Annotated in this window: 60 protein-coding genes and 1 riboswitch (1 of these 61 running past the window's edge); of the genes, 50 read left to right on the forward strand and 10 right to left on the reverse strand. The window is 42.1% G+C overall.

The features are described 5' to 3' along the window. Positions 1-218, forward strand: the final stretch of a protein-coding gene (locus V6W81_RS14045) for a GNAT family N-acetyltransferase (RefSeq protein WP_338543822.1). The gene continues 262 nt to the left of window position 1, outside the view; 218 of the gene's 480 nt are visible here — the last part of the coding sequence; its start codon lies off the left edge, out of view; the stop codon is at positions 216-218. A gap of 223 nt (positions 219-441) precedes the next feature. On the opposite strand, the gene V6W81_RS14050 is transcribed toward V6W81_RS14045, so the two are convergent. After that, positions 442-1,221 (reverse strand): DUF817 domain-containing protein, encoded by a 780-nt coding sequence (locus V6W81_RS14050; protein WP_338543823.1) that lies wholly within the window; start codon positions 1,219-1,221, stop codon positions 442-444. A 155-nt stretch (positions 1,222-1,376) separates the two neighbouring features. On the opposite strand from V6W81_RS14050, the gene V6W81_RS14055 reads away from it, so the two are divergent. The 9 genes from V6W81_RS14055 to V6W81_RS14095 all read left to right on the forward strand — a co-directional run bounded on the left by V6W81_RS14055 (position 1,377) and on the right by V6W81_RS14095 (position 9,055). Then, positions 1,377-1,745: a hypothetical protein gene (locus V6W81_RS14055; protein WP_056691671.1), complete on the forward strand. Its 369-nt coding sequence runs from the start codon at positions 1,377-1,379 to the stop codon at positions 1,743-1,745. Positions 1,746-1,764: 19 nt separating this feature from the next. Beyond that, positions 1,765-2,997, forward strand: coding sequence for a sialidase family protein (locus V6W81_RS14060; RefSeq protein ID WP_056691668.1), 1,233 nt, complete (start codon positions 1,765-1,767; stop codon positions 2,995-2,997). A gap of 173 nt (positions 2,998-3,170) precedes the next feature. Then, the gene (locus V6W81_RS14065) at positions 3,171-4,016 is read left to right on the forward strand and encodes a sensor histidine kinase (protein WP_338543824.1); all 846 of its coding nucleotides are present in this window, start codon (positions 3,171-3,173) and stop codon (positions 4,014-4,016) included. Next, a complete protein-coding gene (locus tag V6W81_RS14070) occupies positions 4,013-4,669 on the forward strand; it encodes a response regulator transcription factor (protein ID WP_338543825.1) in 657 nt (218 codons plus the stop codon). Before V6W81_RS14065 ends, V6W81_RS14070 begins: the two co-directional genes overlap by 4 nt. Positions 4,670-4,914: 245 nt before the next feature. Continuing rightward, positions 4,915-6,378 carry a right-handed parallel beta-helix repeat-containing protein gene (locus V6W81_RS14075; RefSeq protein ID WP_338543826.1) on the forward strand — a complete coding sequence of 488 codons (1,464 nt, stop codon included), beginning with the start codon at positions 4,915-4,917 and terminating at the stop codon, positions 6,376-6,378. Continuing rightward, entirely contained in the window at positions 6,375-6,944 is a 570-nt protein-coding gene (locus V6W81_RS14080; RefSeq protein WP_338543827.1) for a nitrous oxide reductase accessory protein NosL, read from the forward strand. The genes V6W81_RS14075 and V6W81_RS14080 overlap by 4 nt, the downstream gene beginning before the upstream one ends. Before the next feature lie 28 nt (positions 6,945-6,972). Beyond that, on the forward strand, positions 6,973-7,794 hold the full coding sequence (locus V6W81_RS14085) for an ABC transporter permease (protein ID WP_338543828.1): 822 nt from the start codon (positions 6,973-6,975) through the stop codon (positions 7,792-7,794). After that, positions 7,787-8,500, forward strand: a complete 714-nt coding sequence (gene ccmA / locus V6W81_RS14090; protein WP_338543829.1) for a heme ABC exporter ATP-binding protein CcmA — start codon at positions 7,787-7,789, stop codon at positions 8,498-8,500. Before V6W81_RS14085 ends, ccmA begins: the two co-directional genes overlap by 8 nt. Positions 8,501-8,512: 12 nt before the next feature. Continuing rightward, positions 8,513-9,055 (forward strand): TlpA family protein disulfide reductase, encoded by a 543-nt coding sequence (locus V6W81_RS14095; RefSeq protein ID WP_338543830.1) that lies wholly within the window; start codon positions 8,513-8,515, stop codon positions 9,053-9,055. A 171-nt stretch (positions 9,056-9,226) separates the two neighbouring features. Here V6W81_RS14095 and V6W81_RS14100 read toward each other — a convergent pair whose 3' ends face one another. Beyond that, the gene (locus V6W81_RS14100; RefSeq protein WP_338543831.1) at positions 9,227-9,739 is read right to left on the reverse strand and encodes a hypothetical protein; all 513 of its coding nucleotides are present in this window, start codon (positions 9,737-9,739) and stop codon (positions 9,227-9,229) included. 176 nt (positions 9,740-9,915) lie between these two features. Between V6W81_RS14100 and V6W81_RS14105 the strand changes: the two genes are divergently transcribed. The 4 genes from V6W81_RS14105 to V6W81_RS14120 all read left to right on the forward strand — a co-directional run bounded on the left by V6W81_RS14105 (position 9,916) and on the right by V6W81_RS14120 (position 14,953). Beyond that, on the forward strand, positions 9,916-10,578 hold the full coding sequence (locus V6W81_RS14105) for a hypothetical protein (protein WP_338543832.1): 663 nt from the start codon (positions 9,916-9,918) through the stop codon (positions 10,576-10,578). A gap of 75 nt (positions 10,579-10,653) precedes the next feature. Further along, a complete protein-coding gene (locus V6W81_RS14110) occupies positions 10,654-10,974 on the forward strand; it encodes a hypothetical protein (RefSeq protein ID WP_338543833.1) in 321 nt (106 codons plus the stop codon). A gap of 15 nt (positions 10,975-10,989) precedes the next feature. Next, complete coding sequence (locus V6W81_RS14115) at positions 10,990-11,274, forward strand: hypothetical protein (RefSeq protein ID WP_338543834.1); 285 nt, start codon at positions 10,990-10,992, stop codon at positions 11,272-11,274. Between the two features lie 10 nt (positions 11,275-11,284). After that, positions 11,285-14,953 (forward strand): multicopper oxidase domain-containing protein, encoded by a 3,669-nt coding sequence (locus tag V6W81_RS14120; RefSeq protein WP_338543835.1) that lies wholly within the window; start codon positions 11,285-11,287, stop codon positions 14,951-14,953. A 73-nt stretch (positions 14,954-15,026) separates the two neighbouring features. Here V6W81_RS14120 and V6W81_RS14125 read toward each other — a convergent pair whose 3' ends face one another. Then, positions 15,027-15,668 carry a hypothetical protein gene (locus V6W81_RS14125; protein WP_310144594.1) on the reverse strand — a complete coding sequence of 214 codons (642 nt, stop codon included), beginning with the start codon at positions 15,666-15,668 and terminating at the stop codon, positions 15,027-15,029. 80 nt (positions 15,669-15,748) lie between these two features. On the opposite strand from V6W81_RS14125, the gene V6W81_RS14130 reads away from it, so the two are divergent. From V6W81_RS14130 to V6W81_RS14155, 6 genes are all read left to right on the forward strand, one after another. Further along, complete coding sequence (locus tag V6W81_RS14130; RefSeq protein WP_145047640.1) at positions 15,749-16,165, forward strand: hypothetical protein; 417 nt, start codon at positions 15,749-15,751, stop codon at positions 16,163-16,165. A 359-nt stretch (positions 16,166-16,524) separates the two neighbouring features. Beyond that, positions 16,525-17,199 (forward strand): hypothetical protein, encoded by a 675-nt coding sequence (locus V6W81_RS14135; protein ID WP_338543836.1) that lies wholly within the window; start codon positions 16,525-16,527, stop codon positions 17,197-17,199. A gap of 285 nt (positions 17,200-17,484) precedes the next feature. Continuing rightward, entirely contained in the window at positions 17,485-18,936 is a 1,452-nt protein-coding gene (locus V6W81_RS14140) for an amino acid ABC transporter substrate-binding protein/permease (RefSeq protein ID WP_338543837.1), read from the forward strand. Continuing rightward, positions 18,929-19,657, forward strand: coding sequence for an amino acid ABC transporter ATP-binding protein (locus V6W81_RS14145; protein ID WP_145047643.1), 729 nt, complete (start codon positions 18,929-18,931; stop codon positions 19,655-19,657). Before V6W81_RS14140 ends, V6W81_RS14145 begins: the two co-directional genes overlap by 8 nt. A 114-nt stretch (positions 19,658-19,771) precedes the next feature. Beyond that, a complete protein-coding gene (locus V6W81_RS14150; RefSeq protein ID WP_338543838.1) occupies positions 19,772-20,410 on the forward strand; it encodes a hypothetical protein in 639 nt (212 codons plus the stop codon). 138 nt (positions 20,411-20,548) lie between these two features. Continuing rightward, a complete protein-coding gene (locus V6W81_RS14155; RefSeq protein ID WP_338543839.1) occupies positions 20,549-21,184 on the forward strand; it encodes a hypothetical protein in 636 nt (211 codons plus the stop codon). An 86-nt stretch (positions 21,185-21,270) separates the two neighbouring features. Here V6W81_RS14155 and V6W81_RS14160 read toward each other — a convergent pair whose 3' ends face one another. The 3 genes from V6W81_RS14160 to V6W81_RS14170 form a co-directional block, all read right to left on the reverse strand. Beyond that, complete coding sequence (locus tag V6W81_RS14160; RefSeq protein WP_056691626.1) at positions 21,271-22,101, reverse strand: carbohydrate ABC transporter permease; 831 nt, start codon at positions 22,099-22,101, stop codon at positions 21,271-21,273. A gap of 1 nt (position 22,102) precedes the next feature. Next, positions 22,103-22,975, reverse strand: coding sequence for a carbohydrate ABC transporter permease (locus V6W81_RS14165; RefSeq protein ID WP_056691622.1), 873 nt, complete (start codon positions 22,973-22,975; stop codon positions 22,103-22,105). A 93-nt stretch (positions 22,976-23,068) separates the two neighbouring features. Then, the gene (locus V6W81_RS14170) at positions 23,069-24,343 is read right to left on the reverse strand and encodes an ABC transporter substrate-binding protein (RefSeq protein WP_430701357.1); all 1,275 of its coding nucleotides are present in this window, start codon (positions 24,341-24,343) and stop codon (positions 23,069-23,071) included. Positions 24,344-24,580: 237 nt separating this feature from the next. On the opposite strand from V6W81_RS14170, the gene V6W81_RS14175 reads away from it, so the two are divergent. The 6 genes from V6W81_RS14175 to V6W81_RS14200 all read left to right on the forward strand — a co-directional run bounded on the left by V6W81_RS14175 (position 24,581) and on the right by V6W81_RS14200 (position 32,562). Further along, complete coding sequence (locus tag V6W81_RS14175) at positions 24,581-26,350, forward strand: sensor histidine kinase (RefSeq protein WP_338543841.1); 1,770 nt, start codon at positions 24,581-24,583, stop codon at positions 26,348-26,350. Between the two features lie 19 nt (positions 26,351-26,369). After that, complete coding sequence (locus tag V6W81_RS14180) at positions 26,370-27,890, forward strand: response regulator transcription factor (protein ID WP_338543842.1); 1,521 nt, start codon at positions 26,370-26,372, stop codon at positions 27,888-27,890. A 139-nt stretch (positions 27,891-28,029) separates the two neighbouring features. Beyond that, the gene (locus tag V6W81_RS14185) at positions 28,030-30,087 is read left to right on the forward strand and encodes a beta-galactosidase (RefSeq protein ID WP_338543843.1); all 2,058 of its coding nucleotides are present in this window, start codon (positions 28,030-28,032) and stop codon (positions 30,085-30,087) included. A 187-nt stretch (positions 30,088-30,274) separates the two neighbouring features. Then, positions 30,275-30,751 carry a DUF2975 domain-containing protein gene (locus V6W81_RS14190; protein ID WP_338543844.1) on the forward strand — a complete coding sequence of 159 codons (477 nt, stop codon included), beginning with the start codon at positions 30,275-30,277 and terminating at the stop codon, positions 30,749-30,751. A gap of 11 nt (positions 30,752-30,762) precedes the next feature. After that, the gene (locus V6W81_RS14195; protein ID WP_239288715.1) at positions 30,763-30,978 is read left to right on the forward strand and encodes a helix-turn-helix domain-containing protein; all 216 of its coding nucleotides are present in this window, start codon (positions 30,763-30,765) and stop codon (positions 30,976-30,978) included. A 189-nt stretch (positions 30,979-31,167) separates the two neighbouring features. Continuing rightward, positions 31,168-32,562: an ATP-binding protein gene (locus V6W81_RS14200; protein WP_338543845.1), complete on the forward strand. Its 1,395-nt coding sequence runs from the start codon at positions 31,168-31,170 to the stop codon at positions 32,560-32,562. Positions 32,563-32,740: 178 nt separating this feature from the next. Here the strand turns inward: V6W81_RS14200 and V6W81_RS14205 are convergent, their stop codons facing one another. The 3 genes from V6W81_RS14205 to V6W81_RS14215 form a co-directional block, all read right to left on the reverse strand. Then, positions 32,741-33,118 (reverse strand): hypothetical protein, encoded by a 378-nt coding sequence (locus V6W81_RS14205; RefSeq protein ID WP_239288711.1) that lies wholly within the window; start codon positions 33,116-33,118, stop codon positions 32,741-32,743. Positions 33,119-33,610: 492 nt separating this feature from the next. Next, positions 33,611-35,107 carry an amidase gene (locus V6W81_RS14210; protein WP_338543846.1) on the reverse strand — a complete coding sequence of 499 codons (1,497 nt, stop codon included), beginning with the start codon at positions 35,105-35,107 and terminating at the stop codon, positions 33,611-33,613. A gap of 171 nt (positions 35,108-35,278) precedes the next feature. After that, complete coding sequence (locus tag V6W81_RS14215; RefSeq protein ID WP_338543847.1) at positions 35,279-36,259, reverse strand: DMT family transporter; 981 nt, start codon at positions 36,257-36,259, stop codon at positions 35,279-35,281. Positions 36,260-36,405: 146 nt separating this feature from the next. Beyond that, positions 36,406-36,551: riboswitch (FMN riboswitch) on the reverse strand. Between the two features lie 303 nt (positions 36,552-36,854). Between V6W81_RS14215 and V6W81_RS14220 the strand changes: the two genes are divergently transcribed. The 6 genes from V6W81_RS14220 (at position 36,855) to V6W81_RS14245 (ending at position 43,571) form a co-directional block, all read left to right on the forward strand. Further along, positions 36,855-37,451 carry a hypothetical protein gene (locus V6W81_RS14220; RefSeq protein ID WP_338543848.1) on the forward strand — a complete coding sequence of 199 codons (597 nt, stop codon included), beginning with the start codon at positions 36,855-36,857 and terminating at the stop codon, positions 37,449-37,451. Continuing rightward, positions 37,448-37,642 (forward strand): hypothetical protein, encoded by a 195-nt coding sequence (locus tag V6W81_RS14225; RefSeq protein ID WP_338543849.1) that lies wholly within the window; start codon positions 37,448-37,450, stop codon positions 37,640-37,642. Before V6W81_RS14220 ends, V6W81_RS14225 begins: the two co-directional genes overlap by 4 nt. Before the next feature lie 357 nt (positions 37,643-37,999). Next, positions 38,000-39,367 carry an amidohydrolase family protein gene (locus V6W81_RS14230; RefSeq protein WP_338543850.1) on the forward strand — a complete coding sequence of 456 codons (1,368 nt, stop codon included), beginning with the start codon at positions 38,000-38,002 and terminating at the stop codon, positions 39,365-39,367. A gap of 449 nt (positions 39,368-39,816) precedes the next feature. Further along, a complete protein-coding gene (locus V6W81_RS14235; protein ID WP_338543851.1) occupies positions 39,817-41,229 on the forward strand; it encodes an amino acid permease in 1,413 nt (470 codons plus the stop codon). Positions 41,230-41,522: 293 nt separating this feature from the next. After that, the gene (locus tag V6W81_RS14240; protein ID WP_338543852.1) at positions 41,523-42,593 is read left to right on the forward strand and encodes a hypothetical protein; all 1,071 of its coding nucleotides are present in this window, start codon (positions 41,523-41,525) and stop codon (positions 42,591-42,593) included. Between the two features lie 36 nt (positions 42,594-42,629). Next, positions 42,630-43,571, forward strand: a complete 942-nt coding sequence (locus V6W81_RS14245; protein ID WP_338543853.1) for a tyrosine-type recombinase/integrase — start codon at positions 42,630-42,632, stop codon at positions 43,569-43,571. 413 nt (positions 43,572-43,984) lie between these two features. On the opposite strand, the gene V6W81_RS14250 is transcribed toward V6W81_RS14245, so the two are convergent. After that, the gene (locus V6W81_RS14250) at positions 43,985-44,914 is read right to left on the reverse strand and encodes an L-lactate dehydrogenase (RefSeq protein ID WP_056691565.1); all 930 of its coding nucleotides are present in this window, start codon (positions 44,912-44,914) and stop codon (positions 43,985-43,987) included. A 322-nt stretch (positions 44,915-45,236) separates the two neighbouring features. Here V6W81_RS14250 and V6W81_RS14255 point away from each other — a divergent pair, with 322 nt between their 5' ends. From V6W81_RS14255 to V6W81_RS14340, 18 genes are all read left to right on the forward strand, one after another. Beyond that, positions 45,237-46,514, forward strand: a complete 1,278-nt coding sequence (locus V6W81_RS14255; protein ID WP_338543854.1) for a WD40/YVTN/BNR-like repeat-containing protein — start codon at positions 45,237-45,239, stop codon at positions 46,512-46,514. A gap of 135 nt (positions 46,515-46,649) precedes the next feature. Beyond that, a complete protein-coding gene (locus V6W81_RS14260; RefSeq protein WP_338543855.1) occupies positions 46,650-46,859 on the forward strand; it encodes a hypothetical protein in 210 nt (69 codons plus the stop codon). 231 nt (positions 46,860-47,090) lie between these two features. Next, positions 47,091-47,654: a histidine phosphatase family protein gene (locus V6W81_RS14265; protein ID WP_338543856.1), complete on the forward strand. Its 564-nt coding sequence runs from the start codon at positions 47,091-47,093 to the stop codon at positions 47,652-47,654. A 96-nt stretch (positions 47,655-47,750) separates the two neighbouring features. After that, positions 47,751-48,146, forward strand: coding sequence for a VOC family protein (locus V6W81_RS14270; RefSeq protein ID WP_338543857.1), 396 nt, complete (start codon positions 47,751-47,753; stop codon positions 48,144-48,146). A 204-nt stretch (positions 48,147-48,350) separates the two neighbouring features. Further along, on the forward strand, positions 48,351-48,587 hold the full coding sequence (locus tag V6W81_RS14275; RefSeq protein WP_145047663.1) for a hypothetical protein: 237 nt from the start codon (positions 48,351-48,353) through the stop codon (positions 48,585-48,587). A gap of 53 nt (positions 48,588-48,640) precedes the next feature. Continuing rightward, the gene (locus tag V6W81_RS14280; protein WP_338543858.1) at positions 48,641-49,423 is read left to right on the forward strand and encodes a phosphotransferase family protein; all 783 of its coding nucleotides are present in this window, start codon (positions 48,641-48,643) and stop codon (positions 49,421-49,423) included. Between the two features lie 135 nt (positions 49,424-49,558). Continuing rightward, positions 49,559-50,026, forward strand: coding sequence for a GNAT family N-acetyltransferase (locus V6W81_RS14285; RefSeq protein ID WP_338543859.1), 468 nt, complete (start codon positions 49,559-49,561; stop codon positions 50,024-50,026). A gap of 16 nt (positions 50,027-50,042) precedes the next feature. Continuing rightward, on the forward strand, positions 50,043-50,252 hold the full coding sequence (locus V6W81_RS14290) for a hypothetical protein (RefSeq protein WP_056691553.1): 210 nt from the start codon (positions 50,043-50,045) through the stop codon (positions 50,250-50,252). 22 nt (positions 50,253-50,274) lie between these two features. Next, positions 50,275-51,351, forward strand: coding sequence for a CHAP domain-containing protein (locus V6W81_RS14295; protein WP_338543860.1), 1,077 nt, complete (start codon positions 50,275-50,277; stop codon positions 51,349-51,351). A 112-nt stretch (positions 51,352-51,463) separates the two neighbouring features. Then, positions 51,464-52,018, forward strand: a complete 555-nt coding sequence (locus V6W81_RS14300; protein WP_338543861.1) for a sugar phosphate isomerase/epimerase family protein — start codon at positions 51,464-51,466, stop codon at positions 52,016-52,018. Between the two features lie 34 nt (positions 52,019-52,052). Next, positions 52,053-52,859, forward strand: coding sequence for a class I SAM-dependent methyltransferase (locus tag V6W81_RS14305; protein WP_430701358.1), 807 nt, complete (start codon positions 52,053-52,055; stop codon positions 52,857-52,859). A gap of 79 nt (positions 52,860-52,938) precedes the next feature. Continuing rightward, entirely contained in the window at positions 52,939-53,289 is a 351-nt protein-coding gene (locus V6W81_RS14310) for a class I SAM-dependent methyltransferase (RefSeq protein ID WP_430701312.1), read from the forward strand. A gap of 30 nt (positions 53,290-53,319) precedes the next feature. Beyond that, positions 53,320-53,820 (forward strand): GNAT family N-acetyltransferase, encoded by a 501-nt coding sequence (locus tag V6W81_RS14315; protein ID WP_338543864.1) that lies wholly within the window; start codon positions 53,320-53,322, stop codon positions 53,818-53,820. Positions 53,821-53,840: 20 nt separating this feature from the next. Beyond that, entirely contained in the window at positions 53,841-54,308 is a 468-nt protein-coding gene (locus V6W81_RS14320) for an NUDIX domain-containing protein (RefSeq protein ID WP_145047671.1), read from the forward strand. A 48-nt stretch (positions 54,309-54,356) separates the two neighbouring features. Then, entirely contained in the window at positions 54,357-55,514 is a 1,158-nt protein-coding gene (gene yqeK, locus V6W81_RS14325) for a bis(5'-nucleosyl)-tetraphosphatase (symmetrical) YqeK (RefSeq protein WP_338543865.1), read from the forward strand. 117 nt (positions 55,515-55,631) lie between these two features. Continuing rightward, on the forward strand, positions 55,632-56,210 hold the full coding sequence (locus tag V6W81_RS14330; RefSeq protein ID WP_338543866.1) for a cysteine peptidase family C39 domain-containing protein: 579 nt from the start codon (positions 55,632-55,634) through the stop codon (positions 56,208-56,210). Positions 56,211-56,224: 14 nt separating this feature from the next. After that, a complete protein-coding gene (locus V6W81_RS14335) occupies positions 56,225-56,641 on the forward strand; it encodes a DUF7674 family protein (RefSeq protein ID WP_338543867.1) in 417 nt (138 codons plus the stop codon). Between the two features lie 452 nt (positions 56,642-57,093). Beyond that, the gene (locus tag V6W81_RS14340) at positions 57,094-57,486 is read left to right on the forward strand and encodes a DUF2500 domain-containing protein (RefSeq protein WP_145047675.1); all 393 of its coding nucleotides are present in this window, start codon (positions 57,094-57,096) and stop codon (positions 57,484-57,486) included. Positions 57,487-57,671 lie beyond the last annotated feature (185 nt).

Consider the following 57,671-nt stretch of genomic DNA (forward strand, 5'->3'; position numbering starts at 1 on the left):
GACGTAAAGGCGTTGCACAAGCAATTTTAGCTGAGGCTGAACGTCTTGCTATCCATTTTGCCTATCGTAATTTGAAGCTACAGACAGGTCCGCTGCAACCAGAAGCGGCTGCATTATATGAACGAATGGGATATTATCGGATTCCTATTTTTCACGGAGACTGGGATCAAGTGTTGGCTTATCAGAAAGACTTAGTTCAACAACCAGCGAGCCTCTGAAACGTTATCTATGATTGCGAACAACGTTCAACGAACACGTAACTAAATGTCAAAAGTAATGATGTACTATACCCAGCAACAAACTAACGGTAAACAGTGCTATTCTAAATTTAGTATAGTTAAGTAAAACTCCCCACTCGTCCTAATCTTCCTAAAGAGTGGGGCGTTTTCTGTTTAATGTACTACATTAGTCTACAATGATCCTAATAACCTATACCTAAATTTAATTATGAATGTTTCGCGTTCGATTGGCTTTCACATATTTGAGCTGTGCAACGATGATGACACTAATAATAACAAGGAGGAACCAGGAGCTGATCTTACTAAAGCTCACGAGTTGCCATGCTTCATGCTGATCAGGGTATTTCCAACCATTAAAGAATGTAGCGATGTTCTCAGCAGTCCAGATGAAGAATCCAACAATGATAAAAGCGAGCGATAGAGGCATTCGATAGGTTGTAGAACGTACACGGTAGATAATCCATGTTTTCCAGAAGACAACAAACACAAGTGCTGTGAGCCACCAACGGAAGTCAGGAATAAAGTGATGTGTGAAAAAGTTAAGGTAGATTGCCGCTCCGAGCAATACGGAGGATACTCCGCCTGGCCAGCCCGTCATGTCCATCCGAAGTCTGCGCCACACTTGGCACATAAAGCTAGCTACACTTGCATACATAAACCCACTGTATAGCGGAACACCCAATAGTTTAGTATATCCAGGTTCAGGGTACGACCATGAGCCCATCCATACTTTATATATCTCAAGTAGCAAGCCAATTAAGTGAAATACACAGATGACCTTGATCTCATCAAGCGTTTCCAGGCCACTGCGGTACATCAGATATTGCACGATAAGAAGTATGATTAAGATGGCATCATAACGATGGAAAAAAGGCACTGGAATGACACTCGTAAGCGCTAATGTCCCAAAAATAATAACCGGGAAAATACAACTCATCGCCTGATGATAGCCAAAATGTAATAACTGTATGATGGATTTCATGTATCGTTTTACTCCTCCAAAAGGGCTGCTGATCTTAGAGAGATCGGTGGCTTTTTTTGATCTTTAGTTGAATGCCGTTCCGTTGAAAGTAGGACAACATATTATACGATAAATCCCCTTAAATAGAACGTTGCAGGAGAAGGGAGTGAATACTTGTGCCTTTTAGCACGGGTCTTATCTATAACCCCATTACGGGAACAACGCAATCTACCCAGGTTATCGTGACCTGCCTTAACGACTCTCTTAACGCTGCTGTCAATGTTGAGCTTGAGGTCTTCCGCTGGGATTCTACACAGACCGTACGAATCCCGGTGGGTCATGATTTATTTCAGCTGGCTCCCCAAGCGGGCAGAACTTTTGTATATCCACTTATCAATGCTTCCTTTTATGAAGTACAAAGTGATTATTTCAGTGCCACAAGTACGATGATCAACGTGTATGGCGTTGATTCAACGGGCCAGCTTATCCAGCGAATTCTCCAATCGGAGATGTCATTAATAGACCGATTTACCAATATTCCTTAGAAGAAATGAGGTGATAGGAATGGTTGTAGTTAATATTACTGGAGCATTGGCAGGGAATCAATTCGAACCTTCGATTGCGGTTAATACGCTTAATCCCAGTATTATGTGTGTGGTTGCTGTAGATACAAGCACCGGCCCCACATTAACAGGTCTTTATCGCTCAATCGATGGTGGCAGCACGTGGTCAACAACGGTATTACCCAATCCTCCGGGATATTCGGGTGCCGAAGCACCGACGATTGACTATACATTTCCAAGCACTTTTATTGTGACAGTCCACGTATTTAACGGTATTAATGATGGTACGATTGTCAGTTATACCTCATTTGATGATGGATTAAGCTGGCAACCACCGGTTATCGTTCAAGCAGGATATGGCACGGTGATTCATAATGATGAGCCGTTTATTGCTGTTGATCGATCACCCGGCAGCCCGTATAGAGGTAATGCCTATGTCGGATATACGCCGCTCGCCACAACGTCTTCATCCATATTTACTCAGCGGTCGCTTGATCAAGGGTTGACGTGGGAAGGCCCTGACCGACAATCTAATCCAAGGGGAATACATGACCGGGCAGCACTAGCTGTAGGCTTCTCTGGAGAGGTGTATGCAGGGTACATTATTACCGGGCCGGCGAGCCCCTCTGCATTGTTACGCATATCTTATGATGGCGGGATCAACTATCAACCGCCGGTCGAGAGACAGGCTACATTTATTTCTTCTGTTGTACCTGCACCTTCACCGTTGCCTGTGCCCAATTACCAATTTCGAGTACAGACCAATTTATGCCTTGGAGCTGATATCTCTATTAGCCCCTTTAGCGGAACGGTATATGCCGTTTGGAATGATGCACGTAATGGATACACCGATGTGCTACTTTCTCGTTCACCAGATGGTTTGCTCTGGTTTGACCCAGTCAGCATTACGGCTGCACCTCCAGGAACGCAAAATTTCTTTCCATTTATTACTGTCTCACCATTCGCTGGCACGATAAGGGTTATCTATTACTCCAACCGGATCGATGGATTTCTGCTGGATGTTTTTGTTGCAGAGTCGTTTGATGGAGGAGCTACCTTCACCAATCGCCGACTGACCACAACTTCGTTTAATCCAAATGGAATCTCGCCGGTACCGACAGTACTGATCGGGGATTATATCACAGCACAAACATCTGCTCCGGATAATCTTGCTGCGGTGTGGATGGCAACAACGCCTCCTACTGGTAAATTAGATGTCTATTTCGGAACGTAAAGTCTATGATCGTTCAAACAATGTTTACAATTAAAAGTTAAATCACCTATGGTATGGCTCTAAGGGGTCATGCCTTTTGCATGTGTACAACGTATGCTGTTTAGAGTTAGGTATAGCTATGCAAATCAATTCATGCGCTACATCGTATGATTCGGAATCCCAGGAGGGAAAGCATGTCTTATAAACAGATCAAGTGGATGATCTTGCTCATCCCAACCTTAACTGTTGGTGTATGGGAGTACGTACGTCACCAATTTCTTCTACCCTATATCTCTATGGATCTCGGCAATTGGCTTACGCCTGTCATGGTTTATGTTGTAAGTATTACGCTCGTCAAGAAGCTATTTCGCAATATGGAACGTATCCAAAAGGAATTGGAGCAGGAACGAGCGGCTAAAGCCGTGCTGGAATCTCGTGAGAAATTAGCGAAGGAGCTGCACGACGGCATTGCACAATCTCTCTTTTTACTTTCCGTACAAATAGAACGTCTGGAATCTAAGCGTAAACAAGAGAAACACCTGGACGAAGTATATGCAATTCGGAAAACCGTTCATGAAGTGAATCGATATGTGCGCCAATCGATAGCTAATCTCAGATATGACTCTCAGAGCCAGTCAGTATCACCCACGCTGGATTCTGTCTCACTCCGTAACCAAATTGGAAGAATGATCAGAGATACTCCAATCCCCATTAATCTGGAATGGGACATTAAGGATGAAGACTTTACCGCCAAAGAGAAGATTGAGCTTCTCGCGTGTATGCGCGAGGCTGTGGTAAATATTCAGAAGCATGCCAAAGCATCCGAAGGCTGGATTATGGGTGAGAATAAAAATGGATATCGATTAATAACGATTAAAGATAATGGTAGAGGCTTTGCCGGCGATCCGTTTGCAATGAAAGATAGATATGGATTACATATTATGAAAGAGAGGCTGAAAGCGATGAACTGGAATTTGAAGTTATATCGAGAACAGGAGTACACGGTTGTACAATTTAGCCAAGATGGTGAACATGTATGAGTCATATTCGGGTGCTTGTTGTTGACGATCATGTGCATGCCAGAGAAGCGATATGTGATATTTTATCCATGGATTCGTCTCTTGAAGTGATTGGGGTTGTGACTGACGGCCAGCAGGCCATTGATTTTACAGAGCAGTGGCTTCCTGATCTCATTCTAATGGATATTCAGATGCCAATAATGAATGGATTGGAAGCGACTAAGCGGATTAAACTGATGTTCCCTTATGTGAAAATTGTGATGATTACCGTCTCGGATGATGTATTTCATTTGCTGGAAGCATTAAAGAGTGGGGCACAGGGCTATTTGTTGAAGAACCTAGAACCCTCCATGTGGTTAGAATATCTCCATTCCATCGTTACAGAAGAGGCGACCTTGAGCCGTGAGGTGGCTTATCAGATCTTAAAGGACGTATCCTTAACGGAGAAAAAAGAACCGGATGTGCCTCTGACTATTAGAGAAAAGGACATTTTATATGGAGTAGCTGCAGGATGGACGAACAAAGAAATCGCGCAGAAATATAACATTTCAGAATACACGGTTAAGAATCATTTGAAGAATATTCTGCAGAAGTTGCAGGTGCAAAACCGAGTTCAACTCACTCGTTATGCATTGGAGCAAGGACTTATTACGGATACTCATTATTCCGAGTAAGCTTTTTTCTTGTTTTCAGAAGGATTGAAAAAGTGAAGAGGGTCAACGCCATTGTCATGTATCTCACAATTTAGCCACAAACAATCCGGCAGTATAGCTATGTTGAGCTATATGGAAACATTAGGTTTTTATGTACACTATGAGCAGTATTGTGTTAAGGCTAGTGAAGGATGGAGGAATGAAATTGAAGACCGAATGTAAAGCTCTACATTTCTTTGAATGGAATGAACACAGCATGTCTACTTATGTTATCGCAGAAGGTTCGCCTAGCTATAGGGCAATTCATGCGTAATGCTCGCATGCATCTCAATATGTCAAACAACATCAACCGCAAAGTCACCTCTTGGAGCATCCTTACTCTATGGCTGTTTGTAGTGATGCTAATTCAGCTTCCATTCATGTCAGGGAATGCGTCCGCTGCTTCAAAAGAACAGAGCTTCATTCCACTGCAACCGATCATTAACGCGATGAATCCTGGAGAAGAGCTTACACTTAAGCCAGGTATGTACTTAGGCCCCGTGACTATAGACAAGAGCATATCCCTTCTGGGAGATTCCTCTGTGATGATCATGAGCACAGATACAAGTGCAATTCAGTCTGCATCTACGGATTCTCCTGAATCCACGGTCAACATTCGCGCAGATGGCGTAAGTTTGCAGGGGTTTACTATTTTACATCAGCATAGTACACCTACAGCAGCGATTCAGGTTGAAGCCAATCATGCAGAGATCAAGGATATACATATTCAGACACAGGGTTTCGGCATTCTTGCTCGTGATGCTAACGAGGGAATCTTCCGAGAAAACGACATTACATGGACGGGTTCCGAGACGGCTTCAAGTAGTCAGAAGGGCAACGGGATTGATCTGTATAACGCTCATCGCAACCATATTGAAGGCAATGAAATTAGGGGTATGCTGGATGGAATCTATATGGAGAATAGCCGTGAAGCTACTGTAAAAGGCAATAGGTTGCTACATACAAGATATGGTATCCACTGCATGTATATGGATGGCTCTTACGTCTTGGACAATGTAGGTGAGGACAACATCACCGGTGCCATGATTATGGGCGTGAAGAATACAACGGTATCAGGCAATTCATTTCGGAAGCAGAGTGAAAATGTACATTCACAAGGCATCCTGCTATACGACGTTCATCAATCTTCTATAGCTGACAATATCGTTGAAGGCAATCGAGTCGGAATGAACATTGCGGAGTCCGCAGGTAACGATATTCGTGGTAATGAAGTTCTGCGTAATTTTATCGGGTTTCAGCTTGTACTTGCAGAAGGCAACCGACTCCATCAGAACCAGTTCATATCCAATGTGATTGATGCTTCGGCTGTAGATAGCCGGAACAACGAGATGTCATCTAATTATTGGGATTCCTTCCGGGGACTTGATCTGAATGGTGATGGAGTTAGTGAGATGGCTTATGGAATTAATCCATTCTATGAGCAATTAATTAGTAGGAATTCAGCCTATCAGCTTTTCTTTCAATCCCCGGGGATGGTCTTTTTGAGTGAGTTGTTTACAGAAGGCAAAGAGAATTGGTCAACAGATCAATCACCTCTGATGACGATGACAATGGAGCCGCAACAGCAACCAGGTACAACGAATGACACCATACCGGTATGGGTTATCGGAGTCATTTTATTATGTTTCTCAGCTTGTATTATGATTTATTCGGGAGGATTACGTAAATGAAGAAACGATGGACAATGGTACTGATGCTTATGATGGGGATGCTGTTATTAACAGCTTGCGGAGCAAAAACATATGCGGCTTTACCGATTAACGAAGACGTAGATATCTGCGCCATTTGCAAGATGCAGGTGAAGGATGATGCCTATGCAACACAGCTTACAACCAAGGATGGCAAGAACTATAAGTTTGACGACATCGGGTGCATGAACCAATGGAAAGAAGAAAATGGGACTGAGAACATCGGTATGGATTTTGTACGTGATTATAATGACAAGGAATGGATTGAATACAGCAAAGCGACGTATGTGTATGATGCTTCTCTGCGTACACCGATGGCGTATGGCATCCTTAATTTCAAGGATAAAGCATCTGCTGAAGCGTTTGTTGCGGAGCAAGGCGTTGGAACCATCATGACTGCTGAAGATCTCGCATCCCATGACTGGAAACAGAGCACGGAGATGATGGATATGGGAGATCATGGACATGAACACGGACATGGGGATGAGGGAATGAGCGAGGAAGGAATGCATGAGGAAGGCGAGAAGAAGGAAGAATCAGGTCACTAGTGATGATGAATAATCAGGGTGATCGAATATGGTAGACATGTTACTGGTGGCCAAGCGAGAAGTGAAGATGGGATTTCGCAATCCCTGGGCGTATTCTTTTCTAATCCTCTTTTGCACATTTAGCTTAAGCTTACTACTCATTGATTCGCAGAACTTTGTTCAAGGATACTCAGGTACAACCGGCTCGATGTTAAATCTCATTCTCTATCTATTGCCATTAATGACGTTATTTCTAGGTTCTTTCTCGCTAACTTCGGAGAAGGAAGAGGGAAGCTGGCAACTGTTGTCTACTTATCCAATCGGCACAATGTCCTTTATTGTTGGAAAATACCTTGGCTTGTCCGTGGTGCTGATTACAATTGTAGCGTTTGGATATGGTTTGATGGGTCTTATCAGTGGAGTGATCGGTAGCGCGTTAAACGTGACAACATATGTATTTTTTCTGGCATTCTCCTGTGGATTAGTCCTATTATTCCTAACGCTTGCGCTGTTCATCGGCTCCATATCCAAAAATCGTTGGCAAGCATTAACCATTTCGGTATCCGTTTGGTTCTTTGCAGTGATCGGATGGCCTACGCTCTTGCTTGCGATCTTAGGTATTGTTCCTTTTTTATGGGTCAAACCATTGCTTGTTGTGCTAACTTTCATCAATCCAGCCGAGCTGATACGTTTATTTGTCGTTATTAAACTTGGCGGGGGCTCGGTACTCGGACCGGAATATTACCAATGGGTGACATGGGTGCAGCAACCGAGTGGCAGTTGGATTTTCTTAACGATCTGTCTGCTGTGGATTACATGTTCTGTATTTGTTGTATACGGAATCTGGGAAAGGGGACGTTCCCATGGATAAAGTGGAGGCTAGCATCAACGAATTATGTAAAACGATAAAAAAGCAATCGATCGTAGAGGGGATTTCCTTTCACATCTCTTCAGGTAACGTACTCGCTTTATGTGGAGGCAATGGTGCTGGCAAGAGCACTGTGCTACGTATGATAGCAGGTATCCTTCGTCCTACCTCAGGAGATATTCTTGTCAACCAAGTAGGGCAGAGGAATGACCGTAAACGGTATTCGGAACAGATCGGGTACATGCCAGATGATTACCAGTTTAATCAGAGTCTGACGGCAGAAGAGATGCTCTTGTTCTGGGCTGCATTGCGGCGAGTTTCCACAGAGAGGGTACAGGAAGTGCTGAAGATGGTCGGCTTGGAGGACAAAAAAAATAAACGTGTCGCAACCTTCTCTAAGGGCATGCGACAGCGTGTACTATTTGCACAGGCACTGCTAGCGAAGCCACCATTGCTCGTTATGGACGAGCCAACGAATGGGTTAGACCCATTCTGGATGCATGAATTTGCACAGCTTGTCAAAGAAATTAAGCAGCAGGGTCATATGGTTGTGTTCTCCACTCATCAGTTAGACATCGCGGATGATCTCGCTGATCATATTGTTTTTATGAACAATGGGCAGAACGTTGGAAGTGGTACAACACATCAATTTCGCGAACAGTTTGGTTCGCTTCATGCTGCATTTCATCAAAGTCTAGGGATAAAGTGAAGGTGATACCTGTTGCGAAAACATAAACGTCATATCAAGCGCATGATCACCATCTTGATCGGAACGGTTGCAGTGCTGGCTGGTGTGTGGGCTGTATTTCAAGGACTCTCACCGTCCCAGACGCAACGAGTAGGGGCAATTGAGTCTGGTGCCATTGCCCCAGACTTTATGGCTCCCAATTCAGTGGGTGATCAAGTTTCTCTATCCGATTATCGAGGTAAGGTTGTTATGATTAACTTCTGGGCTTCATGGTGCACACCTTGTGTAAGAGAAATGCCTTTGCTGCATCAGACAGCAGAGATGCACCAAGAAGATGTCGAGACACTGTTTGTTAATGTTGGAGAATCCAAGGGTACGATTCAAGAATTTATGAATGAACAGCAATTTGATTTTCCTGTAATTGTTGATGTGACTGGCAAAATATCCACGATGTATCGTATCACCGGTTTACCCGCAACGATGGTGATTGATCGGGAAGGCAAGTTTAGCCACATTTTACACGGTGAGCTCACGAATGATACACCACTTGCGCAGTGGCTGGAGGATGCCAAATAACTAGTGCATTAGAGATTTGGTAGTAAATGACCATACCCAAAACGCAAGCGATTGAATATAATCGCTTGCGTTTTGGGCATATCTTTGAGCAGAATTTTATTGAAATGAATGGACCGCCGATCGTAGTTGGGTTAACTTCCCCCAATCTTTCATGCTGAATTTCTTCGGATGTTATTCTTCGCAATCCTCATCATATCCATATGCATCCCCATAATCATCTTCTACGTATTCAACCTGAGGGGCTCTTTTTCTCCGTCCCAGCCACTCAATCTTGATAATATTAGACTGAAGAAGCGTAACAACCCGACCGTTTGCTTTTTTGATATCGACGTAATCTGTGCCTACATCACATAATACGCCTCTGATTTTTTCAGTCTTCTCACCAGAACTCACTTCAATAATGATACGATTTCCTTTGTGGCGAAATAACTCAAAATTCAGGTTGTTATTAATTCCAGCTAAGCGAAGTTTAATTAGTGGCTTCTGTCCAGGGATGATCTTGAAACACTTTTCACGATGGACAACATTCTGTGAGATCGGCTGATGACAGGCACAATCGTCAGAAGCTCCGTAGTTTATTTTGAGGTCACAATCTTTCTTCAGTAGTACTCTTGATGTTCTGTTTGATCTTGATTGGGTCGGGGAAACAGCCTTCTTTTTGAGTATTACTCTCTTATGATTCATTAGATCCTCCACTTATTTCGGTATTTGATATCATGTATATGCCCATACCAAGAGGTGTGCCAGAGACATTAGCCTATTTCCAAGGAATGTAACAAAGATAGGCGTTTGACCAGTGCGATAGGTATAGCAGCCCATATACTGAGATTAAATATTCTTTCATTGGAGGTATTTGTCTCGTGATTAAAGATAAACAGCGCATTGGAATAAGTTCACCAACAACAGCATTACCTGAAAAACAATTTATTGAATTAAAAGCGTGTATAGCCGAAGCCAATCATATTCTCCGAACCCTCGGTAATCCACCTCAACCTAACAATACAAGACAGCTGGAGCTGAAATTAGCCTCACTCCAAGACCAATATGTTGAGGTTCAAATGTCATTTCGCGGAAAGTTGAAGACGGTGGATGGATTTCTCCTACAATCAGGTAAGAATTACATTACGATTTGGAGTAATTCAAGACTTCGATATGTACAATATGATCAGCTGATTTCCATATCGACCGATGGGAATGAAGCGGAAACGACGCATGAGACTCATCCGATCTTTTGCAGCGAGGAACTCAATTGTGCGCTGTTATATACGTTCACTGAAACCGTATCAGGAAGTGTTATGTTGCTGAATCGGTTCTATGGCATTCCGCTAAGCATAGCTCTCTTACAACATGCAGGACAGAAGATCATCATTCAAATGACTGAGCCAAAAAGCATTAAAATGGGTTGCCTAGTCAATACAACCGAAGACAAAATAATAATTCAGCCTCTTAGCAAGCATGAGGATCAACTTCTTGAAACCATTGCTCTAACTGACATCGAAGTTATTACGATTGCAAAGCAGTAGCATAATCTCCCTCCTTGTTACCATATATATAACTGGTTATGTTGTATCACAACATATGTTCAAGGAGGGGATACATTGAGTTCATTGCATAATTATGGTGAAGATTATAACTCACCGGAGCTAAGGGAGAGCAATACGATTTTTGAAGAATTGATTGGTCAAGAAATTATCGTCATTCTTGATGCTTCGCAGCTAAACATACTAGGACAGACATTTAGACCGATTTTTACAGGTAGACTTGAAATCGTTAGAGGTGGATCTATTCAATTAAATCCAGTGATTATCAAGATGCCCAATGCTCCCAACTTTCAGTTTCCGACGCCGCTATGTTTCCCCATTGAGAACATTGCCATCTTTGCACCTTTTGCAATGAATAATAGACTCACACTTTCTTAAAGGAGGTTAGGAATAATGCTTCAGCGGGAAGAGGCTCGTAATATCAACGATCTCAGGCAAGAGGCGCTCATTACGGAACTTACTACAGCCATAGGTAGTCGTATTCTGGTTATTATTGAATCCTATCCCTTCTTTTATGTGGGGCGGATTCTTGAAGTTGAATCGGATACGATTTCGATCCAGGTAGAGGTCTGTAATGTACCCGAATTTGATAACACGTCACTTCGTACACATATTGATAATATTCAGGTTTATTTCGTAGAGACACCGGAGAACCCGATCCCCGAAATACGAGTTTAAGAGGTGAAATGTGAAAAGAAAATTTCATGTTGTAGCTATTTCGGTTCGTATTGTCGTAAATGACTTTGGAGATCACGACCCTGAAGGGAAAATGTATGTATTGAAAGAGAATGAGGATAAGGTTCGTAGGCTTATTGCTAAAAATCCTTTTACTACGGTGGATCTGGTACAGCCTTTAATCATTCGTGCCAATGCAGGAGACGATATTGAGATTTTGTTTGAAAATAAACTGGATTATCCTTCATCTATTCATATACAGGATGTTGAATATGACGTTACCACGTCAGATGGCGCGGCAGTGGGCTTTAATGCTAATACAACGGTTCAACCAGGGGATTGCATAACGTATAGGTGGCATACAACCCTGGAAGGAATTTGTTACTTCACGGATTTTGGAAACACGCTCTCTAGTGAACTCGGTACACAAGTTCATGGGCTATTCGGAGCGCTGATTGTGGAGCCCCAAGGTTCCACATGGACTGATCCTAAGACAGGAAAGCCACTACTTTCTGGTGTGTACGCTGACATACATAATCCTTTCCTGCCTTCATTTCGTGAATATGCCTGGGTATTTCACGATGAAATGGAGATTAAAGACCTGACCGGAGATACTCCCTTTAGTCCACATACGTTTCAACCCGAAGCAACGCATGCCATTAATTACAGATCTGAACCGATGAGGAATCGACATCGTCTCATATTAGAAGGGGTGGTATCTCCGGAAACGGAAGGTGAAGAAGTACATCATGACTCATGGATGTTTGGTGATCCCGCAACGCCTATTCTAAGAGCCTACGTAGGAGACCCTGTGAAGATAAGGGTTATTCACGGCGGAGTTAAAGAAACACATGTATTTCATTATCATGTGCATCAATGGCTATTTGAGACGACGGATCTAGACTCCGAAATCAAGGACTCGCAAGCCATCTCTCCGCAGGCATCGTATACAGTCTCACCTCTCTATGGAGCAGGAAGCTTGCAAGGTGCTTTTGGAGATATTATTATTCATTGTCACTTGTATCCGCACTTTGAAGAAGGCATGTGGGGAATGCAGCGAATTTTTAATACTTTGCAGGATGGAACGCAGAAATATCCTAACGGTAAACCAATTGATGCTCTAATTCCCCTTCCGGGTCAGCCTGTTCCTCCGAAGCCGACCAAACAAAAGCCAGGCTTCCCTAATTTTATACCTGGTATTATTGGCAAAAAAGCTCCTAGACCGCCACTCGGCATTATTGGTGGGCGTGAATCAACCCCGCTGGAAATAAATCAATTTGCACCGAATGCTGTTCCTGGTGCGGTATTTGTAAACCCTTGTGACCCTTTAATCAATCCAATCCGAGAATTTCACATCGTAGCGATACAGCTTCCAATTGTCTATAACAATCAAGGGTGGCATGATCCTCAGGGCAGAATGTTTGTCTTGGCTGAGGATGAAGAAGCTGTGTGCTCTGGACGTAAAGCACCTGAACCGCTAACCATTCGAGCCAATGGCGGAGATTGTGTCAGACTTAAATTTACGAATAAGTTCCCTGAAGTTATAGGGGGCAATGCTTTTCAATTGGTCAATCGTACGTATGAGGCGGGACTTCATGTTCACTTTGTGAAATTCGATCCGCTTGTATCGGATGGAGCCAACGTCGGCTGGAATTATGATTCGGGCATACTTCCTGGGCAGACGATTGAATATCAATGGTTTGCCGATGCTGAACTAAAGTCCACTTTTTTTCATGATCATCTGTTTGCCAACCAACACCAACAACATGGGGTATTTGCCGGAATTAATATACAACCGAGAGGCTCCAAATATTTATCTTCACATACAGGGGAAGAGATTAGGTCGGGAACGCAGGCGACAATAACGAATCCATTTATTCCTGATTTTAGAGAGTTCACTTTGCTTGTCCACGACTTTGCACTCTTGTTTGATTCGAATGGTGATCCATTAAACCAACCACCATTTCCAAGCTCCCATGAAGATCCAGGGGTGATGGGAATCAACTATAGAAATGAACCGCTACAATTTCGCTTAAAGGAACCTCACATGGATCCAGCCTATGTGTTTAGTTCATGGGTACACGGAGATCCGGTGACACCTCTATTGCAAACCTACAACGGTGACCCTGTGCGAATTAGGCTTCTTCAAGGTGCGCAGGAGGAGTCCCACTCCTTTAATTTGCACAGACAACGTTGGAGACGGGAACGGGGTGACCTTGAATCAGATCTGGTCGATCAGCAGCATATTGGCATATCCGAGTCGTTCACACTGGAATTTGCTGTTGAAGGATCAGGAGATTTCGATCTGTTGTACCATTATGGTTCAATCGATGATCTTTGGGTAGGGAATTGGGGGATTATGCGTTCTTATGAGACGCTTGTACCCCACTTAATTCCCTTACCTGATCGCAAAGCACCTAAACCTAGAACAGAACCATTGCCTGTTCCTACAGGGCAAAGGCCACCCAGAGCAATAGAGCGTAAATTGCCTGGCCCTAAGGGCGCGCCTATTCGAAGTTATGATGTTGTCGCTATACAGACACCTGTGATCTATAATCACTTTGGTGATCAGGATCCGTACAGCATTATTTTTGCTTTGAAAGAAAATGTTAAGGATATACTCACAAAGAAAATGAATCCAGAGCCCTTGATTATAAGAGGCAATGTAGGTGAAATCGTTGAAGTTCGACTATCAAATCAGCTGCATCATTTGAAATTTCCTCCAGATGATCAATTCTACCCTGGATTACCCGTTAACTTTAAACATAGACCCTCCAAACGAATATCATTACATGCGCAATTGCTTGAATATGATGTTCTAAGTTCAGATGGGGCTACAGTTGGATTCAATCCGGATCAGACCATCGCACCTGGAGAACACATTACGTATCACTGGTATATTGATCAGCAGATTGGAAGCGTAGGACTTACAGATATGGCAGACATTCGTAACCATCGACATCACGGAGCATTTGGACTTTTGGTCACAGAACCTCAAGGCTCCGTCTACCTTGACCCTGTTACAAGAAAACCTACAAGCACAGGAAGTCAGGTCATTATAAGCAGTGGAGGTTTAAGTCTTAGAGAATATTGCGTTATTATGCATGACGGAGTTCGATTATATAATCAGGATGGTATGCTCATTATTGACCCTGAACCTGTCATAACGATAAATCAAGAGGTAGAAGAAGAAGAGACGGAGGATTTTGAGGATCAAGGATCGCGAGGTTTCAATTACCGTGCAGAACGTTTCAAAAACAGACTTGCGGTAAATCCGGATGTTTCCCTTGTCTTCAGCTCTAAAGTTCATGGTGATCCTTCAACACCTGTATTTCTTGCATATGCAGGCGACCCTGTTGTGATCCGAATGATGTTTATTTCAGATCGTGCTAGAGCTCATACCTTTGTACTGCATGGTCACCAGTGGCTACGAAGTGATGATGACCTGAACTCATTGAGTGTATCCTTTCAAGGCCAGATAAGCGTGGGACATACAGACGATTTCTTGCTGTTATATGGTGCAGGTGGCTCACTTAGCATTCCTGGAGATTACTTGTATCGTTCGGGGAATATCAGATGGGACATTGAGCTCGGTCTATGGGGGATTTTAAGAGTACTTGATCAACACACACCAGAGCTCGCGCCATTGAATGTTAGACTCCCCAAACAGAATAAGAAATGAAAATAGAAAAGACACCTTCTCATAATATGATGAGGTGTCTTCCCCTTCGTATGATCTTATTGTCGTATCTATTTTAGATAAAACGTTGCTTTTCAATCCATAAAATATCAGTCCACGGTACTGAACGTTGGCGGTTTTTCTCTTTCAATAGGATTTCCTGAGCGTTGATATCTAACAATCTGCTTCGGATTCGAGCGGTACTTGTTTCGACGATTAATTTGTCGTTCATTAGAGACTTGATATGACCAGCTAAAGTTTGCTCGAAAAATTGCTGTTTCAGAAAATCCTTTTGGCTTACGGTTTTACCGAATTTCAGAAGTATTTTTTGTTTAAGATCTTCATCATAAACGACCTGCTGATGTTGTTGGTGTGGAACATTCACTTGGTCATAAGGTTGTTCGGCGGTAACAATTGAGCGAAAGGGGACCCAATATTTGGTTAGGAGAGTAGTCAAGTTGACAAAATCTCGACCTACGGCCTCTGTTTTGGCCATCATTTCAGTGAACTGATTGCGACTATGAACCTTAAGTTTCACAGTTTGATTTTTGTGAGATTTGAAAAAGTTAGATAACATAATCTCTTTACGACGGAGAGGATTAATTTCACCAATGATTTGAACATTTTGATGATGAATGTATTCCTGAAGTATTCTCAATTCATGAGCAGGAAGCGGACTTGCAGGTGAGCTGAACTTGCTTGAGCCTGGATCCAGCATGAGTGTTCACCTCCATATGTATGATATACACCATCTTATGAGAAGCGCTCGTACCTTATTCAGTTGATAGGGGGAAAGTGATGGATATCGTCTTATTTATCATAACGAATGTGACGTTATGTGTAGGTATTTTTGCAGGATATATGCATTTGAGAAAGTTGAGGAACTTGATTGGCTATCATCTGGGCATGAATATTTCTATGACTGTTAGTACGGTAAGTGCCATCGCTTTTGGCGGATTATGGGGTTTACAATTCCCTTACTATGCAACCTGGGTTACGATCATTGTCACCATCTTCGCCATGGTTGTGGGCATGATCTTTGGGGCGCTTGTGGATTATCAAACGATTGTTACCGGCGTATCCGGCGGAATTATGGCTGGTCTTATGTCTCCTATGATTGTAATGCATAGTCAACATCCAGTACCTATCCTTATATTCTGTATATTTTTGTTTTTCTTCGCCATATTCATGCTATGTACTTCGGTCAAAGTATAAGAGTTGTGGAATTCCTCTGATTCAATTAAATTTGCCGTGTTTATGTTATATATAACATTGCTTCGTTATGTGTATGATATGCCACTACGTTCATAAAAAAATAAAGAGTCTCTATTAAGAGGTTATGTTATCTAACGATTCTGTTAAGCCGTTGATTAGAACAAAATCAACGGCTTATTATATGAGAGTCTGTTGGACATTAAGTGTCACACAGCGGAGTTTAATTGATCCTGTTTGGTAATAATCTCCTGTATTAGCTGCTTTGGTCATATGCTACAATTCTCAGATATGCCAATTATTATCCTCGGTAAAGGTATATGAATACGAATAGAAATGGCAGATGAAGGATGAATAAAGCAATGATTAAACGGTATTTGATATTTATCGCCATACTGGTAATCGTGTTCTTTTATTATGAGCACCGATTAAACGAAGCCAAAGCAAACGAAGATATCCTAATGGAGCTATACCAATCCAAAAACAATAGTGGTTACATCACACTTCTAAAAGAAGGCCCCTCCTTCAAGCCACTGGCACAAACGCTCGAAGAACTTAGTCAGGTGACAAATCAGGAAGCACCAGCAAAGGTTCAGAAGCTGCTTGAACAAGCAAAGGTGCAGGCGAAGGATGCGACTCAATATCTAACGACACTTATTGAGTTCAGTGATAATTACATATCTACATCAAAACCTCGGTATATGAGCGATAACTCTGTTATGACGTCAGCGAAACAGGAGGAGGTGTATCAACTCGCCTACGGCAGTGGTCTATATGGATTAATGTATGGAATCAGTCATCATTATTGGAAGGATAAACCGAAATTAATTCCTCAGGCTACCCAAACCGCACTTGCATCGATCGCCAAAGAACTACGTGCATTGGATAAGACACTTTCTTCATACAAGAGAGGTGTAGATCATCAATTACAATGGGGGGATGAGAGAAGTATGGAACAGCTCAAATCCATCATTCTAAATGAAGTAAAGCCTCATTTTGAAAAGATCGAGGAGCTCAAAGATGAAATCAAGCTTTAACCTACGCTGAACCATTCTAATCGTAAGCCTTATTGTTCCCTGTATATGAAGCCTTCATATAGGTCAGATTAACTTTACTTGAACCATTTGGTCAGCCATGATGTAGAAATGCAGTTGTTAACATACGATCAGCTTTTGAAAACAACAAATACTTAAAATTTTATTTTCTCAATATAAAATAATATGTATAATGGGCAATACGTCTGACAAAAAAAAGTGTAACACTGACACCAACTCCAAAGAATAATAATGATGATTCGGAGGAGACCGAGAAGAGGAGGACATATGAAAACAACGAAGGTCTCATTTTTTGTACTTACCCTGGTTTTGCTCCTAGTGACAGGGTTATCTGGATGGGCAGGGGGAGCATCCGCAACAGAAGCGAATTCAGGCAAAACTTATGTCATCGGTACGGACATTACATTTGCCCCATTTGAATTCGAGGATGCGAATGGTAATTTTGTAGGTATTGATATGGATCTAATGGCCGCCATTGCCAAGGATCAGAACTTCAAGTATGAGATCAAGGCTCTCGGATTTAATGCTGCCGTTCAAGCGCTTGAGTCGAATCAAGTTGATGGCGTCATCGCAGGGATGAGCATTACGGACGAGAGAAAGAAAGTATTTGATTTCTCGGAAGCTTATTATCCATCAGGTGTCGTTATGGGAATTAGCGCGAATAATGATACAGTGAAAAGTTATGAAGATCTCCGAGGACAAAAGGTTGCCGTAAAAACGGGAACGGCTGGATATAACTTTGCTGAATCCATCGCTTCCGAGTATGGATTTACCATCGTACCTTTTGAGGACTCTGCACAGATGTATCTGGACGTAATAACAGGTAATTCTATCGCATGTTTCGAGGATCAGCCTGTTCTTGCTTATGGGGTCAAACAAAATAATGGATTGAAAATTGTAACCAAGAAAGAAGAAGGAGACTCTTACGGATTTGCGGTAAGTAAGGGTAAGAACCAAGAATTGCTTCAGATGTTTGATGCAGGACTCGTGAACATCAAAGCAAGTGGTGAGTATGATCAAATTCTGGAGAAATATGTTGGTGACAATGCTCCAACTGCTGGAGAAACAAGCCGGTGGGAGAATGTTCAGAATTCACTGCCAGCTCTGTTTAAAGGGTTAGGGAATACATTGCTGTACACAATAGTATCTCTATTCTTTGCCTTTATCATTGGTCTGATCTTTGGATTTATGAAGGTAGGACAGAATAAGGTTCTTCGTGGAATTGCGACCGTTTTTGTTGACGTGTTCCGTGGTATTCCATTGATTGTTCTGGCTTTCTTTATTTACTTCGGGATTCCGCAAGCATTCGGCTTTACGATGCCACTGTTCCTCGCAGCCATCCTAACACTTAGTTTGAACGCAGGAGCTTACGTAACCGAAATTATTCGGGGCGGGATTCAATCGATTGATCCAGGACAGCTGGAAGCAGCTCGTTCATTAGGCCTGCCTTATCGTAAGGCAATGATGAAGATTGTTATTCCACAAGCAATTCGAGTGATGATTCCTTCATTTATCAATCAGATGGTAATCACATTGAAAGATACGTCGATCTTGTCTGTTATCGGTCTTGTTGAATTGACTCAGTCGGGTAAGATTGTTATCGCTAGAACGTTTACCTCTTTTGACATCTGGTTAACGGTTGCGGTTATGTATCTGATTGTTATTATCACATTGACCAAAGTTGCTGACTATCTGGAGGTGAGGGTTCGCCGTGGGTAAAATTAAAGTTGAAGGATTGAAGAAAAGCTTCGGAACGAATCATGTTCTGAAAGGAATTGATATGTCCGTCAATGAGGGTGAAGTGGTATGCGTCATTGGACCCTCTGGATCAGGCAAAAGTACGTTTTTGCGTTGCATTAACCAGCTAGAAGAAATAACTGAGGGTCGAGTGATCGTGGATGATCAGGATCTCAATGATTCCAAAACAAACATTAATAAAGCGCGGGAAAATATCGGTATGGTATTTCAGCACTTTAACTTGTTCCCTCACTTTAATGTACTGAAAAATATTACGTTTGCACCAAGAGAACTTGGTTTATTAAATGAAGCTCAGGCACGTGATACGGCGCTAAAATTGTTAGACCGTGTAGGGTTATCAGATAAAGCGAACAGCTTCCCGAGCCAGCTATCTGGAGGTCAGAAGCAACGTGTGGCAATTGCTCGTGCGCTTGCTATGACGCCAGATGTGATGTTGTTCGATGAACCAACTTCGGCGCTTGACCCTGAGATGGTTGGTGAGGTTCTTGGTGTAATGAAGGATCTCGCTCGTGAAGGTATGACGATGATGATCGTTACCCATGAGATGGGATTCGCTCGTGAAGTAGCCGATCGGGTGATCTTCATGGATGGTGGTTACATCGTAGAAGAAGGAAGCCCTGAAGAAGTGTTTGGGAATCCTAAGAATGAACGTACAATCAGCTTCTTGGAAAAAGTGCTCTAATAACCGGCCTTTTTGAACAGGTACTAATATGATAATGCTAAACCTTCAAGACATTGCTCTTGAAGGTTTTTTAATATGAAGATAACATAATGAAGGATAGGAGGCGCAAATCAGATGAACTTATTTTACATCCAATCCTCCATAAGGGGAATGAGTTATGTAGCTTCATTTTTAGAGGATAACTTTATTGGGTTGACATGGCCTGGAACAGGAAATTTGGAAGAGATGTCACCAGAGGAATGGAATGAGCGGTTGAGGGGACATTACAAGTTAGAAGAAACAGAGCTAGCAGGGGTGATGAAGGATCTTGAAGCGTTTGTACATACTATGCAGGACGGGGACTACGTCGTTATCAAGGATGATGAGTGGGCGTATGTAGGAGATCTGGGCGATTATTACTACGATGATTCCTTAGGAATAGAAGAAGACTTCATATGCCATCGGCGAGGTGTTACCTGGCTGGGAAGGATACCCTTGGAGGATTTAAATGACAAAGTACAAGCTTTAATTCATCAGACGGGTACACTGGCTAAATTTGAACATCCAGTATCACAAGCGCAGTTAGATCGTTATCTCACAGGTATGAATGAACCAACGGAAGGAACGGAAGGGAAGAGCTCTCCAGCTACGAAGGTCGATAAAGCTACAATTGATGCTGCCCTGCATGTGATGAGACAAGCTTTAGACAGTGAGGACATCAACATACGTGTTCGTGCAGCGGAGGCAATCTTACAATACGCCAGATCGCAATGATTGAACTTATACAGACTGAATGAATATGGTCGTTTGGAGCCGTTCGTGTAACTAAGCTGTGATTCAATGCGTTTATTACTTGTAGGACAAGATATGACACGCATTATTAATCCAAACGTACAAGGAGAACCGCATTTCATGAAGAAACTTTCTCGTGGTATTTTATCTATCTGTGTAAGTGGAGCTGTACTTCTGTCAGCATGTGGGCATACAGATGATGCTGATCGTACGACGATCCGTGAAGCAACCGCTGGATCGACCCCGAATACTAATCAGGCACCATCTACCCAGGAGGAACCGACGAATTCAATCTCGGCATCCACTGATGCCATCTCGGATTCAGAGCGATTAATTGATCTAGCGCACAAGGAGATTAAAGACATTACCGCTGATGACTTCAAGCGAGGTGTGTTCATCGATTTTGATCAGTATAAACAAAGCTTCTTCGACGATGAGATCATATCCAAATTCAAGGGGAATATCGAAGCTGTAGTGGAGAAAAACCCAGAGAAATTTAACGAGAACCTAAATAAGGAGTCCGCAGCAACTAATAAGTACCACTCCTACTACATTAGCGAAAGTGAAAAAGGGAAAGAATTTATGTTTTATGATCTCGACATCCTTGAGAAAGTAAACATCAATCAGCGCGAACAGATTCGGGTAGGTGTACGATTTGCTCAGAAAGATCCGGATGGACGTGTCGACAACACAGGAATCACGTACTTTTTCACGAAGAATCCAGACGGTGAATGGGGCATTGAGAATATAGACTAATAGAGACCATGAGATGATTCATGGTCTCTCCATAATCTACTAAAGATTGAATGATAAATTAATATCGATTCATAATGACGTTGAGGTTAACCTTTAACCGCACCAGCCGTCAATCCGCTGACAATATATTTCTGACCAAATAGATACAATATAAATACAGGTAGTGAAGTAAGTACAAGGTTGGCAAAAATTAAATTCCAATCCCGGCTGTACTTGCCGTAGAAGTTATAAATCGACAGCGGCATCGTCCACGTCGAGCTGTCTGTCAGGAAGTATACAGGAATGGTGATATCATTCCACACCGACATAAACACCATAATAGCAACCGTAGCATTAACAGGTAGGATTAGTGGCGTGACGATGCGGAAGAACACACCGAACACACTTGCTCCTTCTAGAAAAGCGACCTCGTCCAGCGCTCTTGGAATCGTTTTGATAAAGCCACTGTACAAGAACACACTAAAGGCTGTATTTAGCGCAGCATAGATGAGAATAACGCTTGTGATACTGCCATAGAAGCCTAAGCCCTGCACCACACGAATCGTTGTAATGATCGACATCGGTGCAATCAGACCCATGAAGAAATACATATAGAGCGTGCCTGATAATTTCGTTTCCCGACGTGCTAGAATGAATGCTGCTGCTGAAGAGGCAACGATGTTGATGATAGACGATATACCTGTAATCCAGATACTGTTAAGAAATGCCCGTGATAGACCGCCTTCTTGGAAGACTCGAACATAGTTCGAGAACTGCCAGGTGTCAGGTAAATGTAGAGAGAAGCTGAGCACTTCAGCGCTGGTTTTAAATGATCCAAGGATCAGAATGACAAGCGGCAACAATACGATGAGTGAGGCCAGAATGAGGAACCCTTCCACGATATAATTGCGGATGGCAAGTTTGCGTGTATAGCCCATTTTATTCCGTAACCTCCTTACGCCGCATGAAAATCAATAGCGGTATAGCGATAATGGTGACAACCACGAACAGCAGTGTATTTACTGCGGTACCCAGACCCCAGTTACCTTCACCGAAGGAACGCAGAATGATCGTACCTACAACCTGTGATGCATTACCTGGCCCGCCGCCTGTCATGACGTATACTTCGGAGAACACTTTCAGACCACCAATCAACGTTAACATCAGGTTAATGTTAATCGCTGGCAGGAGAAGAGGCAGTGTAATTTTGAAAAAACTTCTCCATGAGCTGGCTCCATCAATCTTGGCTGCCTCGTAATATTCCTGCGAGATAGACTGTAGACCAGCCAGATAGATGGCCATCTGAAATCCAGCGCTCTGCCAGATCGATACGATCGCAATGGTCCAGATAACAATGGATGGATTCGTTAACCATGCTTGGCTTAAGGAGTGCAAACCGACAGCTTCTAGCAGCTGATTAATTGTACCTTCGGTGCGAAGCATAGGGGTAAACAGAATGCTGATTACAAGTATGCTGAGTATGGAAGGCGAGTAGAAGATGGCACGTAGCAGATTTTTGGTTCGCAGTCGCATATTAAGGCCTACTGCGAGCAACAAACCAATAACGTTTTTGCCAACCACTGTAACGATGGCGAAGATCGCCGTATTTTGCAGTGCCAGTATAAGCGTTTTGTCAGAGAATATTTTCTTGAAGTTATCCCACCCGATGAAAGTCAGCTCTAATCGATCCAACCGCCAGTCCGTGAAGGAATAATAGAAGCCCGCAATGGCAGGTACAACGAAAAAGATAGAGTAGATGATCAGTGCGGGAAATATCATGTAGTACGAATATAAATTTTTGGTTCTTTTCATATCTCACGCTCCGTTATAGCCAGGCAGCATAACCTCTGATCGGTTTTATACGACCCTGTCATACTGCCCTATATTTCAACAATGGTGTATTTCTTAGAATCCAGCTACACCTTTATCCTGCATCAATTGGCTGAATTTCTCATCCCATGATTGCAGTACTTCTTCTGGCGTTAAGCCACCTGCGAATTGATCCTGCAACAAACGGTACAGTTCGCTGCGATCCACTAACATGTATGCATCTGTCGTCAGAACTGTTTTTTTCGGCGTAATATAGTTGTCTACGATATCTTGTTTGTATGCCGGCAGTTCCGGTGTTGTCACATCATTGAAGTTTGATACATAGCCTTTGGAATCTACGATCTGTTGAGCTACATCTTTGGAAGCGATAAAGTCGAGGAACTGTTTAGCCTCTTCCAGATGTTTGGATTTCTTCGGAATAAATAACTGCCCACCTAGTGGACTTGCCCCTAGACTTGCATCTTCAGTCGATGGAATCGGGAATACACCTAGCTCCATACTTGGATCCTGTTCAGCAACGCCTTCAATCAACCAATCGCCCATAAACATCATAGCCACTTCTTTGTTCAGGAATTTACCCACGGCCATATCATAGCTGTCGCTGAGTACATCAGTGTTGGTGTACCCCTTGGTGTACACTTCGTACTGCTGTTCCAAGAAGGTCTTGAATTCTGGAATGTCAGACCACTTCTTCTTGTTGCTATTCAGGTCATCAAAAAAGGTTGGTTCATTTTTCGCTACAAAATCAGCAAAAGCGGCAGCAGGCCAGATGTTGGCAGCCCAAGCATCCTTGTATGGCATGAATACGGGTGTAATACCGCTAGCTTTGATTTTTTCGCAGACCGCGAGAAACTGCTCATAGGTGGTGGGGATTGTTAAACCAAGTTCTTCAAAGATCTGTTTGTTATATACGACGCCTTGCATCCCCGTATCTTGGCTGACATGGAAGCTGTAGATGTGACCACCAGCCGAAAGTACGTCCTTATTTACAATACGGCTCGCCCAAGGCTCGTCATCGAGAATCTCGAAATTGCGTTCAAGATTGAGATCGGTCACTGCACTGGCTAGATTGTATTGGATGATATCTGGCGTTTCGTCTACCGCAAGCTTTGTCTGAAGCACAGTAGTTGTCTGCTCGGCAGGGATTAATTGTAGATTGACGCGTACATTCGTCTGTTTCTCGAACTCATCAAGGATATCTTGTTGGATAAAAGCTGAATCCTGAGAGCTCTTGGAGATGGCTAATTCCAGTGTGACCTTTGCTTTATTATCCCCGCCCGACGAACTTCCCGTGCTGGAATCACCAGCTCCACAAGCGGTTAATGAGATGGTTAGTAAACTAGCCAGCATCACCGTAGCAACCTTTTTTCGTTTAAGTATCTTCAATGTGAATCCCCCTTGATTACTTATGATTGAATCCGTTTACATCCCCGATTATAAATTTTTCCTTCCCCCAGGTACATGTCTGTGCTTGAAGGTTAATGTGTAAAATCCTGAACTTGAAATCGCTATCATTTCATATAATCCCATGATACAGTTAAGCGTGAACGAATGAATTGGACGTCTAGATGTGAAAGGAGACTCGCAATGAAAATGACAAAATTCATACATAGATCCACGCAATTCAGTTTGCAAACCAAGGTTTTTCTAACCTTTTTGGCATTACTTTTGTTTGTTCTATGTTGTTTTCTTGTATATGTTAATGTCGTTGTCATTCGCCCACTGAAACAAAAAACAGTGCAGGATACACTGGTGACTACGACTAAAGTGAGAGAACAAGTAGATCTGTACATGGATCAACAGAATCAGCTCTCGCAGCGAATCTTGTCTAGCAAAGACATCTTTGCCACGATGGACAAGAGTTCTTCTGCACATAGTGATTACGAGCGGCTGAAACAAATTCGGAAGCTTAAAGACATTATTTTTCAAGCGATTGGGCCGAGTATGAATATTAAGGACATGTCCATATATGACAAGCAAGGTATACTTCTTACGTCATACTTAGGTTCAGGTCAACCGCCAGTATCTATTCACACGTTGCTGGGAGATAGTAAGGTTGGACGAGAGTGGGCAGGAAGCGGTTTTGTTCTGCTCCGCCAAGGAGATACGATCTCATTTGTTCGGACGGTGAATGATCAGAATGGTAAAGTCTACGGTTATCTGTGCATCCAGATGGATCAAAGGGTGATTCAAAGTTTTACCGAAGGCATCTCAGCCGGTGAAGTTTATATCTTGAACCAGCAAGGAGAGCAGATGACAGGTATTGAGCTTGGAACCCAAGCGATGCAATGGACAAAGCCACAATTGGAGGAGGGACTGGAAGTGGATGAACATAACAATTACATCACGTACTCCACATCTCCTAGCACCGGTTGGGTTACATATATTGTTACGCCTAGCAAGTCGGTATTTGGCTCGATCCAGAAGGTTCAAACCATCTCGATTTTGCTGATTACAGCATTAATGCTTATTTCTTTCGTCTATATTTACTTATCTACTCGCAATCTATTGCTTCCAATCCGTAAACTTCGCAGTCAAATTTGGCGTATCAACTACAGCAATCTCAATTTAAAGGTCGATGATCGGCCCAAAAACAATGATCTGCTGTTGTTGAATGAAGCATTCCAGGATCTAATGGAACGGCTACAACAATCGATTGACCGTGAGAAAACGGCGCTACATGAAGAGGTAAAAGCAAGAAATTCAGCACTTCAGGCTCAAATAGCGCCTCACTTTATCCATAACGTTCTTTATTTGATCAGCATTGCTGCTCAAGAGGGCAAAACAAAGGTGGTTTCGGATATGTGTAAGCATCTCTCAGAGAGCCTGCGTTATATCGTATCTTCTCCTTACGCACATGTGACCTTATCCGAAGAGCTTGAGCATACAAGACATTATCTATCACTGGTTCAACAAAAATATGAAGACGATCTGGAGTGGGATATCGATGCGGATCTATTAGCGAAAGAAGTCCGTTTACCACGCCTGGTCATCCAGCCTTTTGTAGAGAATTGCATTGAACATGCCTTTTGCCATACATCTCCGCCATGGCATATCCAGATTACGGTGAAGCAATATAACGGATTATGGGCGCTAGAGATCAGAGACAATGGAGATGGCTTCACGCCTGAGAAGATTCAAGAGATTCTCGCGAATATTCAGCAATCCCGCTCGGGAACCACCATGATAAATAACCAAGAGACCGGACTCGGCAATATGGGTATTGTTAATAGCGTTAATCGGCTCAAACTGATGTATAGCAACCGGCTATTTTTTAATATTTTCAATAATCAAGGGCATGGAGCAAAGGGAGCAACGATTCAAATCATCGGCTCGTTAACCAAGGACTTTTATTAAATGGGGAGGGCAGACACCAATGTATAACGTTATGATTGTCGAGGATAGTAAACCGATACTGCGCAATATCAGAACACATCTGGACACATTGAATTTACCGCTGCAAGTGACGGCTACAGCAACTAACGGTGAGGAGGCACTGGCGATCATTCGGCAGGAACCGATTCATCTGTTGTTAACGGATATTAGAATGCCTAAGATGGATGGCTTATCGCTGATTGAGCAAGCCAAGCTTGCAAACCCCTATCTCAAGGTGGTGTTGATCAGCGGCTACAGCGATTTTGAGTATACACGCAAAGCATTGAACCTGCAGGTGTTCGACTATTTATTAAAACCTGTAGAGCGGGAGGCATTGGAGGAAGTGATGGGAAGGATCGTGGAGCAGCTTGATCGGCTTATATCCAGGAGCTTGCAAGAATTGCAAGAGATCGTTGACCCAGAATGTTATGCTGAACTTACGTTTGGCGAGGAATTCCCGCTATACTCTCATATGATAATCATTCTTCGCAAGCAACCTTTCAGTCTGGGAATGGATCGTTGGACTTCGGAGACATTAGAGCGAAGTTTAGCGGAGTTTTTCCGTGCTCAGCCATGCCAGGTACTACTCACACAAACTTCGTACCAATATATTATTCTGGCTAATAGAGGAGCACTGGATTGGTATTCTTCCATGCATGAATGTCTTGAATCATTACGGCGGCACCTGTATGAAGAGGGGCTGGATGGAATCATTGGGGGACAGCTGATGTCCGCTGATGTGGATCAGTTACCAGAGCTCTATTACCGGATCACTTCAATATTAACGACCCAGCAGCGATTAAAGCATGGGCTGGTGCTGGATACGGGAAATCCCGTCTCGATGGCAAGATCAGAAACAAGCTGTATGGACTCCTTGTTAGAATCTACTTTTGTGCATATGATACAAGCTTGCCGGAAGGAGGCATTTGCACTCAAGCTGTCTGAACTGATGAATCGATGGGCTGAGGAGAATGCACATTGGACAGAGATTGAGCGTTTTGTAGCACTTGTGGTGGACACCTTTGCACATCTCTATGAAGAACGAGGATCAGGCATGCGATTAGCTTTGGAGCTTAGAGCCAAACAATGTTTTGAAGTAAAGACGTATGAGGATTTTGGACGTGCGCTACTTGAATGGACAGCTCAATGCTTCGACATGCTGCACTCCCAAGGGCGGAAGAGTGGTGAGCTGCTGTTCGAGCAGATTGACGAATACGTCAAAACCAATCGTTATGCCTCCTTGTCCATTAGCGATATTTCATTGAAATTTCATGTCAGCCCTTCATATATCAGTAGGATCATTAAACAGGTCACACAACGCACTTTCGTACAATATTATACCGAACTTCGAATGAAGGAAGCTTGCAGATTGATGGCCAGTCAACCCAACATGAAATTCAAAGAACTATCGGAGCTGTTATCGTTCAGCGATCAGCATTATTTCTCCAAAGTATTCAAGGAATATACAGGCGTTAGTCCGACGGAATATAAGGAACGCCTGCTTAGCACGAAGTTCAAATGACAATAGGGTGATGAATACACAGAAGTATTTTGTGACCAAATGCCTTGAAATTTGGATAGAATGCCTTAATATTAAATAAGGTCAATAGTTAAATAGTTTGTTAATAAATATAGCAACCTGGTTAAGGGAGACTGACATTATGCGAAATGCATTGGATCTAAAACGATTTTATATGGGAGCTTGTTACTATCCTGAGCATTGGGATGAATCGTTATGGGCAGATGATCTAGGAAGAATGAAGGAAATGGGCTTTGATCTCATTCGGATCGGAGAGTTTGCATGGTCTATTTTTGAGGCACAGGAAGGGCAATTCAGTTTCGAATTCTTCGACCGCTTTCTTGAGCAAGCGATTACATTGGACATGAAAGTGATAATGGGAACGCCGACGGCTACGCCACCAGCATGGCTTACACATAAGTATCCTGAAGTGTTGAACGTCTCAATGGAAGGCACTACATATCATCATGGACAGCGTAGACACTATAATTATAGTAGTCCTATATATCTAGAGCTATGCGCGCGGATTACAAGAGAAATGGCTCAGCATTACAAGGATCATCCTGCGATTATCGGATGGCAAATTGATAATGAACTGAATTGTGAAACAAACGTATTTTATGCTGAAGCGGATCATCTTGCATTTCGGCGGTGGCTGCAACAAAAATACGGCACATTGGAAAGCTTGAATCAAGCGTGGGGCACAGTCTTTTGGAATCAGACGTATGATCATTGGGATCAGGTGCACCTCATTCGTCCAACGGTATCCGATTCACCTAATCCACATCAGGCATTGGATGAGAAACGCTTTATTTCGGATAACACCATTTCATTCGCGAAACTCCAAGGTGACATTCTAAGAGCAGAAGCACCTAACCAATGGGTTACAACGAATGGCTTATTTGGGCATCTAGATAGCCACCGAATGTCCGATGAGATTTTGGATTTCATGTCGTATGATTCTTATCCGCAATTCAGCACCATCTATCCTGATTCAGGAGAACAGCCGTTGCTTGATCGGAAATGGAGCCTTTCCCTGAGTAATGTCAGAGATATATCACCTAATTTTGCTGTACTAGAGCAGCAGTCGGGTCCTGGTGGCTGGGTGAACCGAATGCAAATGCCATCTCCACATCCAGGGCAAATGCGCTTGTGGGCGTATCAGAGTATTGCTCATGGTGCTGACATGGTATTGTACTTCCGCTGGAGAACGGCTACGATCGGTACCGAAATATATTGGCATGGAATTAATGACTACCATAATCAGCCGAATCGTCGGGTTGCAGAAGCTGGGCTTGTGGGTAAGGAATTGCAAAAGGTGGGAGAACGTATTGTTGGTAAGCGTTATGTTGCGCAAGTAGCCATGCTGCGTGACTATGATAACGAATGGGATGGGGAGCTGGATCAATGGCACGGATCATTAACCAGACCAAGCGAGTTAAGTTGGTTTAAAGCGCTTCAATATGCACATATTCCAACAGACGTAGTGACCGTTCGTCCGGGAGCTGAAATGGAACAACTGCAGGATCTTACCAAATATCAGGTATTAATCTACCCACATCCTGCCATTATACGAGAGGATACAGCCGCAATGCTTCAGAAATACGTAGAGAATGGTGGGTCGGTTGTATTTGGTTGCCGGACAGGGTATAAAAATGAGTCTGGTCATTGCCGTATGCAGCCGTTGCCAGGTCCCATTGCAGAACTGAGTGGCATACAGGTTGAGGATTTTACAATGGTTAACGGTACAGCTAGTCCAGTTAGTGTACAGCTGAACCAACATACGAACCTGTTTGACGCTCCAAGCTTCAATGATATCCTGCGGGTACACGCAGATACAGTTAAAGTCTTAGGCACGTATGCTTCTAGTTATTATAAAGGTAAACCAGCACTGACGGTTAATCGGGTTGGCGAGGGTAAGGTTTATTATTGGGGAGCTGCCTTTGATCTGTCCATAGCTGCCCAGTTGTTAAGTGAGCTTCAGATTGTGTCTCCACTCAAAAACTGGTGCGAGCTACCTGATACGGTTGAGGTCGCTATACGTGCAGATGATCAGGAAGAACTCGTATTCTTACTGAATTACAGTAGTGAAGAGGCCGAGATTAAACTCCATGTGCCAACAGAAGAGTTGCTTCAAGGCAGCAAACTTCAGGGGACGGTTACACTAGAGCCTTATGGAGTATGGGTGCTGAAGAAATAAATATCTTAATACCTTGAAGCAGTTCAAGAGCATTTCTTATGATAAGAAATGCTCTTTTTGTGCTTGTGTTTAAATCGGAAGTATAAGAAAATAACAACAATAATATAATGATGTATAATAAATATTTATTGTAAAACGATAAATCAGCTGCTATATTTAGAATATAATTTTGTGTGAGGTGCTTAAGATGAAACGAGGTTCTACTTTTTTGTTGAAGATCGCTGTATTTTTTATTGGAATGCCGGCGCTTGCTCTATGTGTATTAGGTATACCTTGGTTAGCTAACCATCCTGTGAATCCAGTCTATGCCGGGTTACTGTATCCTATTTTAATCATCTTGTTCGTAACATTAGTTCCCTTCTTCGTAGCGTTGTATCATGCATTCCGCCTTCTGACTTATATTGATAAAAATAATGCGTTCTCGAATAACTCTGTGCAGGCTTTGAAGAAAATAAAATTCTGTGCAACTATAATTACCGCATTGTACGTTGTCATACTGCCATTCGTTTTTCTCGTAGCAGAAAAAGACGATGCTCCAGGACTCATTCTTATGGGGATGGTACCGATCTTCGCTTCGATGGTCATTGCCGTTTTTGCTGCAGTTCTGCAAATGCTTTTACAAGAAGCGATCGAGATCAAATCAGAGAATGACTTAATTATTTGAGGTGAAATAGCATGGCCATTATAATCAATATTGATGTCATGTTAGCGAAAAGGAAAATGAGCGTAACAGAACTTTCTGAGAAGGTTGAAATTACCTTGGCTAATATGTCTATCTTAAAAAATGGTAAGGCAAAGGCGATTCGATTATCTACTTTAGAAGCGATTTGTAAGGCGCTAGATTGTCAGCCGGGTGATATATTAGAATACCAAGCTGATGAAGACGAATGAGAGATGTATGCAAATGGAAAATAGTGCTTTAAGTATTTGGAGGATGATCCCTATAAAATTAGGAGTCATCCTCTTTTTTTAGTACGGAAAAGCGATATATCACCTGAACGAAGTGAAAATCAATTAGACGCGTATCGTTTTATCCTCTATAGTAGTAGATAGTAAAGGCAAGCATTAAGGAGTCCTTATATGAGCAAACGAGCCATTCCTTTGAATTCGTTGACTGAGGTCACGAACGGGGGACATATTATTTATTTTTTTGAGGATTTCAATTGTTATGTTGATAATGCCGTATCTTACATCATGACGGGGATCGATCAAGGTCATCATATATTACTTATTGAGCAAACTGCCACATACCATAAGATTCTGCAAAAGCTTAAAGGCAGCGTACCTCATGATCAGCTTCAATATCTTCATTATGCTAACAATATAGAGTACTATGGAGAACATGGTAATTTCGAATTCCAACACATTCTTGCCCATTTTGAAGATATCATGGGCGACATACAGGAGCAAAACAAGCCTATTCGGACGTGGGCAAATGTGATGACATGGGGAGATCATCCGGAAAAGCAGATTCTAGATAATTTAGTCACCTATGAACGGCAAACGACATGCGTTGTTCAAGACTATGGAATGTTATCGGTCTGTGCGTACAATACGGAAATGATCTCTTCTTCTGTACAGACTAAATTGATGAGAGAACATGAATACATGATGACGGATCTGGAGTTCGTGAAATCACCTCTGTATCATTACAAAGCTTCGGAAGACGTGATTTTTCCGTCGTTATCGGTACAAAGTCAGTTGTTATATGAACAAAAGCATCTGATGATCGAAAAAGAAGCCGTTGAAACGGCTAGTCAAGTTAAAAGTGATTTCATAACAACGATGAATCATGAGATTAGAACACCGATGAATGGATTGCTGGGCATCTCGGAATTGTTAGCAGCTACGGATCTGAATGCAGAACAGAGAGAGTATGTCACCACAATACAAAGCAGCAGAAAGTCTCTACTTCGTATCGTAAATGACATCTTGGATTTTAATAAATTGGAATCAAGCTATGATCAATTGTTGATTGAGCCTTTCAATCCTCGTGAATCCGTTAAAGAAACATTGGATATCCTTCATACCGCTATCTCGGATAAAAATCTTCAAGTGAATATTTCCATAGATACTCGTATTCCTCAGATTGTTGTTGGAGATGATGGTCGATTCAGACAGGTATTGCTGAATTTATTAGGAAATGCCGTGAAATTTACACCTGCAGGAAGCATTACGATTGATGTTGTGCTTCTAAATACCGATGATAGCAAGCTTAAAATGCAAGTTACCATTCAGGATACGGGGACTGGAATCCCCCAGGACAAGCGAAGCCAGCTGTTTCTGCCTTTTTCCCGAGTGGATAACAGTATTACCCGACGAACAGAAGGAACAGGTCTTGGGTTAGCGATCTGCAAACGGATCATCGAACTGATGAACGGAGAAATACGCCTCGAAGACGAGCAGAAGGACATCCCAGGTACCACAATCACGTTTACCGCGGAATTTAATGCATATCTGGAGGTTGATCTCTGAACTGGCACCACCATACTAGTTTAATAGAGGAAAGGCAGTCGTTCTTAAAGAACGAACTGCCTTTTTGTTTGGTGATGAGGCTTATTGCAACGCTAGTTAGAGTGTCGGTAAGATCAGCAAGTGTGATTTTCGGAATTATAGAAGAGTTGGCTGCATCTATTAAAATGGAATTCTGATATTAGATCAGACGGTAGCCAGGGGGCAAGTTGCCTGTACGTCTAATTTTGCGAATCTGAGCCAGTGTCAGTCGCTCATTGGATGCGATTAGAGATTCAACATCTCCTCTGCGCAGAAAGTCATCCAATTCCCGAATGCTGCGGTTGCCACGCAGTACAACGAAATTATCTCTGAAACTAGAACGATCAAACAAGACAAGAGTAGCGTTCGGATTGGTAGAGAAGAAGCGCAAACTTTCAATACCTGTCAGAACTGAATCAATATCTCTAATGCCAAGGTTGCCACGGTAGACTCTTCTCAATCCCCTGAAATTCTCTTCACTATACACGGTTAAGCGGGGATAGATGATCTGAGAGATTGAAGCATTTTTGTTAGTCATATTGAATACCTCCTTAACATAGTAGGCACGCATCCTGGATATAGGAGATGCCATGAAACATCCTATGTAAGAGAGATGACAAACGCGTGGACGAATCTAACCTGTCAAAAGCATAAAGATAGATAGAGTAATAAACTTAGAATAATATTTGTTAACAACATAAATATTATGTAAACTAACATTGATATTTTATTATATATTATAAAAAAATACTAGAGTTTGATATTATGTAAAAATGTAAAATAAGAGGGTGATATAGTTTTATTTTACATTCTTCCTGTTTCAATTATAATTCGATTGATAGGTTATTGACCGCATCTCATTGGAGTTCTCATTCCATTTCTCTATGATCTTACAGACAAACTAAGAATAACTTGCAGATATAAATAAGCTACTACAATCGCTTTAACATGATTGCAGCAGCTTATCTAGTAGTGAGTCAGTAACTTCAATAACCTTAATAACTTCAATTAAATTAACTCTAATCAGAGATCATGAAGGAAACAGCGGGTTACCTTCCATGCCAATCCAGAGATCGGATGCCTCAAGTTGTCCAGCAAGATGCAACAGCCAGTCTTCGCGGCCTTTGGTGGCCATTACCTGAACACCCATCGGTAAACCTTCAGATGTCATATGAACAGGCACGCTCATAGCAGGCTGACCCGTTAGATTTGCAAGCTGGGTATAAGGAGTGTACGTAAGACTTGGTTCGAACATTTCATAGATCAATTGCTGCTGCTCTAGCTTGTCCAGATCGCTTATTCGCATTAGATGCTGAATCTGCTCCGCATGAGGCGTGAGCTCTCCAATCTGAGGTGCTGGATAAGCATTAACTGGCGTAACATAGAAGTCATAACGGGTGAACAGGTTAGACATTTGTGCCGCCGCAACATCCCATTCCGCTAAACTATGCACAAACTCCGCTGCAGATACTTTTTTGCCCGCTTCAGCGAGAACCCATGACTCGATCTCCATATCGTCTGCCGTGAGCTCTCTACCCATAGCGTGCTCCATAGAAGCGATCATCGCAGCCATTTCACCGCTGTTCATCATATAATAGTTTTCCATCAACCGTACGCCATTAACTGGACTTAACTTCTCTTCAACCTCATGACCTTGCTCCTCCAACCAACGAACGACCTTATATACGGCTTGTATGGCTTCCTCACTTACAGAAGTCCCTACTGGAGAATCGGTAGTATAAGCAATTTTTAATTTGCGTTGATGAGGATAATTCAGATCTGCCAAGTAACTGCCAGGAAAGAGGGGAGCATGAAATGCAGCTTCTGGTTGAATAACTTGCAACGTATCTAGCAGCGCAGCGCTGTCCCGGACAGTTCGAGATAATGCAAAATCAATCGAAGCGCCTTGCCATTGACGACCAACACCTGGTCCTACTGGAGTACGTCCACGTGTTGGCTTCAGACCAAACAACCCGCTGAAGGAAGCAGGGATGCGGATAGAACCCCCTCCGTCACTGGCACCGGCTAGAGGTACAATTCCGGATGCTACTGCCGCAGCGGCGCCCCCGCTTGAACCTCCAGGAGAATGATTCGTATTCCATGGATTGCGTGTTGGGCCGTGTAAATGGGGCTCGGTAATATTTTTCAGCCCGAACTCTGGCGTGTTCGTATGTCCGATCATAATAAAACCAGCTTCACGTAATCGAGAGACAAAGTTAGAACTTCGTAACGCTCGATGATCTTGAAGAAGACGAGAGCCTGAAGTTAGGATCTGACCCTCTAGTGATTGAGAGATGTCCTTGAGTAGCAGGGGAACACCAGCAAAAGGTTGCACTCCTGGGCGAATCATGCTTGCTTCCTGACGAGCTTGTACTTCATATGTACGAATTACCGCATTAAGCTGTGGATTCACTTCCTCGAGTCTTGCATATGCTGCTTCGAGCAGTTCAATGGGAGATACTTCTCGGGAGCGTACAAGCTCTGCTAAACCAATAGCATCGTAAGATGTATATGAAAATGAAGACATTACGCATCATTCCTTTCTAAGATGGATATCAAGTGTTTCATATGTCATCGTACCATCGGATTGCTGAAAAAACAAAAGCACTGTTCATCCAGTGGGATATACAGTGCTATGTTCTTTATATAACGTTTGAGAAATTGATATATATGTTAGGGATGCATCCTGCGTAGATAATTATTCTGTACGAAGCTTAGGGGCAGCATCAGCAACACTTGCTGACCGCTCCTGCTGTCTGGAAATCGCAAAGAGTGCAATCCATATTAGGATAAAACCAAGGAGTTGTTCCCATGTAATCAACGTACGGAAAGCGATCCAGTTCACCAGAACACCCGCCATCGGGAAACTAAGTTCCGCTAGCGTAGCGACAGAGGCTTTTGTAGAGGATAAGCCTTTATAATATAACAGCAAGCTCAATAGTCCAGGCAATAAAGCTTGACCTAATACATTAAGCACGACGGCCGCTTGTTCACCTGTTCCGGAGGGGAATGTCCATGCTGCTCCTTCATGCCATGTCATCAAGAAGAGAAGCGGCAGAGCGACTACGAACCGGAGAGAAGTAACGGTCTCATATCTTGCTTGCCCTAACATTAATCGTCCCATCACCGTAGATCCGCCCCATAGAGCAGCGGCTCCCAAGGATAACAGGCTACCTGCATGAATCCAGGTGTTCCAGTTTCCGAGAGGAAGTGTGAATCCAAACGTGAGCAGATAGGTTCCTGCAAGTGCAATGAAGAAAAGTCCGCCGAAGCGACGTGGTAACGTTTCTTTCAAAAGCAGCTTCGCGAGTACAATGGCGAACAAGGGTTGCATTTTTTGCAACAAGAGAACGGTATTGGGATCGTTATTGGTTAGCGCCATAGTGAATAACACCGTTGCTAGTGCTGATCCGCCCCAGGAAATGAAGATTACAGCAACCCAGTGTCTAGCACGTAGATTTTTCAGGTCTGAACGGAATTTCCATAAGACAGGAATGGCGACTAGACTTACAATGATGTGCTCAATAAGTACAATTTGAGTTGAGGTCATCGTCTGAAGCAAAATAATACGGAACAACGGATCTACGCCCCATAACGCAGCGCCGATTACAACAAGCCAGAATCCAGTGTTACTTCGTTCTTTCCGATAGACCGTTGAGGCAGTTTGATTCTTTTCCATATTCAGGACTCCTTCGTCAGAACACGGAATCTTCAGTTGGCAAAATCGACAAAAGCCTCCGTTCTGGTGAATCACCAAATAAACGGGGGCTCATCCATGCATATGTCGTCAGGGAAGAGGACTTCCCGTAAAACGGCATGACATGTGTTGATCTTCTCTCATCCGGACTATACCGTCGGCCTTGGAGTCTCACCAAGTCAGTCGCTGATAGCTATATCAGTCAGCGAGTCGCGGGCTGGTTCCGAGGAACATCACCGCCGGTTGGGAATTGCACCCTACCCCGAAGATCCTATTCAATTGTTAGTGTGTTGAACAAGTTGTAACATCAATTATTTCATCTTAATCTTGTAAGCGCTAGCAGTTCAAGTGTTTTTTTCAGAAGACGATATTCCAGCTTCCTTGCTGTCTGCGAAGAAGAACAATCTGACCGGCATGATATGGATCATTTAATATTTGGATGTATAATTATGTTAATATTAGTAGAAGCGTCTGAAACATTCTAATTGTGGTGAAACAGTGTGGCATGACAATTGGCTTATGAACTAGATTGAACAAATTTAATTAGGACAGCGATCAATCAATGGGAGGTATACTTTTGCGAAAAGGTTTCATTATAACTGTTATATGTTTGCTTATGATATTGGGGTTTGGGGCTATGCAAGGTTTTCATATTGATGAAGCAAAAGCCATACCTCGTGATGCCGATATTTTGAAATCAGAGCATATCGATGGTTACGGCCAAGTGGTTTATTTTGAAGATAATCAAGATAGAACCTTCGGGATAGCATTATTAGAAGAAAGGTTTGGTTTCTTGCACCGTTATGGCGGAGGTTCGTGGGATTACTTCGATGAGCAAGATAAGCCATTTGAAACTACTGGTTATGGTAATCGTGACCATTTTGTCGTTGGTGTTAAAGCTGCCTCAGAATCCAATATCAAATATATAGCCATTGGCAATCACATGGAGAATCTTTTGCCTTCACAAACGTATGAGCTATCTCTTCAGGATGTGAAAGCTAGCCCAGATGTATACCATCTTAAAGAGATGTCGGATCTATACGCACTGTTTGTCTTGAATGAGTACACTGAAGATACATGGACAATACGGGCTTTCAATCAAGATGGGAAGCTAGTTGCAGACAAACTATTTGGAGCGGAAGAAAGATACCTCGATGAGGAGGTGACCAAGTGAAACGAGTTTTTGCAACTTTAATTGGGGTTGTTGTGATCGGAGTTACGTTATTTTTAGGAATGAAATTCATTGGTTCACCATTTCCTTCAGTTGTAGAACAATACGATGTAATTCCAGGGCAAGGTGAAGTGAATTATTATGAAGGTGAAGGCAAGAACCCAAAATTAAAAATATTCTGGTGGAAAGAATAGTCTAAGTTTACTCAATTCCATTAAACTATAATCAGAAGAATTCATAGATGAAATAAATATGTATTGAAGTATGTTGCGGTTATGGAAGTCATAATTATGGATTTTTTAAATGGATATGTAGGGCATCTGATGATATGTTTTCAGAACTAGACGGCATGCGAATAAATGAATTCATAAAACCTTGCATAGCTACCTGCTACTCAAGGTTTTTTTAATTCCAAAATTTGCAAATCTAGAGATGTAACTATATAATACATATATACTTTATAAAAATAAGTTGTGTAATAATGTCGTTCAGCACTGAATCATACCATCATGCAAGCCATATCCAAAACATTATGATTGGAGATGTGTCTAATGGGGAAAAGTTACTTGCTGAAAAATGGTTGTGTTGTTTCAATGGATGCCTCGGTTGGTCAGTACAAAAGAGCCGATGTCTTAATTGAGGGTTCTATCATTATAGCTATTAAGCCTGATCTGGAGTGTGCAGAAGCCGAGATTATCGATGCATCTGATATGATTGTACTCCCGGGACTTGTAGATACCCATCGTCATGTGTGGGAGTCGTTGGTTAAGACAACAGGCACGAACTGGTCACTGCCTGTGTATTTGCAGAATCTATATTATGGAGCCATGGGGAGCAAACTTCGTCCTCAAGACAGCTACATCGCTAATCTATTAGGAGCTTTGGAAGCGCTTAATGCAGGGGTGACGACTGTATTGGATTGGAGTATGCCGTATTCGCCAGAGCACACAGATGAATTGATTCATGGACTTCAGGATGCGGGAATCCGAGCGGTATTTGCTCAGGGTGTACCTGGTGAAACGAATTACTGGAATAGAGATAGTTTTCTTACATACTCCAACGATGTACGCAGAGTGAAGCAACAATATTTCTCATCAAGTGATCAATTGCTGACGTTTGGACTTGCTATTCGAGGGCCGGAGTTCAGTCATTGGGATACAACGGTCAAGGAGATTCGTCTTGCAGAGGAACTAGATGCCATTTGTTCCATGCATGTAGGATTCGGGACTTGGGGAAGTGTAGATCGGTCAGTGACAAAGCTGCATGAGGCAGGTCTACTGAGTCCGCGAATAAATGTGGTTCATGGCAATACGATGGGGATCGATGAGTACAAAATGCTTGCCGATCAAGGTGCATCGCTTTCGGTTACTCCAGAGGTAGAGATGATGATGGGGCATGGATACCCAGCGACCGGACATTTTCTGGAGAATGGAGGCACGCCAACACTCGGTGTGGATGTGGTGACATCCACGGGTGGTGATATGTTTTCTCAGATGAAGTTTGCCTTGCAGGCAGAGCGGTCGAGAGTGAATGAACAATTGTTGCAGCAGGGAGAAATGCCTGGAGAACTGAACCTGCAGTCGAGTCAGGTATTAAGATTCGCCACATCGGCTGGCGCACAAGCGTTGGGACTAGGGCATAAGATTGGCACACTGGCACCAGGGAAAGAGGCCGACCTGATTATGATTCGTACAACGGATCTGAATTTGTTCCCCGTTCATGATCCGATTGGAGCCATTGTACAATTCGCCAATCCATCAAACGTGGATACGGTATTTGTGGCAGGTCAACCGGTGAAGAGGGAAGGTAACTTGTTGCATGTGGATTTAGATGGGGTTCGTCGTCAGGCAATGGAGAGTACCAGCTACCTTCTAACGCAATATCAGATGTCTGATGCAGAACGGATCATATTTTCGTAACCTTGAGATATTAGAAAAGTAAAGTAAATCAAGAGCCGCATGGGATCATGCGGTCTTTTTTTGTCCCGTAACGAGCATTAATCAGACAGGATTCGTGAGAGAAGGACAGCGTAAATGAACGAAATAAGCTGTCATTCACGAGTCTTCATATAACAACGAATTGAAACAATTATATAGTTATAAATAGCGATATAAAAACTGCGCATAATATAAATTATACGCAGTTTTCGTTTAAAACGATTTTTATTATCTTTCACGGGCAAGATAACATGATAATTTTCGGTTAAAAAGCACAACATACGACATCTCTCTAAATAAAAATTTAATCAAGCAACGCGATAACGTGTAGAATTGACTAGTTTTTTATAGGTGGTCGATAAGATAGAACAAACCACTTTTTTATAGAACAGATGAACAGGTGATACTTTCACGACGAGAGGAAATTATGTATGAGCAAAAATGAGTCACAATCTTCATTGTTTCGCAAGAAACCCATTGCTGTAAGTGGGGAAGAACGTAGTGCGCTGAAAAGAGTGTTAGGGCCGCTGGATGTGATGACTCTTGGTGTAGGTGCAATTATCGGAACAGGTATATTTGTTCTTACAGGTGTGGCTGCTGCTAAATACGCAGGGCCTGGTCTAGTCCTTTCCTTTTTGCTGGCAGGGCTAATCTGTGCTTTTGCTGCACTATGTTATTCGGAATTTGCTTCAAGTGTACCCGCTTCGGGAAGTGCCTATACTTATAGCTATACTGCCTTTGGGGAAGTGATCGCTTGGATTCTTGGATGGGATCTGATCCTGGAGTATGGTTTTGCAAGTGCAGCAGTTGCTAGTGGATGGTCTGGTTATTTCCAAAGTCTATTATCTGGATTCGGATTGCACTTACCTCATGAGCTAACGAGTGCCTTTAGTCCAGAGAAGGGCACGTATTTTGATATCACAGCAGCGACCATTACGTTGATTATCACCTTCTTGTTAACCCGAGGAGTGAAAGAAGCGGCTCGTGCCAATGGAATTATGGTTGCGTTAAAAATAATCGTTGTGTTGATCTTTATCGGTGTTGGTGTGTTCTATGTTCAGCCTGATAATTGGCAGCCATTTCTGCCTTTTGGCATTTCGGGTGTTACCGCTGGAGCGGCGACGGTATTCTTTGCGTATATTGGATTTGATGCTGTATCTACCGCTGCGGAAGAAGTGAAGATGCCTCAGCGCAATTTGCCGATTGGCATTATCGGTTCACTCGCGATCTGTACCGTATTATATATTGTCGTTTCACTAATCCTTACGGGCATTGTGCCGTACCATATGCTGAATGTCAGCGATCCGGTAGCTTTTGCCTTTGAATTTGTTAACTTGCACGGCTTATCTTGGATCGTAGCACTTGGTGCCATTACGGGGATTACAACGGTATTATTGGTGATGATGTATGGTCAGACACGATTATTGTACTCCATGTCAAGGGATGGATTGTTATCTCCGGTATTCTCGAAAGTTAGTGGCAAAAGCCAGACTCCTGCCCTGGGTAGCTGGGTTGCGGGAATCGTTGTAGCGTTATTTTCTGGTTTCATCTCCCTCGGACATCTGGCAGAGTTGACCAACATCGGGACATTGTTTGCATTTGCAGTGGTCAGTCTGGGGATTATCGTGCTCCGTAAAAACAATCCTGATCTCAAACGTGGCTTCCGCGTCCCATTCGTCCCATGGATTCCAATTCTCAGCGCAATTGGCTGTGTGTATCTTATGACTCGACTTGCGATGCTCACTTGGATCACGTTCTTCATCTGGTTGCTGATTGGTCTGGTGATTTATTTCTTATACGGACGTCATCACAGTCATTTGAACTCAAAGTCATTCGAAGAGTAAAATCAATCTTTAGATCAAATGGCAACAAAATAGTTCATACCTCCTGAATTTTCGCTTGTGCGAAAAAAGTAAGGGGGTTTTTTATTTGTATTTTGGAGTTAGGAATTCTAAATGAATCATCTGCATTTATTTTTAATAATTCTAGTAAAATTAACGGTTCCTAAGACCCGTATAAAGGGTATGTATTTAGGTGCATGTAGACTCATATCGTTGAACCGGGGTTGCGGGTTCATCCAATATGACATATATTTGGGGTTGTGACATGCCATCAGACAGAGGAGAGGGGATGTATCATGAATACATATTTACATACGAACCAGGATATGAATCCGAATTTCGGGTTTGCTTTAACAGATTCTGCTGTACTTGCAGAGGCGAAGTTGATCATCACACAGAAAACCGAAGTTGAGCATATAGAACTTGATATTGATCCACAACGTTGCTTGAAGGACGGACGCAAAGTCTCGGTTGTTGCTCAGCAGCTTGATGCTCCTATCGTAAGACAAGATGCTTCTATTATATATGGTCAAGAACTGAGCTTCGTACAATATACAGTAAACTTAAATCCCGACACGAAGCTTTCCATAGGTTCTATTGAAGGTATAGACTATAGTGTAGACTTCGGATGGTCAGATTTTGCTGAAGGAGAGTATGAGCTTCGTATATCGATTCATAGGAAAACGCCTCGCATTGCAGAAGTTCCATTGGAGCCAGAACAGATGGCTATGGTCAGATATGCTCAGGTGGTGACGGTCGTTATCGCACTATTCCCAGCGCAACCTACGCAAGAGCAACTTGCATCAGCACCAGTATGGACGAGAGACCATCATGTATTTGACTCCTATGGCAGTGCGGGCTTTATACTTGCAGATCTACCACGCATGGTTGCGCGTGTAGACGAGTTACTTGGAGCCGGGGATCACAATTTAGTTGAACGTTTTAACGAGGGTGATCTGTCTGCTCAGCTGTTAAATGAAGGCCTGATGGCCACTGCATGGGGAATTTCTCCATGGTGTTATTCCATCTATGCAGCTCCCGATGCGACTGCACAGGCTAAGTTGTCGGTGGACAAGCTGGGAGAAGAACCTGTATGCACGGGAATTTACCGTATTGCTGCTGAAACAACACAGTTAAGCATTATTCCTGCCAATGAGCTTACGAACTGGCCGGCTTGCACGAAGAAACAGTGGCCGCAAATTCAAGTTGCTGGTTCGGGAGAAACACTACGTATGGCATTGGTTGTGCAAAATTGTGAGTCTGTAAACGGGCTACACGAGAATCCACTACCGTCTTTTGTAATTACGCGTAGCGAGGGTCTCCCAGAGATCGTCGAACCGTTGATAAATATCGTTATTGTTGACTGACGAACATTACCAATAGAATTGTGGTGACAAACATAGATGATATCTGAAGAAATCAGGGAGCAATATGCAGAGGAGCTTGAGGCTTTTCATATATGGATGAAGGATGCCGGCTACACAGGTTATACCGTGAAATCCTATACTGGTGATGTGGCTGAATTTCTCGTTTCAATTAAAGGCAAACCGGTAGATCAGGTCAAAAAACTGCATGTGTTATCTTACTTGTCCCAAGCCCGAGAACGAGGAGTAAGTGATGCGACAAGAAATCGAAAACATGCTGCAATCCATTGCTTTTATAAATCACTAATTGAATTAGAGCTAGTAACAGCGAATCCTGCCTTCGGAATCAAGAAGTCCAAAACCGAGAAGAATCGTGCGCCCGTTTTCCTCGATGAGAGTGGGTTGGAACGTTTTCTGCAATCGGTTGAGGGGAAGTATCGAACACGGAATTTGGCTATTTTCCTGCTGATGGGGTATATGGGACTGCGGGTTGGAGAGGTCCACGCCCTTAACTGCAAGGATTATAATGCTGACAGGCGTACGTTGGATGTCTTCGGGAAAGGCCGGAAGTGGCGCACATTGCCTGTTCCTGAGATGGTTGCGGATCTATTGTCCCAAGCTTTAGAGAAACGTTTAGCTCCATGGCGTTCAAAGGAAGAAGCACTGTTTGTTTCGCAAAAGGGTAAACGACTGTCTATTCGCAGCATTCAGCTCATCTCCACCGAAACCTTTGAACGATTCCAAGAACAATCGCCGTCCACGCAGCGACAGAACTATTCTAGTCACAAGCTGCGGCACTCATTTGCTACGATGATGTTACGCCGAGGGGCGGATTTACGAACCGTTCAAGAGCTGCTTGGTCACTCATCTATCCAAACTACAACCGTCTACACGCATGTCACCAATCGGGAGAAAGAGGAAGCAATGGCGCTGCTAGATATAAAAATACCGACCTTTAACGCTCAATCGATTCATGAATAAGGAAGAAGCCGCAGATCGAAGGAGATGCGGTTTTTTTCTTGTTTAAGGGAGGGAGGTTAATGTGCATTTAAATGAAAATGAAAATTATAATGAGATCAGTTTTTTATAAAAAAGTTAGAATTAGTATAGTTAGATATATTAATATCATAAGGGGGAATATTTTATTTACGTAATTAATATTATGTAAACTAAAATGGGTAATTACTCAATATACCATAGATACATTAAAGTGTTAAATATTTAAATATTATTATTAGAAGATCTAATTTATACATTTCTATTTCTATCTCATTATAAAAAAGCAGTAAAAAACCATCCAGATCTCACTGAAAAGTAGATCCAGATGGTTGTATTAGATAATAATGATGATTTAACAGCTTAATTAAATAAGGGGATATGATGCCTTCAGGCTACTATTCCAAACCTGCAATTTGTTCTTTTAATTTGTTTGCGGAAGCCTGGAAGGCGATTTTTTCTTTTTCGTTCAATGGCAGTGGTAGGATCTCGCGTACACCGTGACGATCTACGACACACGGAACACCAAGATAGACATCAGATACGCCATTGTAATCTTCAAGCAACGTAGATACATTCAGGACAGAGCCTTCATTTCCGAGGATTGCTGCAACGATACGATCAAGTGCTAGCGCGATTGCATAAGAAGTGGCACCTTTGGCATTAATAATCTCATAGGCAGCATTCTTGGTGCGATCAAAGATATCCTCTTGTGTTTCTTCATCCAGCTCTAGATTTGTTCCTGCAACGTTGGCAAGACTCCAAACAGGTACTTCGGAATCCCCATGCTCCCCGATAATATGGGCGTGAATGCTGCGCGGATCAATGCCTTTATTCTTACCAATCAGGTAACGGAACCGTGCACTATCCAGCAATGTTCCTGATCCAATAACACGGGACGCAGGCCAGCCGCTTTGTTTCCATGACGTGTAGGAGAGGATATCTACAGGATTAGTAGCAATCAACAAAATACCATGAGAATTAACGGCTGTAATCTTCTCAATAATCTCTTTGAAAATGCTTGCATTTTTCTTCAGCAGATCGATGCGTGTCTCGCCAGGCTTCTGGGATGCGCCCGCTGTTATGATAATAATGTCAGCATCTTTGCAATCCGAATAATCGCCAGCCCATACTTTTACGCCCCCGGTAAAAGGAAGACCGTGGTTCATATCGAGCATCTCGCCTGTAGCTTTGTCATGATTCACATCCACAAATACCAACTCGGATGAGCGCTGTCTTAACATCAGCGTGTATCCCGTTGTTGTTCCTACCGCACCCATGCCTACAATAACGACACGACTCGGTTTAAGGTTCGTACTATTTGCCATGTTTATATCCTCTCCTTTTTGGGTGTACTTCCATCCATATTAAGGGATATCTTCCGGAAAAGCGAGGGATGTCTATAAACTTTTTCACACGAGATGTCTTTTTTAGAAATATTTCGTCGAAATAACTCGTGGTACGGAGCACATCAAAATCAGATAATGGATTTCATTCAGTTAACATAGGGTCTAACGTCATATAACACGTAGGAGCCTTTTCGACAAGATCTGTGGTAAAATGGGTAAAGTGGAATGGTGATGAATCGTAAAAAGACCCGAATAGATAGGCATGCACGCCTGCTTGTGGGATAAAGAGAGGTGAAACCACTTGCGTTTGCATTGGATTAGGATCGTGCAGACAGTATTGCTGACCATAGGCTTAGCAGCAATACTCGCAGCCTGCACTGATTCAGAAGTAGCACCGGTGGCACAGCCACCTCAGGAAACGGATGAGACGGGAAATACCGGACAAACCCTAACCGTTGTTCCCCCAGTTAACAGTACAGAAGCGGCTGAGATGGCCAAGTATCAAATTCAGACTCGCTTGACCGATTTTCAGCTCCTGAATTCGAATGGTGGTTTGGCATGGGGAGTAACAAGAAATGCACTACGATTGTATTATACGCAGGATGAAGGAGTCACCTGGACGAATATTTCTCCTTCAGAGAATGTGCAATTTCCAGCCAATCCACAGTACGGCCAAAGTATATATTTTGTAGACCGTACACACGGATGGATCGTTCGTGAAGGCATGGGTGGAACGGATACTATTGTGCTTCGTACCAACAACGGTGGGGCAAGCTGGAGCTTATCCTCGTTATCTAAGACGGATAAGGTAACGGCAATTTCTTTTGTTTCTCCGGAAAAAGGATGGATTCTCACTACGGTAGATACCTCAATTGGTAAACAGGACAAAAAGTTGTATGTTACCGAGGATGGCGGAACTACCTGGAGACCGATGTCTGAGAGTGATAATGACGAACAGACTGGATTAGGAGAGATTCCTACACGTGGATATACAACAGGATTAACGTTTTCGGATGCGAATCATGGATTCTTGACTGCCCTTGATTTTGGGACACCGAAGTTATACGTTACGACGAATGGTGGAGAAGATTGGAAGGTGGGTGCTTCGTTCTTCGATCGTGATAAATTCAGTGGATGTGGCAACTTTGGCATCAACTCGCCCCAATTTTTCGGACGAGAAGCCAAAGGAGCTTGGATGCCATTGTCCTGTTCGACGGGAGATCGTACCAAGTTCAATGGATTTTTCACAGACGACGGTGGAAAGAGCTGGAGCTTGTCTACGTTCTCTCTCAATAAGCAGACAGGTCTGAATCGTAACCTTGCACCTACGTTTCTTAACGCTAACGATGGATGGACGATACATGAAGGTATAACCTACCATACAGAAGATGGAGGGAAGACCTGGAGCGCACTTCCGAGAAGTAAAGTATTCGATCAGATTCAGGAAGACTATCCGGAGATCGTGAAGATGCAGATGGTATCAACGAAGTTGGGGTGGGTGCTGGTGGAGAATACGGATACCAAACGATCCTTATTGTTGCAAACAGAAGATGGTGGCGTTCGCTGGAAGGTACTATAATCACCAGGTATAACGCATATTGCAAGAAGGAAACCTATGGGTTTCTTTTCTTTTTAGATACTTTGTGAAATAAATCACAAAATAAATGTTCAAAGGATGGTATATTGAATTCAAGAAGAGATGGGAGTGATGAAGATGAGAACAAACGAACAAACTCAATTCACGCAGGCGGACGAATTAACCAGATACATGCTTCACTTATGCTACACTTGTGATGATGCCAATCGTTGCACAACCGAAGAAGCCGTGAAAGCTTGTATGGCAAATAACGCACAGACAGACCAGCCAGAACCCGCTGAGGGTGCAGACGTAACTCGTGGATTTATGGACATGATGTACGCCTAGGCAACAGTAAGCTTGGAATAACAATCAAACATTCAGTCTAGATCACAAATTTCAACCGGAACGCTCCTTATGAGGGCGTTTCTTTTTTTGGTGGGAAAGGTTATTTTATCCTTCTGTGTACTTCGCAAATAAAACGGTATGCGTTATCATGTAGATACTGAACGTTTAAATTGTCATAGAGAGAGTAATGGATTACAGGTAATTGCATTTGGGAGGGGAGGCTGAACTGCAATGGAGCTCATATTTATTCGTCATGGGCATGGGGAACATCTTAATGACTATCCTAATCAACTAAATAAGATCCATCCAGGACTTACGGAATTAGGTGAGATGCAGGTAAGTAAACTACGAAATGAATTAAGTTTTGATTCGGATGACGTAATCCTTGTAAGTCCGACCAAAAGGACGATTGAAACCGCTCTAATGTTAGCTGGTAATCACAATATCATTGTTACACCTCTAATTGGCCCGAGAATGTTTCCACAAAACTTAGAATTTCCATTTTTGAAGTGCGATTATATATATTCGAAGCAAGATATTCGTAGTCAATATAACAAATTAACCTTTCTCGATTTCGATTTAGACTGCTGGAATGAAGGGATTAATAGAATGGATGAAAATTTATTTGAACAGTTTGGGAAACAATTATTAAGCTGGATGGAAAAGAACGATAAAAGATATTACATCATATCTCATGATGGAACCATAATTAATTATCGAATACTTTTTGGAGAAGCCGGACTGACAAGATCAGATTTTCTGGGAGAAGCAGGAGTTTACAAGATGACCCTATAGTAAATTGGAGAACTAATTAAAGATTTAAGGAACGAATACTAAAAAGGCTTGTATAAATAACTCTGAAAGCTTAAACGATCATGGAGGGATTCAATCGTGGAACATGGGAGAATATTGGGGATCGCATACAATGTAGTACCTGTATCTAACCTGGAGAGATCAGCGGAATGGTTTGTTCGACATTTTGGATTCAACATTAGAAATCGGAGAGAAGGTTACTTAAGTTTGTTCAGAGATAATAGGCCAATTCTGGATCTCATACAGAGTGATAATGAAACAAGAGCTGTATTTGAAATAAATAACAAGAAGAGATGGGTCATCACCTTTTTTACCAATGATATAGCATCTTTACATAGATATTTGATCTCAGAAGGTGTGAATGTGGGAAGTATTAGTGATGAAGGTCAATATGGTAAATTCTTTGTTCTAGAAGATCTAGACGGTAATGTATTCGATGTCTGGGAGCACAATGACTGTGAACTGATTTATTGAGCGATTACATTTCCGGAATTAAGTTGTGCAGAAGTAGATAAGCAATCCGTTAAGACAAAGGAACTCTAGGATTGAAGAAGGGGAGCTGATGAAACCATGAGGTTCAGCTACAAGAATTTTTCCTGCGATGTAGAGATTTATCATAAAGGTGATGACTTTACTGTCAGATTCTACGACAAAAATAAAGAACAGGATGAGCATGACATGATGAATTTGGTCATTGTTGATCCTGGGTACGGCTTTCTTTGCTTGAAAAATAAAGGGGATTCAGCGTTGTTAAGCGGATTCCTAGATGAAGAAGTGTTCGTTTCGGAGGATTATGTAGATGCAGCACTTAGTATCATTGAGGATCTAAGTCCAACGTTCAAGGAGGTATGCACTCCGTATCATATTAGACTTTTCAAACAAACTAGCTTTGTTGAGTACAACGGGGAGTACTGAAATTAACATGTTGACTGAGCAAACCAGAGGAATTTTATCGAAAGGGTGGAAGGATGAATATTCAAGAGATTCCGATAGAGATCATTCAGCAGGTTGGTGAAATTAAGAACATTACCTTTCCTCATAAGCAAGGACATACTTCAATCGTAGTTATTTTGCATACCCCAGATAAGAAATACATCGTCAAAAAAACAGAGAGTCTCCTTTACAATGAGTGGTTGTCTGAAGAGTATGAAGCACTTCAACATCTCCGCCTGTTAGGGTTACCTATCCCGAAAGCGTATTCAATACATATGCAGAATCAAACGAAATGGCTACTAATGGATCACATAGAGGGGATAACGCTCAGAGAATATCTAGCTAAAGAACCTGATCCTAAAGATAAAGAAAGGGCGATAGGTAACTTTGCGCGTTGTCTCAAGCAGATTCATGAAAGCCCATGTCCTACGGTATATATGAAGAGGGATACGACTTGGTTAGATCGCATGTTATTAAAAGCTAATTATAATCTACAGAATTTTGTAGTTGACGGTACAGAAGCGCTTCTTCAACGGATTCAAGAAATAAGGCCAGCACCAATAACCAATACGTTAATTCATGGTGATTTTACGATAGACAATGTGTTAGTTCATGATGGTAGTATTGTCGGTGTAATTGACTGGTCAGGCGCTGCCTACGGCGATCCTAGATATGATGTTGCATTAGCGATTAGACCGAAACATAACGCTTTCGAAGATGAGAGAGATAAGGAAGTATTTTATCACGCATATGGCAAGCTGAGATTAACGGATGAAGAGTATGACTACTTTGAAGACGGTCTATATAACTTCTTCTAATATACTATTTACGGGAAGAATTCATGGTAGATAACTTAGGATAAGTGTCGTTTCGGAATTGCAAATAACCCCATTTTGCGCATAGGATGTCAATATAATTAAATAAGCAGGAATGGAAATGTAAGGAGTGTCTACATGCAATACATCGTAAGGAATGCTAATGTGAACGATATGGATGGACTTTGCTCTATTCGGAACAATAAAGGGCTTTTCACGAGATATTTTACACAGCAAGAGAAACAAGAGGCAATACTAGTCGTTGCTGCAACAGATCATATCATATTAGGATTCGGTGTTCTAAAATTAAGAGGCGAATCGGCTCCGAAATTAAGTGATCTATATGTTAAAGAGACGTATCGCGGGAACGGCATAGGATCAGCGTTGATAACGTATAGAGAATGTCTTGCGAAGCAGCGAGGTTGTACAGAAATGTACGTGAGTGTTGATCCTATTGAAAATCCCAAAATGATTAAACTTATTACTCATCACGGATATCATGCTATTTCAGCACCGTACTCCAAAGACGCTATTTATTTCAACGAAGATGGTACTAGCTACGACAAGACGTACAGCAGGATAGATATGAAAAAATTACTGAGCTAATGTGGCTTGGTCGAGATTGGAAGATCAACAGATCCCCGAAAAGGATCAAGGTAATAAAGAACAGATTACAGCTAATTTCAGAAATATCGAACAAGGTGAATTTTACGAGCAAGGTGAACACGAAGGGTATATAGAATATGAGAAAGAGGCAGGAGCAAAATCATTTTTTCAAATGATTAAAGATGAGAACAACATATGGAAAGTAGCATTTATGCCGTTACAGTAGAGTAAATAGGATGGGATGATTTATGGAGATCGTAACATCACGGATGGATCACATCCGTACACTTGTGAATGAAATGATATTTAATATGGATAGTCCTGTTCAACGACATCAAGCTTCGGTACACCTTTATGGGGTGTCGTCATATGCGTCGATTCTTGCACTAAAGAGAGGACTAGAGCCTGAGATTAGTGCAATCGTAGGCTTGCTCCACCAATTTTATTATTACAAAACGAGAATTGCTCATTACCCTGGCGTGAATAGTGCTGAGACTGTAAGACCTATATTAAGAGACTTGCAGATCTTCTCTAAGGAAGAGCAGCGCCGCATTCTACGAGCGATATTCTACCAAGATCACCTCATGCAGGTTCATGACCCTTATGATGAAATCATCAAAGATGCTGTTATCGTTCATCAGTATGTCCAACATATTGACCAACCTGTATCGCCGTCCTCTGCACCAAGGCTTGTAAATACGCTTAATGAACTATCCATTTCAATCAATCATATAGATGTAGATGAGATGACTACTACGGATAGCTGTATTCACTGCAATATCATTGATAAACGTCAAGAGTTAGCCAATATAGCGGAAGAGTTAGCAGGACAAGTTATTGTTGGCATCTCGGGGGATCAACGCTATCACGAAATTTGTCAGTATTGGCCCGATCAAGATATACATAAAGTTTTACAAGGCAATTGGTGTGCGGCGTTTGTATATCATTGCTGTATGTTAGCTGGGATTGTTCTACCTATCCGTTACCCCAGTGGAAAATACCGTTTAGCTGGAGTTGGTGCAATGTTGGAATGGTCACAACTACCAGAAACAGGTTTTTTTCACCGTGATCAAGATCATAACTTCAAACCTAAACGTGGGGATATCGTTATATATGAGAAACTGTTATCTGACGACTCGCATGATCATGTAGGGATTGTGCTTGAACTTGACGATGACACTATACTAGTCGCCGAGGGGAACAAGGATAACGAGAACTGCTCTGACATAGTGAGGAGGAGCAGAAGTCATTGTATTCTAGGTTATATTCGAATCGACAATGAATATCTTTACAGTTTTAATGGCATATACGATCCTATACTTTAATTAAAATTAACAGCAACAATTCAATCGAAGAGAGGAAGAGATGTATGGTAACGATCTATGATTGGTTTGGTTAGCGCCAATCCATAATGAACATGATCTTTGGACTGATAATTTGAATGGCGAAAGCGTTACCAATAGTTACTTACAGTGTATCGTGGACTGCAACGCGTATGAGATTCCAACAATGGTTGTACATCTTCCGAGTGAAGATCATCCGTACAATACATTGGGAGTAGAGAGAGTTAAGAGAATAACAGAACAAGCGGAGCAATTTAATGTAAATGTGGCGTTTGAGAATTTAAGAAACTTTACTAATTTGTCGCAGGTACTGGATCAAGTGGATTCCAAGCGGATCGGCTTCTGTTATGACTGTGGACACCACTATCGCTATTATCCTAGCAAAGATTTGTTATCTATGTATGGTTCTAGACTAATGGCAGTACATTTACATGATGACAATGGAAGTTGGGAGCAACATGGGCTGCCTTTCGATGGATCCATTGATTGGTCTACAACCATGAATCAAATTGCAGATACAGGTTATACAGGTGCAACTGCATTAGAGCCTATGAACTGGGACTATGAAGAGTTGTCCATTAGAGCATTTTTGGAGAAAGCCTTTGTGAAAGCGAAACAGCTTGAAGAATTGCGATTATCTAATTCGTAAAAATAAAGAAATGAAGCAAATCTTAAAGCGTCATATGTATGAAAAAGTACGGTCAGATGAGCATTCTTTTCAAGAAAAACGGGGGGACAATAGGTTGAATAAGCAGAGTGTACACCAAACGAACACTTTATATTGGGATACCCAAGCAAATGACTTTTTAAAAGCAATCGTACTTCCGCTATATGGAGCATTTGTATCGGAAGAAAAACATCAGCTATTCGGAGATGTCTCTGGCAAAAAGCTGTTAGAAATAGGCTGTGGCAATGGCCAATCGTTGCAGTATCACGGAGAGCGCCAAGCGGCTGAGCTATGGGGAATGGATATTTCTAAGAATCAAATTGAAAAGGCGGAGCAGCATCTAACAGCATGTGGTCTTTCAGCAACATTAATCTGTTCTCCGATGGAAGAAGAATGTGGCGTACCTATCGACTATTTCGACATCGTTTATTCGATCTATGCAATAGGCTGGACAACCGACCTTGAAGGTACCTTCAAGAGAATTGCTTCGTATTTAAGAAAAGACGGAGTATTCATTTTTAGTTGGTCTCACCCTTTACATAGATGTATAGTTCATGAAAATGATAGATTCGTATTGAACAAGCCCTATCATGATGAATCCTGGTATTTGGTCAATCCCGATGATGTTCAAGGCGAATTAACCTTATCTGATCGCACGCTTTCCACTTACATCAATGCGCTCGCTACAGCAGGGTTTGTCATTGAGCAAATGATCGAAGAAACGGATCAAGAAATCCTTCAACAGCACGCTGAAGACAATAATCTCGCAAAAAGAGCAACGATGATTCCAGTCACCTTTGTAATCAAGGCCAGAAAACTATGAAAGATAGGTATGTTAGATGTATACCTTATGCAAAGGAGCAAGTTAGAAAATGAGTTATTACGGAGAACTGTGCACTAGAATGTATGAAGTGGATAAATCGATTGCAGAAGGCAAAGAGCTTGATTTCTACCTTTCTTTTGCTGATCGAGAAGATATTCGTGTACTTGAACCCATGTGTGGAAATGGGAGAATGCTGATTCCTTTTATGCAACGTGGTATTAACATTGAGGGATTTGATATTTCAGAGGATATGCTTAAGGTGTGTAGGGAAAAAGGCAATGCATTAAACTTAATACCTCAGGTCTTTTTTCATAAGATCGAAGAGTTTGAGCAACTCCTCAAATCCAACGGTTTTCAACATATTCAACTTCATGAAGTGAAGGATGGCTATGGGGAAGGCACTTCTTTTCATGTGTTTGAGTGTTCCTGAAATTCATAGTTTGGGGAGAGGGGTAGCAGCATGGTTAAAATCAGGTTTGCTGCAAATGAGGATATCCCTTACATTCAATCCATAGCGCACGAGACATGGACGTATACTTATGGTGAGATCTACACTGAGGAGTACATTCGTGATTTTGTCAGTAGAGCGTATTCTAGTGAAAATTTACGTTTATCTATTGAGAGAGATCTTCAGAGTGCGAAGCGAAGTTTCTTAATTGCAGAATGTAATGAGAAACCTGTTGGTTACGCTCAAACCAGACAAGTGTCTGAAGCGGAGTTTGAATTGTTACGAATTTATGTAAAATCTGAGTTTCACAAAATGGGCATTGGTAATGGTTTTATTCAAGAGTACATTCAAATTTTACAACCTATTCATCAATTATTTGCATGGGTAGGCAAAGACAATCAGGTAGGCAGATCCTTCTATGAGAAGAGAGGCTTTGTAGTAGTTGCAGAAAAGACTGAAATGATCCAAGGACAAAATAAAACGCAAGTGAAGTACGTATTGCACATATCCTAACCATGAATAGGACTGAAACGATGAGTAGAAATATTATAGTTACAGGTGGAGCCATTATTAAAGACTCTTGTGGAAGAATACTATTACAGAGACGATCAGATTATGGTGATTGGGGATTGCCTGGTGGCGGAATGGAAGCCGGTGAGACCATTGAAGAGACCATGATTAGAGAAGTAAACGAAGAAACGGGGCTTACGGTTAAGCAATATCATTTACATGCGATATATACCGGAGAACGAATGAAGTATACATATCCTGACGGTAATAAAGTTGTATTTGTGATGTTCTTGTTTAACGTAGAAGCTGACTTAGACGGCAAACTCGCTGAGGATGGCATTAATCTCACATATAGAGATCCACAAAATGAATCCTTACAGCTTATGTTTAAGAGCATTAAAGACATTGTCCTAGACGACATTAATATTGTACAAAGACCTATTTTTATTGATCTGAAAAAAGATGATACTACTAGCCTTTTAAGAACATGATAAAAGGATAAGAGAAATAGCCAAGATCATAGTAAAGGGGTTCTCTATATGAATGAAGCGCTCCAAACATACCTAAAGGATATACAATTTTCAGGTGATCTCAAGAAAGACATCGAAGCCTTTTTTGCAGCGCATGAAGATGATGAAACTCTGTCACATATACTCTCGGTTGCTTCAGAAGCCAAACGTGTCGCTATACTTTATGGAGCTGATCCTGCAAAAGCGGAACAGGCTGCTTTACTTCACGATATTAGCAATGTTGTTCCTGTTACTGGAATGTTGGATTTAGCGAAGAAACTATCTATTGAAATTATGGATGAAGAGTACACCTATGGTCGCATCGTGCATCAGAAACTGTCCAAAGCTATGGCGAGGGAAATCTTCAACATCACCGATCAAGAGATATTAGATGCAATCGAATGTCATACAACTTTGAAAGCAAAAGCATCTCTTATGGACAAGGTTCTCTTCATTTCAGACAAAATTTCTTGGGAGCTTCCAGGGGATCATCAATACTTACTTGATGCTAGATACAAAGTAGATGAAATGAAATTAAATGAAGGCATTCTGATATATCTGAATCAGGTATGGGAGAATCGTTCCAAGCTAAAATTGATACATCCATGGCTAATTCAAGCGCGATTAGAGCTTATGTCTACGTTTCCTGAATTAGAAACAGAACGATTTATCCTAAGACAGATCACACATGACGATGCGAAAGATATATTTCAGACCTTTTCGCTGGATGAGGTTACGAAATACTACGACGTGGAGAGCTTTGCGAATATTGAACAAGCAGAGCAACTCATTCAAACCTGGCATCAGAGGTTCGAGAACAAACAGGCTATTCGCTGGGGGATCGCTCTGAAGTCTGACAACCGAGTGGTGGGGACATGTGGGTTTCACGGTTGGGCAGAGAATCATCATAAAGCTGCAGTCGGGTATGAGCTCACGCCACAATTCTGGCGCCAAGGGGTAATGACAGAGGTCTTAGGGAAGATCATTGAATATGGGTTTACTACGCTTGAATTAAACCGAATTGAAGCCTTTGTTGAACCTGAGAATGCAGGCTCAAGAAGGGTGCTTGAGAAGGCAGGCTTCCAAGCAGAGGGTTTATTGAAGGATAATTACTACTGGAAGAACCGGTTTGTAGATAACGTCATCTATGCTTTGATTAAAAAAGACTTTAAGAAGATGACAAGATGAATTTCGTAACAAGATGAATCGAACACACTGGAGAATCCTTTTAAAAAGAACATCAATTTGAGTGCTATATCCAGAGATTTTGTTAGGCATAAATCGTACTTATAAGGAGCTACACCGATGTCACTTGGACTCATCATTGTACTTGTCGTGATTTGGTATTATTATAAGTTTCCGAGGAAAGATCAGATTCATACTCAGGCCGTGCCGAACGCTTATTTTATCGAATCTAACAACGAGATGCCTATGCAAGACCATTATGAATGTGCAGCATTTTCTAGTGCTTTTGTTCTGCGACACTTTGGAGTCGAAGCCGATGGTCAGAAATTATATGAGAAGTATCCAAGAAAATTGTTGGATGGAACCATTAGTCCTAAGGGGATCATTGTCTTTTTCAAAAGATTAGGGTATGATGCGTCCTACCTTCGGGGAGATATTAACACGCTGAAGAAGCAAATAAGTCAAGGTAACCCTGTGATTATGTTCATCCGAGTAAACCCGAAGCAACGATATCTGCATTTTGTTCCAGTTGTAGGTTATGATGAAACGCATTTTTATTTAGTGGATTCATTAAGTCATACCATTAACTGTAACGAAGCGCATTATAATAGGAAAATTGCAATTCGTGAGCTGGATGGCTTATGGAGAACGTGGCTTCCTTTTTGCCAAAATTCGTATATCGTCGTTAAGCCCAAGTAGAGAAGGAGAAGTAAATGATTGTACTAGATATGGTTATGAACCTGTTAATTGATAGTTGCCCTTCTTATAAGGAAAGATCAGAGAATTATATGAAAGAAAATTACGAAGAAGGCGAAGAAAGGCTGCTATATGTAGAAATGTCTGATTTGGCTGAACATATTGTTGCTCTGTATAAGAACAAACAAACCGATGAATTTGATAAGCTATTCGAAACGATTGAACTTCTACATACTGAAGGAAACCATGAGGTTAGAGCGTTAGCATCCGTAGGTCTTTTGGAGGATATTCAGAATCATATTCTACGCGATGAGAAGTTAACCCTGGCAGCATTTGAGACGTATCTAGGAACAGTGTCACTTGAATGGTGGACGCACTTAATTAATTTTTGGGAAGGCAAAAGTGACTACCTTGGTGGACCCGTTAAGAATTAGAAGCTATTCAAAAAGTAAAAAACAAACACATCACACAACAACTAGAGGTGAACGTATGAAAGAGAAGTCAATCCTTGATATAAGACTGTTTGAGGAGCCAACACGTAACAAGCCTCTTCCTCCCTATGCCGGAAACATATATGAGGTACATCAAGATCGCTTCAGTAACGCTAAAAAACGGGACATTGTGCTTCAAACCAAGGGTTTCAGAACGTGCGGCTTATCATATTAAATCTTACCAAACCCCTATTCAAGTTCATATTGCTGATATTCCAGTTATAAGTTAACCTCACCGAAAGATGAACGCTTATGTTCATTTTTCGGTTCTTTCAGTTTTGTTGATCAAATATTTAATCCAATGAACAAGTTTTATGCCTGGCCGCATATACATTACTGAAACAGGTCAAGACTTCGGCTTTCCTAGGTCAATGTATATGAACGGAGGGAGAGACATGGGCATTGAATCATCATGGATGTTTGATTTGTTTGGAACGGTCTTTCCAATTGTGTTTGTCCTGATTATAGGTATCGTATTGTTATCCGTGGGTAAAGAAGTGTGGAGATGGGGACGTAATAATACCGAACCCTTACTTACAGTCCCTTCACGAATTACAGGCAGGAGAATGCAGGTTAGTCAGTCGCACGCTGAATCTGGCAGTTCAGCCCGTACATTATATTACGTCACCTTTGAAGTGGAGAGTGGGGATCGTCTCGAGTTCAAAGTGAGGGGAGAAGAGTACGGTCTATGCTCGGAGGGGGATGAAGGGCGTCTTTCCTTCAAGGGCACACGTTATGTAGGCTTTGAGCGCAACAATCGACGGTATACAGAGCGTGTGCACGGATAACTCGACTGGCTTGCGCCATCACGGCGTAAGCTTTTTTAATGTCTTTTTGGTGGACAAGCGTTTCTTAACAGGGTAAACGTGTTTTTATATATAAGAGAGATTCTTTTCCAAATCACTGATGCCTTCATTCGACATATGTTTGTCAGATAAGGATCATCCTAATTCATAGATTACAGAGGAGGAAT

The sequence above is a fragment of the Paenibacillus tundrae genome (assembly GCF_036884255.1).
In the GTDB taxonomy this organism is placed as follows: Bacteria; Bacillota; Bacilli; order Paenibacillales; family Paenibacillaceae; genus Paenibacillus.

Excerpts from the sequence above, each read along its gene's own strand:
- V6W81_RS14080 (WP_338543827.1), top strand. The coding sequence starts at position 6,375 with ATGAAGAAACGATGGACAATGGTACTGATGCTTATGATGGGGATGCTG.
- V6W81_RS14130 (WP_145047640.1), top strand. The coding sequence starts at position 15,749 with ATGGATATCGTCTTATTTATCATAACGAATGTGACGTTATGTGTAGGT.
- V6W81_RS14160 (WP_056691626.1), bottom strand. The coding sequence starts at position 22,101 with ATGGGCTATACACGCAAACTTGCCATCCGCAATTATATCGTGGAAGGG.
- V6W81_RS14295 (WP_338543860.1), top strand. The coding sequence starts at position 50,275 with ATGGAGATCGTAACATCACGGATGGATCACATCCGTACACTTGTGAAT.
- V6W81_RS14170 (WP_430701357.1), bottom strand. The coding sequence starts at position 24,343 with ATGCTGGCTAGTTTACTAACCATCTCATTAACCGCTTGTGGAGCTGGT.
- V6W81_RS14155 (WP_338543839.1), top strand. The coding sequence starts at position 20,549 with ATGAAGAAACTTTCTCGTGGTATTTTATCTATCTGTGTAAGTGGAGCT.
- V6W81_RS14315 (WP_338543864.1), top strand. The coding sequence starts at position 53,320 with ATGGTTAAAATCAGGTTTGCTGCAAATGAGGATATCCCTTACATTCAA.
- V6W81_RS14100 (WP_338543831.1), bottom strand. The coding sequence starts at position 9,739 with ATGAATCATAAGAGAGTAATACTCAAAAAGAAGGCTGTTTCCCCGACC.
- V6W81_RS14070 (WP_338543825.1), top strand. The coding sequence starts at position 4,013 with ATGAGTCATATTCGGGTGCTTGTTGTTGACGATCATGTGCATGCCAGA.
- V6W81_RS14230 (WP_338543850.1), top strand. The coding sequence starts at position 38,000 with ATGGGGAAAAGTTACTTGCTGAAAAATGGTTGTGTTGTTTCAATGGAT.
- V6W81_RS14265 (WP_338543856.1), top strand. The coding sequence starts at position 47,091 with ATGGAGCTCATATTTATTCGTCATGGGCATGGGGAACATCTTAATGAC.
- V6W81_RS14275 (WP_145047663.1), top strand. The coding sequence starts at position 48,351 with ATGATGAATTTGGTCATTGTTGATCCTGGGTACGGCTTTCTTTGCTTG.
- V6W81_RS14210 (WP_338543846.1), bottom strand. The coding sequence starts at position 35,107 with ATGTCTTCATTTTCATATACATCTTACGATGCTATTGGTTTAGCAGAG.
- V6W81_RS14165 (WP_056691622.1), bottom strand. The coding sequence starts at position 22,975 with ATGAAAAGAACCAAAAATTTATATTCGTACTACATGATATTTCCCGCA.
- V6W81_RS14065 (WP_338543824.1), top strand. The coding sequence starts at position 3,171 with ATGTCTTATAAACAGATCAAGTGGATGATCTTGCTCATCCCAACCTTA.
- V6W81_RS14305 (WP_430701358.1), top strand. The coding sequence starts at position 52,053 with ATGTATGAAAAAGTACGGTCAGATGAGCATTCTTTTCAAGAAAAACGG.
- V6W81_RS14075 (WP_338543826.1), top strand. The coding sequence starts at position 4,915 with ATGTTATCGCAGAAGGTTCGCCTAGCTATAGGGCAATTCATGCGTAAT.
- V6W81_RS14050 (WP_338543823.1), bottom strand. The coding sequence starts at position 1,221 with ATGAAATCCATCATACAGTTATTACATTTTGGCTATCATCAGGCGATG.
- V6W81_RS14135 (WP_338543836.1), top strand. The coding sequence starts at position 16,525 with ATGATTAAACGGTATTTGATATTTATCGCCATACTGGTAATCGTGTTC.
- V6W81_RS14340 (WP_145047675.1), top strand. The coding sequence starts at position 57,094 with ATGGGCATTGAATCATCATGGATGTTTGATTTGTTTGGAACGGTCTTT.
- ccmA (WP_338543829.1), top strand. The coding sequence starts at position 7,787 with ATGGATAAAGTGGAGGCTAGCATCAACGAATTATGTAAAACGATAAAA.
- V6W81_RS14285 (WP_338543859.1), top strand. The coding sequence starts at position 49,559 with ATGCAATACATCGTAAGGAATGCTAATGTGAACGATATGGATGGACTT.
- V6W81_RS14215 (WP_338543847.1), bottom strand. The coding sequence starts at position 36,259 with ATGGAAAAGAATCAAACTGCCTCAACGGTCTATCGGAAAGAACGAAGT.
- V6W81_RS14310 (WP_430701312.1), top strand. The coding sequence starts at position 52,939 with ATGTATGAAGTGGATAAATCGATTGCAGAAGGCAAAGAGCTTGATTTC.
- V6W81_RS14250 (WP_056691565.1), bottom strand. The coding sequence starts at position 44,914 with ATGGCAAATAGTACGAACCTTAAACCGAGTCGTGTCGTTATTGTAGGC.
- V6W81_RS14195 (WP_239288715.1), top strand. The coding sequence starts at position 30,763 with ATGGCCATTATAATCAATATTGATGTCATGTTAGCGAAAAGGAAAATG.
- V6W81_RS14330 (WP_338543866.1), top strand. The coding sequence starts at position 55,632 with ATGTCACTTGGACTCATCATTGTACTTGTCGTGATTTGGTATTATTAT.
- V6W81_RS14320 (WP_145047671.1), top strand. The coding sequence starts at position 53,841 with ATGAGTAGAAATATTATAGTTACAGGTGGAGCCATTATTAAAGACTCT.
- V6W81_RS14260 (WP_338543855.1), top strand. The coding sequence starts at position 46,650 with ATGAGAACAAACGAACAAACTCAATTCACGCAGGCGGACGAATTAACC.
- yqeK (WP_338543865.1), top strand. The coding sequence starts at position 54,357 with ATGAATGAAGCGCTCCAAACATACCTAAAGGATATACAATTTTCAGGT.
- V6W81_RS14190 (WP_338543844.1), top strand. The coding sequence starts at position 30,275 with ATGAAACGAGGTTCTACTTTTTTGTTGAAGATCGCTGTATTTTTTATT.
- V6W81_RS14175 (WP_338543841.1), top strand. The coding sequence starts at position 24,581 with ATGAAAATGACAAAATTCATACATAGATCCACGCAATTCAGTTTGCAA.
- V6W81_RS14140 (WP_338543837.1), top strand. The coding sequence starts at position 17,485 with ATGAAAACAACGAAGGTCTCATTTTTTGTACTTACCCTGGTTTTGCTC.
- V6W81_RS14125 (WP_310144594.1), bottom strand. The coding sequence starts at position 15,668 with ATGCTGGATCCAGGCTCAAGCAAGTTCAGCTCACCTGCAAGTCCGCTT.
- V6W81_RS14180 (WP_338543842.1), top strand. The coding sequence starts at position 26,370 with ATGTATAACGTTATGATTGTCGAGGATAGTAAACCGATACTGCGCAAT.
- V6W81_RS14185 (WP_338543843.1), top strand. The coding sequence starts at position 28,030 with ATGCGAAATGCATTGGATCTAAAACGATTTTATATGGGAGCTTGTTAC.
- V6W81_RS14235 (WP_338543851.1), top strand. The coding sequence starts at position 39,817 with ATGAGCAAAAATGAGTCACAATCTTCATTGTTTCGCAAGAAACCCATT.
- V6W81_RS14200 (WP_338543845.1), top strand. The coding sequence starts at position 31,168 with ATGAGCAAACGAGCCATTCCTTTGAATTCGTTGACTGAGGTCACGAAC.
- V6W81_RS14335 (WP_338543867.1), top strand. The coding sequence starts at position 56,225 with ATGATTGTACTAGATATGGTTATGAACCTGTTAATTGATAGTTGCCCT.
- V6W81_RS14280 (WP_338543858.1), top strand. The coding sequence starts at position 48,641 with ATGAATATTCAAGAGATTCCGATAGAGATCATTCAGCAGGTTGGTGAA.
- V6W81_RS14205 (WP_239288711.1), bottom strand. The coding sequence starts at position 33,118 with ATGACTAACAAAAATGCTTCAATCTCTCAGATCATCTATCCCCGCTTA.
- V6W81_RS14060 (WP_056691668.1), top strand. The coding sequence starts at position 1,765 with ATGGTTGTAGTTAATATTACTGGAGCATTGGCAGGGAATCAATTCGAA.
- V6W81_RS14245 (WP_338543853.1), top strand. The coding sequence starts at position 42,630 with ATGATATCTGAAGAAATCAGGGAGCAATATGCAGAGGAGCTTGAGGCT.
- V6W81_RS14115 (WP_338543834.1), top strand. The coding sequence starts at position 10,990 with ATGCTTCAGCGGGAAGAGGCTCGTAATATCAACGATCTCAGGCAAGAG.
- V6W81_RS14240 (WP_338543852.1), top strand. The coding sequence starts at position 41,523 with ATGAATACATATTTACATACGAACCAGGATATGAATCCGAATTTCGGG.
- V6W81_RS14150 (WP_338543838.1), top strand. The coding sequence starts at position 19,772 with ATGAACTTATTTTACATCCAATCCTCCATAAGGGGAATGAGTTATGTA.
- V6W81_RS14085 (WP_338543828.1), top strand. The coding sequence starts at position 6,973 with ATGGTAGACATGTTACTGGTGGCCAAGCGAGAAGTGAAGATGGGATTT.